Annotated in this window: 51 protein-coding genes, 4 tRNA genes and 1 other annotated feature (1 of these 56 running past the window's edge); of the genes, 16 read left to right on the forward strand and 39 right to left on the reverse strand. The window is 44.6% G+C overall.

Features of this window, described 5'->3' with window-relative positions:
* Positions 1-468 (forward strand): MarR family winged helix-turn-helix transcriptional regulator (locus tag R7P72_RS07595; RefSeq protein ID WP_318110408.1); only part of this gene is annotated, 468 nt, incomplete at its 5' end.
* 40 nt (positions 469-508) lie between these two features.
* Here R7P72_RS07595 and R7P72_RS07600 read toward each other — a convergent pair.
* The 6 genes from R7P72_RS07600 to R7P72_RS07625 all read right to left on the reverse strand — a co-directional run bounded on the left by R7P72_RS07600 (position 509) and on the right by R7P72_RS07625 (position 6,511).
* Positions 509-1,147 (reverse strand): response regulator, encoded by a 639-nt coding sequence (locus R7P72_RS07600; protein ID WP_017636110.1) that lies wholly within the window; start codon positions 1,145-1,147, stop codon positions 509-511.
* Positions 1,140-2,495, reverse strand: coding sequence for a cache domain-containing protein (locus R7P72_RS07605; RefSeq protein WP_005376873.1), 1,356 nt, complete (start codon positions 2,493-2,495; stop codon positions 1,140-1,142). The genes R7P72_RS07600 and R7P72_RS07605 overlap by 8 nt, the downstream gene beginning before the upstream one ends.
* 151 nt (positions 2,496-2,646) lie before the next feature.
* The gene (locus R7P72_RS07610) at positions 2,647-3,933 is read right to left on the reverse strand and encodes a TRAP transporter large permease subunit (protein ID WP_005376871.1); all 1,287 of its coding nucleotides are present in this window, start codon (positions 3,931-3,933) and stop codon (positions 2,647-2,649) included.
* Between the two features lie 12 nt (positions 3,934-3,945).
* Positions 3,946-4,485, reverse strand: coding sequence for a TRAP transporter small permease subunit (locus R7P72_RS07615; RefSeq protein WP_005376869.1), 540 nt, complete (start codon positions 4,483-4,485; stop codon positions 3,946-3,948).
* A gap of 115 nt (positions 4,486-4,600) precedes the next feature.
* On the reverse strand, positions 4,601-5,692 hold the full coding sequence (locus R7P72_RS07620; RefSeq protein WP_054577022.1) for a TRAP transporter substrate-binding protein: 1,092 nt from the start codon (positions 5,690-5,692) through the stop codon (positions 4,601-4,603).
* Between the two features lie 414 nt (positions 5,693-6,106).
* Positions 6,107-6,511, reverse strand: a complete 405-nt coding sequence (locus R7P72_RS07625; RefSeq protein WP_005376863.1) for a hypothetical protein — start codon at positions 6,509-6,511, stop codon at positions 6,107-6,109.
* 273 nt (positions 6,512-6,784) lie between these two features.
* On the opposite strand from R7P72_RS07625, the gene R7P72_RS07630 reads away from it, so the two are divergent.
* A complete protein-coding gene (locus R7P72_RS07630) occupies positions 6,785-7,450 on the forward strand; it encodes a DUF2982 domain-containing protein (RefSeq protein WP_005376857.1) in 666 nt (221 codons plus the stop codon).
* A gap of 18 nt (positions 7,451-7,468) precedes the next feature.
* Here the strand turns inward: R7P72_RS07630 and R7P72_RS07635 are convergent, their stop codons facing one another.
* From R7P72_RS07635 to nrfB, 15 genes are all read right to left on the reverse strand, one after another.
* Positions 7,469-8,125 (reverse strand): MBL fold metallo-hydrolase, encoded by a 657-nt coding sequence (locus tag R7P72_RS07635; protein WP_005376855.1) that lies wholly within the window; start codon positions 8,123-8,125, stop codon positions 7,469-7,471.
* Positions 8,126-8,254: 129 nt separating this feature from the next.
* Positions 8,255-8,803: a DUF882 domain-containing protein gene (locus R7P72_RS07640; RefSeq protein ID WP_031778936.1), complete on the reverse strand. Its 549-nt coding sequence runs from the start codon at positions 8,801-8,803 to the stop codon at positions 8,255-8,257.
* Positions 8,804-8,969: 166 nt separating this feature from the next.
* Entirely contained in the window at positions 8,970-10,511 is a 1,542-nt protein-coding gene (locus tag R7P72_RS07645) for a murein L,D-transpeptidase (protein WP_005376852.1), read from the reverse strand.
* A gap of 153 nt (positions 10,512-10,664) precedes the next feature.
* Positions 10,665-11,747, reverse strand: a complete 1,083-nt coding sequence (locus R7P72_RS07650; protein WP_213907186.1) for a DUF1513 domain-containing protein — start codon at positions 11,745-11,747, stop codon at positions 10,665-10,667.
* Complete coding sequence (locus R7P72_RS07655) at positions 11,728-12,765, reverse strand: imelysin family protein (RefSeq protein WP_042522783.1); 1,038 nt, start codon at positions 12,763-12,765, stop codon at positions 11,728-11,730. The genes R7P72_RS07650 and R7P72_RS07655 overlap by 20 nt, the downstream gene beginning before the upstream one ends.
* A gap of 10 nt (positions 12,766-12,775) precedes the next feature.
* Entirely contained in the window at positions 12,776-14,158 is a 1,383-nt protein-coding gene (locus R7P72_RS07660) for a di-heme oxidoredictase family protein (protein WP_005376848.1), read from the reverse strand.
* Between the two features lie 92 nt (positions 14,159-14,250).
* The gene (locus R7P72_RS07665) at positions 14,251-15,513 is read right to left on the reverse strand and encodes an imelysin family protein (RefSeq protein ID WP_053304295.1); all 1,263 of its coding nucleotides are present in this window, start codon (positions 15,511-15,513) and stop codon (positions 14,251-14,253) included.
* A 174-nt stretch (positions 15,514-15,687) separates the two neighbouring features.
* Positions 15,688-16,284 (reverse strand): GTP cyclohydrolase II, encoded by a 597-nt coding sequence (locus R7P72_RS07670; protein WP_025767283.1) that lies wholly within the window; start codon positions 16,282-16,284, stop codon positions 15,688-15,690.
* 271 nt (positions 16,285-16,555) lie between these two features.
* Positions 16,556-16,732 (reverse strand): hypothetical protein, encoded by a 177-nt coding sequence (locus tag R7P72_RS07675; protein WP_020480909.1) that lies wholly within the window; start codon positions 16,730-16,732, stop codon positions 16,556-16,558.
* Between the two features lie 146 nt (positions 16,733-16,878).
* The gene (gene nrfF, locus R7P72_RS07680; RefSeq protein ID WP_053306573.1) at positions 16,879-17,289 is read right to left on the reverse strand and encodes a heme lyase NrfEFG subunit NrfF; all 411 of its coding nucleotides are present in this window, start codon (positions 17,287-17,289) and stop codon (positions 16,879-16,881) included.
* A complete protein-coding gene (locus R7P72_RS07685; protein ID WP_213907185.1) occupies positions 17,276-17,809 on the reverse strand; it encodes a DsbE family thiol:disulfide interchange protein in 534 nt (177 codons plus the stop codon). The genes nrfF and R7P72_RS07685 overlap by 14 nt, the downstream gene beginning before the upstream one ends.
* Positions 17,787-19,694 carry a heme lyase CcmF/NrfE family subunit gene (locus R7P72_RS07690; RefSeq protein WP_213907184.1) on the reverse strand — a complete coding sequence of 636 codons (1,908 nt, stop codon included), beginning with the start codon at positions 19,692-19,694 and terminating at the stop codon, positions 17,787-17,789. Before R7P72_RS07690 ends, R7P72_RS07685 begins: the two co-directional genes overlap by 23 nt.
* 9 nt (positions 19,695-19,703) lie before the next feature.
* Positions 19,704-20,675: a cytochrome c nitrite reductase subunit NrfD gene (gene nrfD, locus R7P72_RS07695; protein ID WP_017636122.1), complete on the reverse strand. Its 972-nt coding sequence runs from the start codon at positions 20,673-20,675 to the stop codon at positions 19,704-19,706.
* Complete coding sequence (gene nrfC / locus R7P72_RS07700) at positions 20,672-21,358, reverse strand: cytochrome c nitrite reductase Fe-S protein (protein ID WP_017636123.1); 687 nt, start codon at positions 21,356-21,358, stop codon at positions 20,672-20,674. Before nrfC ends, nrfD begins: the two co-directional genes overlap by 4 nt.
* Position 21,359: 1 nt before the next feature.
* Positions 21,360-21,962: a cytochrome c nitrite reductase pentaheme subunit gene (gene nrfB / locus R7P72_RS07705; RefSeq protein WP_025767278.1), complete on the reverse strand. Its 603-nt coding sequence runs from the start codon at positions 21,960-21,962 to the stop codon at positions 21,360-21,362.
* Between the two features lie 450 nt (positions 21,963-22,412).
* On the opposite strand from nrfB, the gene nrfA reads away from it, so the two are divergent.
* Positions 22,413-23,840, forward strand: coding sequence for an ammonia-forming nitrite reductase cytochrome c552 subunit (gene nrfA / locus R7P72_RS07710; protein WP_031778935.1), 1,428 nt, complete (start codon positions 22,413-22,415; stop codon positions 23,838-23,840).
* A 118-nt stretch (positions 23,841-23,958) separates the two neighbouring features.
* Here the strand turns inward: nrfA and R7P72_RS07715 are convergent, their stop codons facing one another.
* From R7P72_RS07715 to gyrA, 3 genes are all read right to left on the reverse strand, one after another.
* Positions 23,959-24,513 carry a hypothetical protein gene (locus tag R7P72_RS07715; RefSeq protein WP_005376825.1) on the reverse strand — a complete coding sequence of 185 codons (555 nt, stop codon included), beginning with the start codon at positions 24,511-24,513 and terminating at the stop codon, positions 23,959-23,961.
* 42 nt (positions 24,514-24,555) lie between these two features.
* Positions 24,556-25,179 (reverse strand): tetratricopeptide repeat protein, encoded by a 624-nt coding sequence (locus R7P72_RS07720; protein WP_031778934.1) that lies wholly within the window; start codon positions 25,177-25,179, stop codon positions 24,556-24,558.
* 124 nt (positions 25,180-25,303) lie between these two features.
* Complete coding sequence (gyrA, locus tag R7P72_RS07725) at positions 25,304-28,024, reverse strand: DNA topoisomerase (ATP-hydrolyzing) subunit A (protein WP_005376821.1); 2,721 nt, start codon at positions 28,022-28,024, stop codon at positions 25,304-25,306.
* 475 nt (positions 28,025-28,499) lie between these two features.
* On the opposite strand from gyrA, the gene ubiG reads away from it, so the two are divergent.
* From ubiG to yfaE, 4 genes are all read left to right on the forward strand, one after another.
* Positions 28,500-29,207, forward strand: a complete 708-nt coding sequence (gene ubiG / locus R7P72_RS07730; protein ID WP_005376820.1) for a bifunctional 2-polyprenyl-6-hydroxyphenol methylase/3-demethylubiquinol 3-O-methyltransferase UbiG — start codon at positions 28,500-28,502, stop codon at positions 29,205-29,207.
* A 501-nt stretch (positions 29,208-29,708) separates the two neighbouring features.
* On the forward strand, positions 29,709-31,991 hold the full coding sequence (nrdA, locus tag R7P72_RS07735; RefSeq protein ID WP_005376819.1) for a class 1a ribonucleoside-diphosphate reductase subunit alpha: 2,283 nt from the start codon (positions 29,709-29,711) through the stop codon (positions 31,989-31,991).
* Positions 31,992-32,074: 83 nt separating this feature from the next.
* Positions 32,075-33,208: a class Ia ribonucleoside-diphosphate reductase subunit beta gene (nrdB, locus tag R7P72_RS07740; RefSeq protein ID WP_005376818.1), complete on the forward strand. Its 1,134-nt coding sequence runs from the start codon at positions 32,075-32,077 to the stop codon at positions 33,206-33,208.
* Positions 33,208-33,489, forward strand: a complete 282-nt coding sequence (gene yfaE, locus R7P72_RS07745) for a class I ribonucleotide reductase maintenance protein YfaE (protein WP_005376817.1) — start codon at positions 33,208-33,210, stop codon at positions 33,487-33,489. Before nrdB ends, yfaE begins: the two co-directional genes overlap by 1 nt.
* Before the next feature lie 96 nt (positions 33,490-33,585).
* Here the strand turns inward: yfaE and R7P72_RS07750 are convergent, their stop codons facing one another.
* Positions 33,586-34,818, reverse strand: a complete 1,233-nt coding sequence (locus R7P72_RS07750; RefSeq protein ID WP_005376816.1) for a CinA family nicotinamide mononucleotide deamidase-related protein — start codon at positions 34,816-34,818, stop codon at positions 33,586-33,588.
* Positions 34,819-35,009: 191 nt separating this feature from the next.
* Between R7P72_RS07750 and R7P72_RS07755 the strand changes: the two genes are divergently transcribed.
* Together R7P72_RS07755 and R7P72_RS07760 are read left to right on the forward strand one after the other, a co-directional pair.
* A complete protein-coding gene (locus R7P72_RS07755) occupies positions 35,010-35,912 on the forward strand; it encodes a DUF3943 domain-containing protein (RefSeq protein ID WP_005376815.1) in 903 nt (300 codons plus the stop codon).
* A 222-nt stretch (positions 35,913-36,134) separates the two neighbouring features.
* A complete protein-coding gene (locus R7P72_RS07760) occupies positions 36,135-36,647 on the forward strand; it encodes a glycine cleavage system protein R (protein WP_005376814.1) in 513 nt (170 codons plus the stop codon).
* 77 nt (positions 36,648-36,724) lie between these two features.
* Here R7P72_RS07760 and nspC read toward each other — a convergent pair whose 3' ends face one another.
* The 10 genes from nspC to uvrY form a co-directional block, all read right to left on the reverse strand.
* Complete coding sequence (gene nspC / locus R7P72_RS07765) at positions 36,725-37,858, reverse strand: carboxynorspermidine decarboxylase (RefSeq protein WP_005376812.1); 1,134 nt, start codon at positions 37,856-37,858, stop codon at positions 36,725-36,727.
* 103 nt (positions 37,859-37,961) lie between these two features.
* Positions 37,962-39,206, reverse strand: a complete 1,245-nt coding sequence (locus R7P72_RS07770; RefSeq protein WP_012841628.1) for a carboxynorspermidine synthase — start codon at positions 39,204-39,206, stop codon at positions 37,962-37,964.
* 18 nt (positions 39,207-39,224) lie between these two features.
* On the reverse strand, positions 39,225-42,101 hold the full coding sequence (locus R7P72_RS07775) for a pyridoxal phosphate-dependent class III aminotransferase (protein WP_318110409.1): 2,877 nt from the start codon (positions 42,099-42,101) through the stop codon (positions 39,225-39,227).
* An 898-nt stretch (positions 42,102-42,999) separates the two neighbouring features.
* A tRNA-Gly gene (locus tag R7P72_RS07780) sits at positions 43,000-43,075 on the reverse strand.
* 13 nt (positions 43,076-43,088) lie between these two features.
* Positions 43,089-43,175 (reverse strand) — tRNA-Leu (locus R7P72_RS07785).
* A gap of 77 nt (positions 43,176-43,252) precedes the next feature.
* Positions 43,253-43,328 (reverse strand) — tRNA-Gly (locus tag R7P72_RS07790).
* 36 nt (positions 43,329-43,364) lie between these two features.
* Positions 43,365-43,438, reverse strand: a tRNA-Cys gene (locus R7P72_RS07795).
* A gap of 462 nt (positions 43,439-43,900) precedes the next feature.
* Positions 43,901-44,458, reverse strand: a complete 558-nt coding sequence (pgsA, locus tag R7P72_RS07800) for a CDP-diacylglycerol--glycerol-3-phosphate 3-phosphatidyltransferase (protein WP_005394805.1) — start codon at positions 44,456-44,458, stop codon at positions 43,901-43,903.
* A gap of 46 nt (positions 44,459-44,504) precedes the next feature.
* A complete protein-coding gene (uvrC, locus tag R7P72_RS07805; RefSeq protein ID WP_017820475.1) occupies positions 44,505-46,337 on the reverse strand; it encodes an excinuclease ABC subunit UvrC in 1,833 nt (610 codons plus the stop codon).
* A gap of 1 nt (position 46,338) precedes the next feature.
* Positions 46,339-46,983, reverse strand: a complete 645-nt coding sequence (uvrY, locus tag R7P72_RS07810) for a UvrY/SirA/GacA family response regulator transcription factor (RefSeq protein WP_005386783.1) — start codon at positions 46,981-46,983, stop codon at positions 46,339-46,341.
* A 427-nt stretch (positions 46,984-47,410) separates the two neighbouring features.
* Here uvrY and R7P72_RS07815 point away from each other — a divergent pair, with 427 nt between their 5' ends.
* The gene (locus R7P72_RS07815; RefSeq protein ID WP_213880331.1) at positions 47,411-49,774 is read left to right on the forward strand and encodes a DNA polymerase II; all 2,364 of its coding nucleotides are present in this window, start codon (positions 47,411-47,413) and stop codon (positions 49,772-49,774) included.
* Here the strand turns inward: R7P72_RS07815 and R7P72_RS07820 are convergent.
* Positions 49,771-50,538, reverse strand: coding sequence for a nucleotidyltransferase (locus tag R7P72_RS07820; protein WP_033905668.1), 768 nt, complete (start codon positions 50,536-50,538; stop codon positions 49,771-49,773). The two genes, R7P72_RS07815 and R7P72_RS07820, sit on opposite strands and share 4 nt — an antisense overlap.
* Before the next feature lie 194 nt (positions 50,539-50,732).
* Between R7P72_RS07820 and yeiP the strand changes: the two genes are divergently transcribed.
* Together yeiP and R7P72_RS07830 are read left to right on the forward strand one after the other, a co-directional pair.
* On the forward strand, positions 50,733-51,299 hold the full coding sequence (yeiP, locus tag R7P72_RS07825; protein ID WP_005376801.1) for an elongation factor P-like protein YeiP: 567 nt from the start codon (positions 50,733-50,735) through the stop codon (positions 51,297-51,299).
* Between the two features lie 2 nt (positions 51,300-51,301).
* Positions 51,302-51,622: an HI1450 family dsDNA-mimic protein gene (locus R7P72_RS07830; protein WP_005376800.1), complete on the forward strand. Its 321-nt coding sequence runs from the start codon at positions 51,302-51,304 to the stop codon at positions 51,620-51,622.
* Between the two features lie 187 nt (positions 51,623-51,809).
* Here the strand turns inward: R7P72_RS07830 and rluB are convergent, their stop codons facing one another.
* Positions 51,810-52,748: a 23S rRNA pseudouridine(2605) synthase RluB gene (rluB, locus tag R7P72_RS07835; protein ID WP_005376798.1), complete on the reverse strand. Its 939-nt coding sequence runs from the start codon at positions 52,746-52,748 to the stop codon at positions 51,810-51,812.
* Between the two features lie 565 nt (positions 52,749-53,313).
* On the opposite strand from rluB, the gene R7P72_RS07840 reads away from it, so the two are divergent.
* Positions 53,314-54,024, forward strand: a complete 711-nt coding sequence (locus R7P72_RS07840) for a calcium-binding protein (protein WP_005376796.1) — start codon at positions 53,314-53,316, stop codon at positions 54,022-54,024.
* Positions 54,025-54,117: 93 nt separating this feature from the next.
* Here the strand turns inward: R7P72_RS07840 and R7P72_RS07845 are convergent, their stop codons facing one another.
* Positions 54,118-54,738 carry an L-threonylcarbamoyladenylate synthase gene (locus R7P72_RS07845; protein WP_005376791.1) on the reverse strand — a complete coding sequence of 207 codons (621 nt, stop codon included), beginning with the start codon at positions 54,736-54,738 and terminating at the stop codon, positions 54,118-54,120.
* Positions 54,739-54,797: 59 nt separating this feature from the next.
* Entirely contained in the window at positions 54,798-55,655 is an 858-nt protein-coding gene (gene rnm / locus R7P72_RS07850) for an RNase RNM (RefSeq protein ID WP_053306583.1), read from the reverse strand.
* A 95-nt stretch (positions 55,656-55,750) separates the two neighbouring features.
* Here rnm and R7P72_RS07855 point away from each other — a divergent pair, with 95 nt between their 5' ends.
* The 3 genes from R7P72_RS07855 to R7P72_RS07865 form a co-directional block, all read left to right on the forward strand.
* Positions 55,751-55,876, forward strand: a complete 126-nt coding sequence (locus tag R7P72_RS07855) for a trp operon leader peptide (RefSeq protein ID WP_005376787.1) — start codon at positions 55,751-55,753, stop codon at positions 55,874-55,876.
* Positions 55,823-55,926 (forward strand) — a sequence feature (Trp leader region). It overlaps the preceding gene by 54 nt.
* A 126-nt stretch (positions 55,927-56,052) precedes the next feature.
* The gene (locus R7P72_RS07860) at positions 56,053-57,618 is read left to right on the forward strand and encodes an anthranilate synthase component 1 (RefSeq protein WP_213907183.1); all 1,566 of its coding nucleotides are present in this window, start codon (positions 56,053-56,055) and stop codon (positions 57,616-57,618) included.
* A 16-nt stretch (positions 57,619-57,634) separates the two neighbouring features.
* On the forward strand, positions 57,635-57,671 hold the start of the coding sequence (locus tag R7P72_RS07865; protein WP_005376785.1) for an aminodeoxychorismate/anthranilate synthase component II. It continues 572 nt past the right edge of the window; only the first 37 of its 609 coding nucleotides appear in the window; it begins with the start codon at positions 57,635-57,637; the stop codon falls past the right edge of the window.

Raw genomic sequence — 57,671 nt, forward strand, 5'->3', positions numbered from 1 at the left:
TACGAAGAAGTATTGGTCTCGATTCGTCAGATCATCCGCGCTATTGATTTACATTCTAAAAAGCTGAGCAAAGAGTCTGGATTGACTGCTCCACAGTTGATTTTGATGCGCGCTATCAATGACTTAGATAACGTGACGATTAAACAGTTGTCTAGCCACACTAACATGAGCCAAGCGACCGCAACGACCATTCTAGATAGACTAGAACGAGGCCAGTTTGTTGAGCGTCAGCGCAGTGTTCAAGACAAGCGTAAAGTGCATGCTGTACTTACGAGCAAGGGCCAAGAAGCCTTAAAACAAGCACCAACGCCGCTGCAAGAGCACTTCATTAATCGATTCCAAAAATTGGAAGAATGGGAGCAATCCCTTCTACTATCTTCCGTTCAACGCATCTCGACGATGATGAATGCAGAGGACATCGATGTTGCTCCAATGCTAGAGCTTGGTAGCATTACCAAAGCCGATTAGTTTCGCTCCCACGTGCTCGCTTTTTGCGGGCACTACTCTCCTACTCAGTCAAGCCAGTTTCAAACGCATATTTTGCTAACTCTGCCGTCGAATGTAAGTCCAACTTGTGCTTAATGTTATGGCGATGCGTCTCTACCGTTCGATAACTAATATTGAGTAAAGTGGCGATTTTTTTGCTGCTGTTTCCTTGAGCAACTAATTTAAGTACCGCTTCTTCCCTGCGGCTGAGAGGATTCGTTTTTTGCGTGGCAGGCACCACTTCTTGGGTAAAGAGTGTTTGTGTGACGGATTCACAGAAATACGTCGAGCCTTGGTTCACCGTTTTTATTGCTTGCACCATTTTCTCGGCCGAGATTTCCTTGAGCATATATCCTACGGCACCAGCTTGCATGACCTTCATGATGTACTCGCGATTATCGTGCATGGTCAACATAAGTATTTTGCTCTCTGGGCGAGCTTCTTTAATTACACCAGTCGCTTCAATACCGTTCATTATTGGCATGCTGATATCCATCAATATGACGTCCGGTTGCAAGTGTTTTGCGACCTCTATCGCTTCCAAGCCATTACTTGCTGTACCCACCACTTCGATGTCAGACTCTAACTCCAAACGAGCCATGAAGCCATCCAATACCACTTGATGATCATCGACAATCACTACACTAATCGGTTTATCCATAAACTATTTCATCCAAATTAAGCAGCACAGTAATCTCTGTTCCCAAGCCAAGCTCACTCATTAGCTCAAATTCACCACCGATGAACTCTACACGCTCTTGCATGTTCCTTAACCCAATCCCTTGTTGGTGCACTGCATGGTTAACCACAAATCCAACCCCATCGTCACGTATGAGTAATTGCAGCATATTGCCCATTTTTTGCAAAGTAACCGTTACTTTTTTCGCTCGCGCATGTTTTTCAATGTTATTCAAAGACTCCTGAGCGACGCGATATAGCGTCGTTGCGACTTCCGAAGTCAGTTTGTGCTGCTGAGTATCGAAATTGCTCTCGATATCAATCCCGGAATGGGAATGAAAATCCTGTAGCAAGGTCGTCAGTGCTGCTTCTAAACCGATATCATCGAGGGCGCTTGGACGGAGCTGATGAGAAATATGCCGCACCTCATTTATCGCGGTGACGAGCGATCGTTGTGATTTATCTAAGTGGGATTTGAGTTTTTCGTCTTCCAGTCTATGACTCATTAAGTCTAAATGACATTTACTGGAGACTAACAACTGATTGATTCCATCATGCAGTTCTCGCGCTAAATGCTTTTTCTCATCTTCTTGGAACATCACGGTTTTATGTGCCAATTCTTTCAGGTTCTTATCAGCGAGGCGATGCTCGTGCAGATTGATCGCCAAAGTGAGAACAATGATTACAGCAACGGTCACCGCTAAGATCACGACGACTGAGAAAAATGTCGTTTCGATATTTTTGTTCACTGCCGCGCGCATATTGGCGACTTCTCGGCTGACATCCTCAATATACAGCCCAGTCCCTATCATCCATTCCCACTTATCGAGCCATGCAGCGTAACTAAGCTTAGGGACAACTTCACCTGTAGATGGCTTTTGCCACAGGTACTGATGAAATCCACCACCTGATTGCGCTTGATACAATAAAGCTTCGATTAAGCGATCGCCATTTTCGTCTTCAAGATAGAGTAAGTTTTCCCCGACAAGCTCCGGAAGAACTGGGTGTACAAGGTTGGTACCATATTTATCATAAGCAAAAAAATAGCCGTCCGACCCATAACTCAAACGATTTAAAATCGCTTTCACACGCGTTTTGGCAACACTCTCTTCTAAAGTCGGATCGTTGTAGATGTAAGAAATGGAGTCAAAAGCGACGTCGACCGTATCTTTCAGCGCCGCTTCTTTTGATTGGATCAAGTTTTGATGAAAGATCTCCACCTCCCTTTTGCCAAGGGTCTTGGTTTGATAGATAGAGATCCAGCTGATACTCGCTGACACCAATACCACGGGTATCAGTGTCAGCAGAATTAACTTTGCTTTGAGAGGCATCCCTTCCCTCCATGAAACGCTGCCTTTACAGCTTACTATCTTAGCAGTACAAACGAATCGATTGTGTCTGCATAGACATAATTAACAGCTTAACAACTTGTCTCAAAAGGTAAAAACTCTCAGTTCACAAAATCTCTTTATTATCGAGTGATTAACTCATACCGTAAAAACCTGGGAAAAACAGCAAAGACGCCAACACAACAATCTGAATCGCGATGAATGGCATCACACCTTTGTAGATATCTCGCGTAGTAACCCCTGCTGGAGCGACACCTTTTAGATAGAACAAACTAAAGCCAAATGGCGGTGTGAGGAACGACGTCTGTAAGTTCATCGCAATAAGAATCGCAAACCACGTCATATTAATGCCCATCAATTCAGCGACTGGCGCAATAATTGGCACGATGATAAAACAGATTTCAACGAAGTCGATAAAGAAACCTAAAATCAGAATCACCACCATGGTAATAATAAGGAATCCCCACTTTTCACCCGGCAGTTCTAACATCCACTCTTCAACTAAATAATCACCACCAGTGTAGGTAAATGCCATTGAAAAGGCGGTCGCACCAAGTAAGATCGCAAAGACCATTGCGGTTACTTTAACTGTCTCTTTTGATGCATCATAAATCATCGACCAACTAAACTGTTTATACAATAGTGATAAAATTATCGCACCTGCACCGCCCAGTGCCGCTGACTCTGTTGGTGTTGCAATCCCTGCAAAGATGGAGCCCAATACCACGATGATCAATGCTAAAGGTGGCAATACAGCTTTCAGTGCGGTGAGCACTTCTTGTTTACGACTGATCGACTCATCGCGCTCTATCGCCTGTGCGGCTTGAGGGTTCAACTTCGCGTAGATGAGAATATAGATCACATAGGCGCCAACAAGTGTAATACCGGGCCAGATCGCAGCTTGAAATAGGTCCCCTACCGGTACGCCAAGTACATCACCCAACAAGATCAACACGATAGAAGGTGGGATAATTTGGCCCAACGTGCCAGACGCACAAATAGTCCCACACGCTAAACCTTTGTCGTAATTGTACTTGAGCATCACAGGAAGAGATATTAAGCCCATCGCAACAACTGATGCGCCTACCACACCCGTTGAAGCCGCAAGCAATGCGCCAACTAACACGGTAGAAATAGCGATACCACCGCGAACGCCACCGAACAAACGCCCCATTGATTCTAGTAGCTGTTCAGCAAGCTTCGTTTTCTGTAGCACTAGCCCCATAAAAACGAACAGCGGTACGGCCATTAGCACCGTATTTTCCATAATGGACTGAATTCGATATGGCATAAAAGCAAACATCTCGATGCCTTCAGCCCAAACACCAAAAATCAGCGCGATACCACCAAAAGTAAAGGCAACGGGAAATCCCAATAGAAGCGCAAAGAGCGCAACAAAAAACATCACTATACCGATCATAATGACTTCCTTTTACGACTTACCGTTATTACCGGCATAGATGAGATGAGGGTTGACAATTTTGTTGATTGAATGAAGTAACAATCCAATACCACTCACCGCCATAAAGAAAAATGACAGCGGAATCATCGCTTTGATAATCCAACGATATGGTAAGCCACCTGGGTCACCAGACGTCTCGCCTAACGCGTAACTTTCCTTGGCGAAATCAATACCAAACCAAGCTACCAGTAGGCAAAAAGGGAATAAGAAAAATAGTGTGCCTATGATGTCGATGATGGATTGTGCTTTGTAAGATAAGCGTTCATAAAAAATGTCGACGCGAACATGGCCACCGGACTTAATTGCGTAAGGCACACCAAGCAAGAACACGGCAGAGAATAGATGCCATTCCATTTCTTGGAATGCGATAGACACATCATTAAACACGTAACGCATGACAACGTCGTACACAACGTTTGCTAACAACAAAATAAACAGGATGCTGGATAACCATCCGAGAAAATCGCTAAAGCGGTTAAATAATCGCTCAATATAAATAAGACTTCTCATTCCGAACTCCGTGGAACGTTTAGATGCGCTCCGCTATAGTGCGGAGCATTCATTATGAAGTTTTCTTGGGCTTCGATAGCAGGCTAAACCTCTTGGCATCGCCTGCTTCATAACGTTATTGTTGAGCTTGACTGTTTAAGTACGCTCGGTGCGAAATATCTGACCATGGTCGAACTTGATTCATATAGTTCGCTTGTGACTCTTGAATCTCTTTCGCCAAAGCATCTTTTTCTGCATGTTCTTTCAACAAACGATCGTTTGCTTCTCGCAACGCAGCTACGACTTCAGGTGGGAAATCTTTTACTTCAACATTTGGGTATTCAGACTTAATAGATGCCCAGTTTTTGCCGCTTTCGTGTTTCGATTGCGTGTACATATCGTAAGCGGCCGTTTTCATGGCTACTTGCAAAATCGCTTTTAGATCATCAGGTAGACGGTTCCAGGTGCGCTTGTTAACGAGGAACTGAAGCTCAGTCGCTGGCTCATGCCAACCTGTGTAGTAGTAAGGCGCGATTTTGTGGAAGCCCATACGTAGATCCAGCGATGGACCAACCCATTCCAAGGCATCAATTGTGCGACGCTCTAGAGAAGTATATAGCTCACCAGGGGCGATATTCGTTGGCTTGGCACCTAACTCAGCCAAAATCTCACCAGCAAACCCTGGGATACGCATTTTCAAACCCTGTAAGTCCTTGACGGACTTGATCTCTTTTTGGAACCACCCGCCCATCTGAGTATCGGTATTACCGCCAGGGAAAGACATCAAGTTATGTGGAGAGTACACTTTTTCCATCAGCTCCATACCACCGCCGTAGTAAAACCATGCATACTGCTCAGTTGGCAACATACCGAAGGGCATAGAAGTGAAGTAAAGTGTGTTTGGAACCTTACCCTTCCAGTAATAAGACGCTGAGTGGCCCATGTCATACTGACCCGACTTAACCATATCAAACACCCCAAAAGGCGCTTTATGCTTGTTTGCGGAATCAATGCGGATTTGCAAACGTCCGTTGGACATCTCTTCCGCCATTTTGGCCATGTTTTTTGTGGTATCACCAAAAATTGGGAAATTAGGCCCCCAAGTTTCAGCAAGCTTTAAACGATAGACTTTTTCAGCAGCGTTTACAGAAGTCGCTGCGAGTGCCATCGCGGCAGCGACAGCGGTTGTTTTGAGCACTCGTTTTAAAGATTTTTGGATTAGACTCATCGTTCACGTCCTTTATCACCAAGGTTATTGTTGTCATCCATTTCATTAGGATTGGCTGTATTCGGTATAAAAGATGTAACAATGTTGTCTAATGCGAAATGGGCATGAACACGGAAGCGAGTAATTCATCAATAAGGCATTAGCCTAAGGTATTACGTATAAGTACGTAGGATAATCGTCATGACAAAAGACTGTTAATAGCAAAATCAATAAATTATATTTTTATCTATGAATAAAAATAAAAAACAATACGTACGTATTTTTCTGCCAAAAAATTTACATAGTATTTAAGAAAATGTGACAAACCACTTATTGGCAGTGTTAAAGTCAGTACTTAATGCATTATTTCCAATGCCAAGATAAAAAAATACCTCGGCATCGGCCGAGGTATTCAATCCAGAACGGTAGCGGTAATTAAACTGCTTTGTAGATAACTTTGTTACCTGCTAACTGCTCTTTTTGAACTAGGTTTTCTTCAAGAAGCTTCTTTAGTGCGCCAGTAGCCCATGATGCCGCTTTAGTATCTTCTTGACCTGCAGCTAGACCGATGCCTTTAGGGTTAATACCTTCAGCATTCGCCATAACGATGTCTAATACTTGTTGTTGCTTAGGAGTAAGGGCAACATCAACTGTTTTCACTGCAGCTACTTTTTTATCAGCTACTACTTTCTCCGCAACAGCTTTTTCAGCAACAGAAGGTGCTACTGCTTTTTCCGCAACAGGCTTCACTGCTTTAGGTGCTGCAGCTAAGTTTGCTACTGTCGCTTTAATGCGTTTTTGCAGTTTCATCTGCACTTTACGCTTATGAGCAAGTCTCATTGAATATTTCTCCAGTTCACTGCATCTCAGCAGGGATGAAAATTTGAAGCGCGTTTTATACCAAAATTCACAAGCAATTTGTAGGTTTTAGCGGCGAAACGCGATGAAAAATGCGCTCAAAGCATAGAACGTCTACTATTTAATCAGATATTTTATGAACGGATTTATTGAATACTGGGTATAAAAACAGAGGTTTGTTTTATTTTAAATGCAAATCAATGCACATAAAGCTACCCACTTATTTTTGGACAAGTATTCGATGAGGTTATAAGCATGGAAACGCTGCACCTAACAAATTCACATTTCAAACCCGACTCCCCTATCAACAGAATACTTTTGTTGCTCGTTGCACTCATCACTTTGTTTTTGGTTGCCATTTCTCCGGGATGGAAGCAAGCCATGTTGTCGGTCATTTTGATGTCTGCAATCGTTGGTTTCGCCATCTTGATGATTAAGAAAAGCCAAGTCACTTTTACGCTAACAGCTTCTCACTTTCAGCAACACCTTTTTAAAGGAGGTTGGGTCGTCCGATGGCGAAATATTGAGTCAATCGGTATTTGTAGCTACCAACAGGAAGGGTGGCACCAACCGCTACCTTGGATCGGTATTCGTCTAAAACACTACTCACCCTACTTAAATTCAATCTGCCCTCGTATAGCGACAGAAATTCTCCTCAGCCAGCGAGCACTGCTTTACTTAGGCGCGAAACAAAATCAGTGTGAAGATAAGTTTGAGGATATGGTGCTTGACCCTAAACCGTATATAAACAGAGATGGGATTGAGTACAAAGGTTTGTTAGCGATGCTCGCCAACCGGATGAAGTATCAGAGAGGTTTCTACGGCTACGATCTATTTATATCAGCAAGTGATCTAGATCGTGAGGCTGAGGATTTTGTGGGACTGACTCGGCGATACTTAGCTGCCGCCGAGCCAGAATAATGCTTAGTACACGCACTTTTAGTAAAGCGGCATCTCGTCAGCAACGAACGGGTTAGTTTTACGCTCATGACCGAAAGTCGATTGAGGGCCGTGACCAGGGACAAACGTGACATCATTGCCTAAAGGCCACAATTTCTCTTTGATAGAGCTAATCAACGTATTGAAATCACCTTGTGGGAAGTCAGTTCGACCAATGCTACCGTTAAACAAAACGTCACCCACAAACGCTAAACGCGCTTCTTCACTGTAAAGCACAACGTGACCAGGTGTATGACCAGGTGTGTGGAATACGTTCAGCACTTGATTACCGAAAGTGACAGTGTCACCCTCATTTAGCCATTGGTGCGGTTCAAACGCTTCTGTCAGCGGGAAACCAAACATTTGGCTCTGACCTTCCAAACCTTGCAACCAGAAGTTATCTGCCTTGTGAGGACCAACAATCTCTGTACCGCCAAGCAGTGCAGACAGCGGCTCCGTGCCACCTACGTGGTCCAAGTGGCCGTGTGTTAGCACTAGGTTTACCACGTCAACACCCAGCTCTTTGATAAGCATAGCGAGCTGCTTTTCATCGCCGCCTGGGTCAACCACAATACCTTTCATGGTTTCGTCACACCAGACAATAGAACAGTTTTGAGAGAAAGATGTTACTGGAACAACTTGGTATTTCAGAGCCATAGATAACCTATACCGAATAAATTTGCATGAAAACTGCCGCAACTATGACACTAAGGCCTAGCGACTTCAAGCTTTGAACTGTGGGTAATCGACGACGTTCTGAGACTAGAAACCTTGTCTCAACTAGCACTACCAGGAACGAACAGCTCCCGTATCGATATGAACAAAGTTACTACCTGGATAATAACCCACGCCACCGGCTTTTAGGCTTAATGCAGCATCACGAACCGTTGAAAGCTTCACGCCGTCTAAACGAAAATCAATGGCCTTTCCTTCCATGTGCATGCTCTTTTTCGCTACACGAGAAGACCCGTTGCGCAGCGAGGCGTTAGTGGCAGGAGAACGGTAACCTGAAATGACGATCACCTCTGCTTCTGTACCAATTAACTTTTGAATTTGGCTTATTTGATCGAACAAGCGTCGATCCATCGGATGAACCTCATTCCGTCGATGGTCTCGACAAAACTCATTCAGCCTTTGAAGTTCATCATTAATGTATCGTTTTCCATCGAAATAGCATGTTTCGAGGATCTCTCCAGTATTAAGATTGTTCATCGCCAGCGCACGTGGCTCGTCAGGGAGTGAAGCCCAAGAAAATGATGGCAGGGCAGACGCCAACACCACACCACCAGCGGTCATTTTAAGGAAATCTCGGCGGGAAAAGTTACGACTTACCATTTCAAAATACAGTGCTCAACAACTAGACAAGTCGTGGACATTAACCAAACACATTTGTCACGTCAAATGCATAAAACGCTCCATCTTGATTTTCAGATGCAGTAATTATTGCTTAATTATTGAACGAAAAGAGAATTCTTCGTTTTGTAAATTTTCCTTAAAGATTTCAACTGCGGTGATCGTACTTATAGATATCATCACGGTAGTAAAGCGTTCCCTCTTCCAACCATGCTGTTTGATAAATGATGTGTACTTGAATGCGCTCTCCCAAAGGAACTGACGTGTTAGACCGACGAGAACTTTCTCGCTTTTTCGCTAAACGTTCTTCCAACCCCTGAGTTTTGAACAGAAGTTCTGCTAACTGGTCTGCATGTTCTACACGAACACATCCTGAGCTGAATGCGCGTCTGTCCTGTTCAAACAAGTTCTTACTTGGCGTGTCATGCAAATAAATAGCTTGTGGGTTAGGCATATTGAACTTGTACAATCCCAGTGCATTTTGTAAGCCCGACGCCTGTCGCATACGATAAGGAAATGTTCTCGGATTCACCGTTGCCCAATTGATGGTTGTAGGGTCAATAATTTCGTTCGAAGTCCAAGACCGAATGATTTGAATGTTATGGTTAATCAAATACATCGGATTACGTTTTACTTTAGGAATAATGTCTTTAACCATGATAGTCCAAGGCACGTTCCAAGTTGGGTTGAGAATAACTGAATCCAGTGCTACCGACATGATGGGCGTTTTTCTTGATGCTCTCCCTACCACAACTTTAGACTCAAACAAGGGTTGACCATCATGCCAATACGTGACTTCGTATCCAGGCACGTTAACAAAGACAACATTATCCCTTTCTTTCGACCAAATTCTTGAACGCTCAGAATTCAACGCCAGCAGATGCAATCGCTCTTGAGGAGAAAAGTTGATCCATCGAATGGTATTCGGGCCGATAACGCCATCTTCTTTCAAACCATGAATACGCTGGAACTCTTTTATCGCAAGCTCTAATTGTTCGTCATATTCTTCAGTGACTAAATCCAAGTAAGAAACATCTACGCCTACGATCTCCATTCGCTCAATCAATAGGGGTCTGTTTTCTAATATATCGCCAACACGTGCTAGCCCAGTTTGTTGATAGGCAGGATATTGGTACTGAGAATGTTCCGATAGCGAAGAATAGGCGGAGTAGAAAGCATCATCTGTTTGTAATGGAGACCGGAGACTTGCCAAAAACTGACCAAGTTTGCCAACCGTAATCTCATTACTCAGAACCGATAAAGTATCGATGCTAGGAGCGGGTAACGTAACATGGGCTTTGTCTGTAAATAGCCAATTAATCCCTTCTTCGGGGAGTTGCTCAAGATAACTAAGGTACATCAAGAGTGAATCTGTCATCACTAAATCGAAGTCGAGATTATCTCCCTGCCACCTTACTTGGTTTATCCGGTGAAGTTGATTTTCGAATTCATCGGTGACATCCGCAAGTGCAACCAGGTTTACTTGAAAAAGAAACTGCTCAATATCACTTTCATTTTCCCAGTTCAAACGGTAATTGGTGCTTTGATACAGTTGATCAATCACCTCTGGATAATGGATCATTTTTTCTACAGACAGCTTTTGTACCGCTCCCTCTTGCTCGACTTGCGCTGAAGCTTCGAGAGAAACGACGGTGGAAAAGCTGCAAAACGGCACCAGAAGTGCCGTCATGATTAAAACCCTAGCAAACACTGAAATGATCCTTGCGCTACTTGCCATAATAAAAAGTATGGCAAATATCTCACAGCTTGCAGGTTTAAAATTAAGAATCTGATGCCGAAAACGACAACAAAACTCTCTATAAGTAATTACTCAATGATCTTTCTAGATAATTCTCGACCAATGGTTGTCCCATTGCACTCCGCTTGCGAAGGTACTTTTTGACTCCTCAGGTCTTTGCTCTACCACTTTTCCCGCCCCAGAACTGACTCGGAACTCATCGCCATAGACCACAACACCAGAGGCATCTGGTAACGCACTTAGCTCGACCAATTTGCCCGTAGATTTAGACCATATACCATAACAACTGCCCGGAGGCGAAGTGGCTAAGATCCATTCATCGGTTGCTGCAATACTCGCAACGTAGTGATTGAAACGCGCCCACTCTTCAGGATCAGCTTGTAGATCCTGCATCTCACCACCACGCGTGTGCATGGCGATCAAGGCTGGATACTCGTCCGGCTCACCACGATATTGCTGACCACAAAGCACGGTTTCCGCACCATCATGAGCTAAATGGCGAATACTCAACTTATGATCCGGTAAAGACACTTGATCCAATAGCTCCCCTTCTTGTGAAAGGTAACTCAGACTCGGTCTCATGCTATCAAGATTGAGAGGTTCACGGCCATTAGTGTGTACGCCACCAACGCCAATCGCCAATGCGCCATCAGGCATCATGATCACTTCATGAGGGCCAAGGCCAAAGCCTGTTAACTCATCGATCTTTTGATATTGCTTCTGTACATCATAAACACCAATGATCCCGCGGCTTGTCCCCCTCTCCCCTTCTGTGGCAAATAGCAACGTGCCGTCATGGGAGTAAACACCATGTCCGTAAAAATGGCGATTTGGCGTTGCTAGTTGCAGTTTGATCATCTGCTCTGAGCGATAATCAAACACCATGAAGAAAGTACCAGGTCGACGACCAAAAACTACGGCGTGGCCTTGTTGGTTGGTTGCCACACCGTGACCACGCTCAGGAATCGGCAATGAAGATAGCGGCATACCATGCTCATCCGCCACCACCGCTGCATATTTATCTCGACCAATGATAGAACAGCCGATCAACGCAGGCTCACGTGAGCTTGTTGAAGCACAACCAAATGGCATCATAGGTGTAGCCGCCCCGAATAGAGCGGCTTTCAGCAAAGTTCGGCGGGTTTGATCAGTCACCATCGGTTGCATTAAATCCTATAACTACGCCAAGCTCGATCGCCACTTCTTCGTGAATCAGGTACTTCAATTGCTCTAGCTTATTGTATTGAGCAAGCACCATGCGATAGCCTTCTTTTGTTTGTAGTGCAGCAAACAAGCTCTTATCTTCTGGCCAAGTTTCTAACGCCATTTCAAACTGATGAACAACACGGTCTGCGAGATCTGCATGGCCTTGCTCTCTAAGTAGCGCATCTAAACCATTCCCGTTAGCAAAGTACAACGCTTCCATCCCTTGAAGGTTGGCTTTTAAGTTTGAAAGCGAGGTCTCGGAACGCCACGATTCTGAGAAATACGGGCGAGGCTTACCAATCTTCGCTAGCGGTCGGCTCAACTTCTTCATGCTGTATTCAAGCTGATTCGATAGCAGTGAAATGTACTCAGATTCCCATTCTGTCATCTCTAGCGATTTCCAAGGGTTTTCTGCCCAAGAATCCGCGATGATCTGCGCTTTGTCATCAAGGTTTTCAGCAATCGAAACGCCTGTCGCACAAGTATTGCCGTTGCTAGATAAGGTCGACGCTTTATCGTAAAGCAGCCATTCCAATGCACCTAAACCTTGCACGGTGACACTTTGGGTGGAGATATCTTCTGCACTCCAAGCTTGATCAGATTTCGTCAGTACAGACATTTTACGACCAGTGGTGTTCTTTTTATCTGGCCAAAACTGAACATTCCAGCTTTGCTCCAACGCCGTAGCAGGGCCACGTTCTTGACCTTGTAATGCCATCCACGCAAGCATCGTTTGATGCCATTGCTGTTTTACTTGTGCATCATCTTTCGACTCTGATGCGCAGTAATCCGCGAAGCGCTGTTCAAGTTCTGTGGTTTGCGCTAAAAACGTCTGAGCTGATTGAAATTCGACCTCGTACACGCTTTGAGAAATATGACTTGTACTCTCAGGCTTGGCTGAGCTCGAACCGATGGTCGATTGGCAACCAACCAAACTTAACGTTGCGGCAATCGCACTCACTAACAGTGTTTTTTTCATGGTTGCTTCCTTATAGAGAGTTCAGAAACGCAATGAGAGCATCACGTTCTTTTTTGTTCAGAGCTAAAACATTTTGTTTCGCCGTTTCAGCTTCGCCGCCGTGCCACAACACCGCTTCCATCAGGTTACGAGCGCGGCCATCATGTAGAAAGTAAGTGTGTCCGTTTACTTCTTCGGTATAACCAATGCCCCATAGCGGTGCCGTTCGCCATTCACGGCCGTTTGCTAAGTATTCCGGACGGTTATCGGCTAAGCCTTTACCCATGTCATGCAAAAGCATGTCTGTGTATGGGTGGATAAGCTGCTCAGAAAGCGCTGGTAACTCTGGTCGTTTCGCCGTTTTAACACTGGTCTTGTGGCAGCTTTCACAGCCAGACGCAGCAAAGATTTGCTGACCAAGTTTCACGTTAGGATCATTGACGTTACGGCGAATAGGTACGGCTAAGTGTTGGCTGTAAAACTCTACGAAGTCGAGAATATTTTCACTCACCTCTGGTTTGCCGCCATTTGGCATGTCGTCACAAATGCTTTGTTTCGAGGTACAGTTTTCATTTGGGAATAAATGGCTCGTAAGACCCACATCACCATTAAATGCTGCTGCATTTTGCTGCATTAGCGTCGGTTGTCCTGCTTTCCAGCCAAAACGACCAATCGAGAAGTCGTCCTTCTCAATATCCCACACCTTATTGACTTTGCCTGAGATACCGTCTTTGTCGGCATCTTGTTCATCAGCCCAAGCAAGTAGCGTTTCGTCGGGAATACTCTCTAACAAACCAAGGCCGATCATTGGCGGTGCCACGCGTGCTGAGAACTCGGTATCAGGGTGCATATCGCCGTAACCCAGATCGGTAATGTTCAAATGAGGTTTTCTTAGCGTCACCGTCGTACCGTCTTTAAATTTCACTGGGACATCGGTGTAAGTGATTTCGATTTTGCCTTCTGGCGTTTGATCTTGCAGAGCGAAATCTTGAAGCTGGCCACCATAAGTCGGCTCAGGTATGCCGCCATCTTTGATGTAAGCTTTCTTTTGTTCTGGCGTCATCGCAGGAATGCTTAAGCGCACTAACATAGACACGGCATGTAAATCATCTTTCTCTGGCGGATGACCACGACCGTCTTTGATGTGACAATTCTGACAACCATTGGTGTTAAAAAGCGGGCCTAGGCCATCACGAGCGTCCGTTGACGCTGGCGCTTGTACCCAAGGGTTACGGAAAAAGCTGTTACCTACGCTAAAGTCGAGGCGTTTGCTCATTGGCAAGTTAGCAGCAGGAAGAGAATAGGCATTCGCGCCGTCTTTTTTAACACTGGTTTTGCCACCAGACTTAACATCATAAGCCATGGCAGAAGAAGAAAGGATCGCGGCTAGCGCAGAAATTAGGTATGGCTTCATATCATTGCTCTACATAGACAACAAGGGTGATAACAACGAGCTCAAACGTCAAAAGGGCTCACAAAGAGCCCTTATTTATTATGGTTTTCTTATTAAAACTCGTGGTCAGCAGTATCAGGGCTTAGGCTGTCGATGCCGACAATGCTTGCCGCACGCTCAATCGCACCGGTTTGTGCTACCAACGACATGATGGTGTCGTTTACTAGCGCGTTGCCTTGTGCGTTACCCGCTGCAATAAGTTGGTCAAAGTGCTGGTTGTTCTTCTCTGCAGAAGTCACTAGCTCACCAACTTGGCTACGTGTTGTATCAAACTGCTTTTGAATTTCGGTCGCGGCTTTCTTGTCTTTTTGAGCAACAAGGTCAGCGATACTTGGACCAGATAGCTCTTTGCCGTTTACACCTTTGTATGTACCTGTGTAAACGTTGTAGATGCCTTGCTCATTGTAGTAGTGAGAGTTGTGCGTGTTGTCTGAGAAACAATCGTGTTCGTCTTCAGTCGAGTTTGCCTCTAGTGCCACCTTCATGCGCTCACCCGCTAGCTCACCTAGAGAAAGAGAACCCATGCCGAATAGCATCTTACGAAGACCATTGTCAGCAGATTCGTTCAATAGCTCTTCACGGTAGTTGCCTTTCACTTCTGCAGACCACTGCTTTTCCATCCACTCTAGGTCTTGAACCAGTAGATCAGCGGCCGCTTTTAGGTACTCACCACGACGATCACAATGACCATTCGTACACTCAGAGCCAACGACGAAATCAGTGTAAGCACGTTGACCTGCACCCGCGTTAGTACCGTTTAGGTCTTGACCCCAAAGCAAGAATTCAATCGCGTGGTAACCTGACGCGACGTTTGCCTCAGAACCGCCTACTTCGTTTAGATCCGCTAGCAATTCTGGAGTGATTTTTGAAACGTCCAGTTTAGAAGCACCAATCTGCAGACTTGTGTTCGCGATGATGTTGGCAGCAGCGCCCTCGTTACCCAATTCGTATTGGTAATCAGCCGCTACGTAGTCAATCAAACCTTCATCAAGTGGCCATGCGTTCAGCTGACCTTCCCAATCATCAACAATCGCGTTACCAAAACGGAAAACTTCAGACTGTTGGTAAGGCACGCGAGAATCTAGCCAAGCTTGTTTTACTTCTTCAAGCTTTTTCGCTGATGGTGATTGTAGAAATTCGTCGATTTTCACATCAAGCGCTTTCGCTGTTGTTACTGAATCAGCAAATACAGCATGGGCAACGTCCGCGTAATGTTCGACTACTTGTTGTTTAGTTACTGTGGCAGCAACGGTAGAACCACTGGCAATGAGGAGTGATGCAGCAATAGATTGGACTAAAACTTTTTTTGCATTCATCTGAAGCATCCTTGTTGAGCTTTTCAATTATCGTATTGGTAGTGCTAATTATTCTTATTTGCACTTTAGTCTCGAGATAATACAAATTTACAATTTATTTGCAACTCCAGATACAAAAAAACCTCATAAAAATGAGGTTTTTCACAGACTTTATTGTCAGTTTTATCTTTAGGATTAAACCTTTAGGTCATGTTTTCCGTGAGAGACTTTTGCCTTCAGATAATTTTCGTTGCCATCTTTGATATGTGCAGAGGTATTGACAACCTCGCCAATTTCAATTCCGTACTCAGATAACTCACGAATTTTCTTAGGGTTGTTCGTCACGAGGCGGATCTTATTCACGCCTAAAGCTTCTAGCATTTGTGCTGCTTCTGTGAAATCACGCAGGTCATCATCAAAGCCCAAATGGTTGTTAGCTTCGTACGTGTTCATGCCCTGGCTTTGTAAGCGGTATGCATCGATCTTATTGTACAAACCAATACCACGACCTTCCTGACGGAGATACAAGATGATACCACCGGACTCGCCCATGCGATTGATCGTCTCTTCTAGTTGCTCACCACAGTCACAGCGTGAAGAGTGAAACACATCGCCTGTCAAACACTCAGAGTGCATACGAACTAAAGGCATGTCCTGAGTTTGGTCCGCTTGTTTAAAGATAATAGCAACATGCTCTTTGTCTGTCTTCAGACCATGGAAAGACAGAATTTCGGCATCAATGTTACTTTTTGCCCCGACTTTAAAATCTACTCTGGCACGTACTTCCGCCATATCTATACTCACTCGATTTATTGCTTGATGCGCTTGATGCGTTTTCGTTATTGCATTCATGGGATTTACTCGTTGCTCTTCAACTATGGGGACTGATACCGCATTTTGCAATATAGAGATCACAATTGAGGGCAGTTATCCACTCAAGACAGCAAAAGAGAAACACTCTCCAACTGAACAATTGTTATATTATAACAATTTAAAAAAACTACAATAAAAAACCCCAGACAAATTTTGTCTGGGGTTTCAAGAAGGTCGTTTGGTCTATCTTTTAATGGGTCTGACTGCGCTTCCAAACGGCGAGTTCAATCCAAACTGCTTCGAGTTCTTGGATTTCCTCGTCGGTCAACACGGCGAGCGTTGAAGTAACTTGAGGCAGGTTCGGTGATTGCAATGCACGAATCTGCGAATAGAAGTCTTTTTTAAGTTGTAATATAACTGAATCCACTGCGTGCACCTATTTCGTTCTTTTATTACTTATCCAGCTCAAAATTTTTATTTTCTTTATACTGGAAACTTCATAAATTCGGAAAAATGATAACATTCTGCTTGTTAAGTGCACAATTTATTTTTAATAGTGGAATAACGGTCACATTAATTACGCTTCACCATTCGGATCGAATATAAGACAAAAAAGATCAAAAATAGCACAGGAAAGATCCACAACAGCGCCGTGGAATAATTTAATGGTGGTTGGTACAGAACAATATTCCCATAACGAGCAACTAGATAGTCCTTTATTTCTTGATCTGAGCTGCCTTCATTGGCCATCGTATACACTTTCAACCTCAGGTCTTTAGCCGCTTGTGCATTAGACTCGACAAGGTTTTGGTTTTGACACTGCGGGCAGCGTAATGCCTTGGCTAACGAGGTTGCACGCTGTTGCACTTCAACGGAATGAAATTCAAACAGATCAACATTCTGTTCTATATCCGCACTTCTCGTGAAAGGAGAAAATAGTATAAATAGGATTAAAGTGAGGAGAAGATTATTAAATCGAAACATTCAAGTATCCTGAAAATATATCGTTCCATTTATCTGCCGTTAGCTCTCCACGATATTTGATCAATATACGACCATTTGGATCAATCAAGTAAGTTTCCGGCGTTCCGATAACACCTAGCTCCACAGCGAGCTTTCCATTAGGGTCACTAATTACTTCAATATATGGATTTCGTTTAGAGCTCAAATATTCACGAGCGGCTTGTTTTTGATCTCTATAATTCAGCCCAATAATAGGCACACCGAGTTCTGCTAACTGCAATAATTCTTCATGCTCTCGTTTGCATACTCCGCACCAAGATGCCCAAACATTCAATAATTTATATCCGTCGCTTTTGAACAACTGCTCAGAAACCATGCCATCAGAGATCAGAGAAGTAGAGCGAAAATTAGGTGCATCTAAATTTCGTTGTGGGGACAATTCAACATGTGGTCGCTCAGACAAAGCCACCGCAGTTACTACAGCAAACACGGCAACAGCCACAAACAGACCTGCGAGTTTAAGCGTATTTCTCGATCGCATTGATAGCCTCTCTCCTTTTCTTTAGGCCGGTTAATAGCGCACCAAACACAGCTAGTAGCCCGCCAGACCATATCCACCAAATACCTGCGCGGTACTGAACTTTAATCGCATAAGCATGAGTGTCGACTTTATCACCCAATGTCACGTAATAATCGCCATGCCATAGTGAACGAATCGCGGGCTCGGTCATATTCATCACTCGCACAGGGTAATGACGCTTTTGCGGGTTGAAATTGAGCATGCGGCCATCTTCCAAGTGCAAGGTGATCTGTCCTTGTTCCGCGGTATAGTTCGGCCCCACTAGCCATTCGATACCATGATAATCGATAGTGATCCCTGCCCTTTGTTGAGAACTGCCGGGTTCGACACGTAAATTGTATTCATAAGAGTAGTGACTATTGAATACAGCCCCACTCACCGCCAGTGCAAAACCGATATGTGCCTTCACGATTGGCATGAGTTTACGTTTATTGGAACAGCGAAACAGCATAACGAGATGCGCCACAATCACCCAAGTAGCCAATGTTATGGTTAGCAATACTTCGAAATGCAGTGCGTGCACTAAGAAGATAAACCCGCTCCCAGCGACAAGAGATAACGCAATACTGATCGCAATATCAGCGCTTACACTCGGAACTGTGCCTTTTGTCCATTTCAGCACCGGCATCAAAGCTAAGGCAATCAGAGCCAGTATGCTTAATGGGAAGATCAGACTATTAAAGTAAGGTGCGCCAACCGAAATGTTCCCTAAGCCGAGCAGTTGATAAACCATCGGATAAAAAGTGCCAAGAAAAACGATGGCAGTCGCAATAACCAGCAGCCCTTTGGCGATATAAGCAGTGTAAGCTCGGCTCGCTAGAGATTGAAGTTTGAAACGAGGGAGTTGTTCTCCTCGCAAAATCAGTACGCCAAAAGTGATAATGACAAGCAAGCTCAATACACCAATCAGCACCAAACCTTTAGTTGGGTCCACCGCAAAAGCGTGCACTGAAGTCAGCACGCCAGAGCGCACCACGAATGTCCCTAAAATGCTTAGGCTGAACGTAGCAAACGCCAGTGCATAGGTGCTCCAAATTGCGCTTCTGTTACGTGTTGCGACAACACCGCTGTGCAACAAAGCAGTACCAGTAAGCCAAGGGAGTAGAGAAGCGTTCTCCACAGGGTCCCAAAACCACCAGCCGCCCCACCCTAGCTCATTGTACGCCCACCATGATCCCACCAAGATACCCAACGTGAGCGTTCCCCATGCAAAAAACGCTGCGCTTCGAGCAACCACATACCAATCGCTCATCGGTTGTTTACCCAATAGCGCTGCTAATGCAAAAGCTAATATTGCTGCGTAACCGACATAACCGAGATAAAGCAATGGTGGATGAATGATAAGCCCAACATCTTGCAACATTGGGTTTAGATCTCGTCCTTCCGACGCCAATACTTGGGCATACTCGAACGGGTTAGAGGTCATTAACGTGAACCAAGCAAATGTCGCAATAAGAACGTTCATGATTCCTAAACAGTCACAAGTATATTGGGCGTTGAGCGGTGACTTAAATGCAATAAACGACGCCCATAAACTCAAGGTGACGACCCAAAACAACATGGAGCCTTGGTGCCCACCCCAAGCGGCAGCAATTTTGAACGCCACGGGAAGTTGACTGTTGGAATGCGTAACAACATATTCCAACGCGAAGTTGTCTTGCACGAAGCAGACGATCAGAAGTGCTAAACAAATGATGGAAGCTAAGCTAATGATGTGGGACATCGCGACTTGATGCGGCAATGTCGCCTTCTTACCCATAGCACGACGTAGCCAATGCAGCAACGATGCACAAGTCGATGTTACAGCCACCAATATCAGTAAGAAGAACCCTAGCTCAGCCTCCATTTTTCCCCCTTACACTATGGTCATTTGACCGGCATAGAGAATGAAAGTACGTAGCATAAGTACGCCAACCAAGCTCAACGTCGTGACCACAAAAACGTAACTGCCTTTGTGGCGCACTTCTGAAGGCGTTAACCAATTGAGAGTCAAAGGCGTAATCATGCCGATGAACACTACCCCACCCCAGAACCATTGAGCCCAGAATCCACTCGAAATAGCATTCCAAGCCGCGACTTCGTTCTGACCACCGCTGAAGATCAGTCCAGTAAAGAATGTCACTAAGACAAACAACTCAAACAACACTACAGGGCGTTCAAATCCGTGCACCCAAGACACACTTGGGCTGCTGGTCGACTCTTTAAACACCAAGATGCCGAACATCAAGCATGCTGCTGCACCCGAGGACAAACTAGAGAACAGGAACAAGATTGGCAGTACTGGATTGTTTAGCATTGGGTAAGTCTTCAACGCAGACAATAGAAAGCCAGTGTACGCTGCAAGTACGATGGCTAAGAAGCCCAAGAATAATTCAATTGCGTTGTTGGCTTTCCCCGCCTTAATCAAAATGCCATCGGCAAAATCCAGCAGTTTGCTTGGTAACTTCCCTTCACAGAAGCTGATGATTTGATGGCGGAAGATAACGCCAATCCAAACAAACAGCACTAGCATGTACACTTGGAACAAGATCACGCCCATCGACATCACAGACGTTGGGTTGTAGTAGATCATGATCTTCCAAAACTCTAAAGGCTTGGTTAAATGGAAAATCAAAATTACCAACCCAGCAATGATGCCAAATGGTGCGAGCCAAGCCATCGCTTTCATGATGCCGTTGTTTGCGGGATCACCTTCAATCACTTTGCGTTTTAAATAGATAGAAATAATCACCGCACCCGCTGACATCCCAGCAAGGAATAAGTAAATCGCGATGATCCAATCCCAGACTAACGAGTCAAAGTGGAATGCACTTTCGAAGCCGTTCATGATGACACCTCCCCTTTGCTATGCGGAATTTTGTACAGTTTAGGTTGCGTACCTAAATGCGATTTATCGCGATAGACAACATGGCTTTCGATAGCTTTGCTCACCTCGCTAGTTGGGTCATTTAAATCACCAAAGATGAGTGCTTTTGTTGGGCAAGATTCCACGCAAGCTGGCTGCTTACCTTGCGCTAGATTGGTATCACGGCAGAAGTTACATTTATCCGCAGAGTGATCGACGGGATTAAAGAAGCGCACTTGGTAAGGGCAAGCAGCAAGGCAATAACCACATCCGACACATTTCTCTTTGTGTACATCCACGATGCCTGTCGCTTCATCTTTGTATGCAGCGCCTGTTGGACAAACGTACACACATGGTGGGTTATCACAGTGCTGACAGGATTCGCGAGTAAACTGGTATTCCACATCTGGGAATTCGCCAATCGGTTCACTGCGATGAATTTTAAGTCGGGTCACGCCTTCAGGGACTTTATTTACTTCGCGACAAGCATCGGTACAAGCGGTACAGCCTATACAGGCATTTTCATCATGAACCATACCCATGCGCTTCGCTTGTTCACTGTTGCTGGCATAAAGAGAGGAGCTAACAACGGAAGTGCCTGCAACGCCTGTAGTTAAAATCAACGCGCCGCTGCCGGCTAAAAAATTTCTTCTCGAACATTTCATGCTATCTCTCCTCTTCTTTGGCAAGTTCAGGTTCGACGGCAAATTCAGAGTGACAATCCACACACTGCTTGATCAGTTGTTTTCTATCGTACGACAACGCTTTGGTTTTCGCTGCGTGTACATCGTGGCAATTTGAACAAGTGAGGTTTTTGGCGTGCACATCGTGCGTCCAGTGGCTTTCTCTCAGTTGTGTCGGTGCATGGCAATCCACACATCGGCTGTTGGCTTTAAGAATCATGCTTGGATCAAGGAACACTTTGTCGTGTACCTCTTTCGATTGCGCGGCAGAAAACTTAATCACATCAGGCGCGCCTTCACGGTGATCAGGGCCGATGTTGCTATGGCAGTTAGTGCAATTGAGCTGCTTACCTTGACTCAATAACGCTTGCGAATCATGCGATAGATTCAGAGTCTCTTTGGCGTCCTTATGACATTGAAGACACTTGTAGTCTCGGTCACGGATCAACTCGACTTGATGACGCTCAGCTTGAGCACCTTCAATCGGCTCTGAAGAAGTCGCATGGGCGGCGATGGAGAAACCATAGATGGCAAAGACGAAGAGAAGTTTCAGCATTGTCTCTATGGTCAATTTTATATTGCCCATATTGTTCTTTCCTTAGCTCGACAATAATTGATAACTATTCTCAATTATTTATTTGAGCGACAATTAATTTCCTCTGAAGATATTTTTTAGATCTTCAAATGACATCAATTCTTATTTCGGAAAGCCACAACGCTAAACCTATATTTATAATACCTCTATTATTCATAAGGGGTAGAAACACCTGCTCAAAAAGCGAACTAAATCACCCTATTTTTAAAAAGGTTAAAACCCCAAAGCATTGTAGAACAATGACTTAACAACTACCACTTTAGAGGTATATAAATTCAAACATGACTGAGATCACTGGTGTAAATTGATCTAAAACAAGACAAGATTCACTCACTATTTCATCTATCCAATTAAGCAATATTATTAATCGTAGATCTCCAGTTCTTATTTGGAATAGCTCCTCACAACGCTGCTAATAAAAACGAATATGGAGATAACACTGTGAGCATAAAACACTGGATGAGCGCACCTATTGCGGTTGCGACCTTATTCGCCAGCCAATTATTTTTGGTTGGCGCTCCGTTAGCGGCAGAAGAGAAGGATTTTATCGATCCTCGAAATGACGCCTTTGAACAGAACCATCCCGACCAATACCACTCTTGGAAAGCAACATCCGAAAGTGAGCACATAGAAGATGCTCTAAGTGAAGACCCAAACATGGTTATCCTGTGGGCAGGTTATGGCTTCGCGAAAGACTACAACAAAGCGCGCGGTCACTTTTACGCACTTGATGATGTTCGCCAAACCTTACGTACTGGCGCACCAACCGACGAGAAGTCCGGGCCTATGCCGATGGCGTGCTGGAGCTGTAAAAGCCCAGACGTTGCTCGCGTGATTGATGAACGTGGTGAAGACGGTTATTTCGAAGGTAAATGGGCACGCTTAGGCTCAGAAATCGTCAACCCTATCGGTTGTTCCGATTGCCACAACACGGGCTCTGAAGCCTTCAAGAAAGGCGAACCCGCGCTGGCACTGACTCGCCCATACGTCGAGCGTGCTTTTGATACTATTGGTAAAAACTTTGATGAACAGTCTCGCCTAGATAAGCAAGCATCGGTCTGCGCTCAATGTCACGTTGAATACTACTTCACCGGCCCAACTAAAGCGGTTAAATTCCCATGGGATATGGGCACCACCGTTAATGACATGGAGAAATACTACGACGCGTTGAATTTCAAAGATTGGACGCATGCCGTATCTAACGCGCCGATGCTAAAAGCACAACACCCGGGTTTCGAAACTTGGAGAGCGGGTATTCATGGTAAAAACAAAGTGGTGTGTGTGGACTGCCACATGCCTAAAGTGACCAAAGAAGACGGTACGGTGTACACAGACCACAAAGTGGGTAACCCATTTGATCGTTTTGAAGACACCTGTGCGCAATGCCATACCCAAACTAAAGAGCAGCTACAAGGCATCGTCTCGACTCGCAAAGCGCAAGTACTGAACATGAAGCTAACCGCCGAGAAGCAAATCGTAGCGGCACACTTTGAAGCAGGCGCAGCGTGGAAAGCAGGTGCAACAGAAGCAGAGATGGAACCTATCCTACAAGATATTCGCCATGCACAATGGCGTTGGGACTACGCGATTGCTTCTCACGGTGTCCACATGCATGCTCCTGAGGTAGCACTAGAAGTACTTGGTACTGCAGTTGACCGCGCTGCTGACGCCCGTACCAAGTTGGTTCGCTTACTGGCAACCAAAGGCATTACTGACCCTGTTCAAATTCCAGATATCTCGACCAAAGCGAAAGCACAGCAAGCACTGGGCATGGATATGGATAAGATGAACGCAGACAAGAAACACTTCCTAGAAACGGTGGCACCAGAATGGGATAAAGCAGCAGCTGAACGCGAAGCCACATATTAGTCTAACTTGCAGAGGTTAGTTTATAGATACAACAAGGGGCGTACTGAACGCCCCTTTTCTTTCTTTATTATCTTTATCTCTTCATCCTGATTCTATCGAGAGACAAAAATCGAATGTACTAGCGACGAGGAAGCCTAGGTCTAGGTTGAATATTTGGACGTGCTTTAGGTATCTGCACATTTGGACGAGCAACTGGACGCTGGATCTTCGTTTCCGGTAATGCTTTTCTTTGTTGAACCTTTTCTTTCACCGCCTTGCCTTGTAAAGTCGCTGGTTCAATATGCTCCGGACGATTCTCCCATTGGGTTCGAATCTCTTGCTTTTGCTCGTCAGGCAGTGATTGCCAATGATCGTCAAGTTGGCGTTTCATGTTATCGATATTGGCGGACATATCGTCGTCTTTCCAATCTTCGACTTTGTCTTTGATGGATTGCTGTTGGTCTTCATCTAAACCATTCCACCACTCTTCCAGTTTCTCTTTGTATTCATCGTCGTTATCGCAACAGCCCGGATAGTAATAAATCCAGTAGTCGTCATGATCGTACCACCACGGGTCGTAGTAACCCGATGAATAATAAACCGTAGAGGAAGAGCCAGAATGATCGGAAGAGCTACAACCCGCCAGCACAGAGCCGCACAGCAAAACCAATATGCTTAGTGCTTTATTTTTCATTCGTTGCCCACCTTTCTCTCTATTGCTTGTTAAATTGTACGCTTACAATAGCTCTTTTGCTTTGTTAATAGAGTTAATGATTTGCACCCTATCTAAATTTGGATCATTAGAATCTAATAATATTACCCAGGCATCAATCGCTTCCTGAAATCGGAATGACAGAAAATGATCATTTGCGATCAAAGACAAAGCGGCTTCATTGTGCGGTTCTATCTGCAAAGCTTGCTCCAAAAGCAAGCTAACTTCTTGCGTCATTGATTGCTGGTGAATGTAGTACAAGGTCGTCGCCTTTGCAGCAAGTTGCGTGGCACTGACTGGCTCAGTCAGTTGGATCGCGTAATCAAAACAAATCAGCGCGCCATCAAATTCCCCCTCTAGCAGGTAGCCCTGCCCGAGTTGGAACCACAATTCAGCGTTGTTCGGATCTTCACGCAACTGGTCTTGAATCTCTTTCATGATGTCACGAGCAGTCATCATTCGTGACATTTCCGCTTGTATTGGTTTAGGCGGTGTTTGATGCAGCAATAAGAAACTGGCACTCGTCACGACAAGTACTAACAGGCAAAAGCCAAACCATTGAGCAGGTTTAACTTTTGATGCACTCAGTGATAAGAGTACGATAAACAACCCCATCAGAGTGATGGCAGCGAAAAACCAAACAGACATAACACGTCCTGTAAACAAAGATAACGTCAGTGTACGCATTTCTTACTTTAAATGCGTTGATACAGATACAAAAAAGCCGAGCAACTAAGGGCTCGGCTTTTCATATCAGGATAACGATGTAAGATTACTCTTCGTTACCTTCCTCTGCATCATCAGCAGCTGGAGCTTCTGAAGCGTCTTGCTGCGTATTTTCGCCTGTTGACTCTAACGCTTCTGCATCTTCATCAGCAGGCAGCTCTTCATCATCAACTTCTTCAATACGTTGCAAACCAACAACTGATTCATCTTCCGCAGTACGGATAAGCGTTACACCTTGTGTGTTACGACCAACCTGGCTAACTTCACCCACACGAGTACGTACTAACGTGCCAGCGTCGGTGATCATCATCATTTCATCACCTTCAACAACCTGGATAGCACCAACTACCGGGCCATTTCGCTCAGAAACTTTGATAGAAACTACACCTTGAGTGCCACGACCTTTTGTCGGGTACTCGCTAAGTGCTGTACGTTTACCATAACCGTTTTCTGTAACCGTTAGGATATCGCCTTCGTGCGAAGGAACAATAAGTGATACAACTTGGTCATTTTCAGCCAGTTTCATACCACGAACACCAGAGGCGGTACGACCCATAGGACGAACACCTTTAAACTTGATCTCTGGCTGACCATTCTCATCAAGAACTGGTTTACCATTTTCATCAAGTACTGGAATCTCTTCTGCTTCTTTAAAGCGAACCACTTTACCCGCTTTAGAGAACAGCATGATTTCGTTTTCGCCGTTAGTGATATCCACACCGATTAACGAATCGTCTTCACGTAGGTTCACAGCGATTAGGCCGTTTGAACGTACGTTTGCAAACTGGTTCAACGGCGTTTTCTTAACCGTACCGTCACCTGTTGCCATGAAGATGAATTTGTCTTCAGAGAATTCATCAACACGTAGAATCGCGGTAATGCGCTCACCTTCTTCTAATGGAAGGATGTTCACAATTGGCTTACCACGCGCAGTACGGCTCGCTAGAGGCAATTGGTAAACTTTCAGGCGGTATGTCTTACCACGAGTAGAGAAACACAAGATGTTATCGTGGGTATTCGCCACTAGAAGACGCTCGATATGGTCTTCATCTTTCATCTTAGTCGCACTCTTACCTTTACCACCACGGCGCTGTGACTCGTAGTCGCTCAGTACTTGGTACTTAACGTAACCACCGTGAGATAGAGTAACCACAACGTCTTCACGTGCGATCAGCTCTTCCATGTCAATATCATGGCTCGCAGCTGTGATTTCTGTACGACGAGCGTCACCAAAGCCGTCACGAACCGCTTCAAGTTCTTCACGGATCACTTCCATCAAACGCTCAGTGCTCGCAAGGATATGCATGAGTTCAGCGATTTCTTCTAGAAGTGTTTTGTATTCGCCAAGAATCTTCTCGTGTTCTAGACCTGTTAGTTTATGTAAACGTAGATCTAGGATAGCTTGTGCTTGTTGCTCAGTCAGGAAGTACTGACCATCACGAATACCATATTCAGGCTCTAGCCATTCAGGGCGCGCAGCATCTGTACCAGCACGCTCTAGCATTGCTGAAACGTTGCCTAAATCCCAACCACGAGCGATAAGACCCGCTTTTGCTTCAGCCGGTGTAGGTGCCTTACGGATAAGCTCAATGATTTCATCAATGTTAGCAAGCGCTAGAGCTAAACCTTCAAGGATATGAGCACGTTCACGCGCTTTACGCAGTTCGAAGATAGTACGACGTGTCACAACTTCACGACGGTGATCAACGAAGCACTTCAGCATATCTTTTAGGTTGAATAGCTGTGGCTGGCCATTGTTTAGGGCCACCATGTTGATACCGAAAGTGGTTTGCAGCTGAGTCTGAGCGTAAAGGTTGTTTAGAACTACTTCGCCCACAGCATCGCGCTTACACTCAATAACAATGCGCATACCGTCTTTATCTGACTCGTCGCGCAGTGCACTGATGCCTTCTACTTTCTTATCTTTAACTAGCTCAGCGATCTTTTCGATCAAGCGAGCTTTGTTCACCTGGTAAGGAATTTCAGTGACGATAATGGTCTCTTTACCATTCTTCTCCACTTCGATGTCCGCTTTCGAACGCATGTAGATTTTGCCACGACCTGTTTTGTACGCGTCTACAATGCCTTTACGACCGCTGATAAGCGCCGCCGTTGGGAAATCAGGACCAGGAATGTAATCCATTAGTTCATCAATAGTGATTTCTTCATTATTGATGTATGCAAGACAGCCATCAATCACTTCGCCAAGGTTATGAGGCGGGATGTTGGTTGCCATACCTACTGCGATACCAGAAGCACCGTTAACCAATAGGTTTGGAATTTTAGTTGGAAGAACCGCTGGGATCTGCTCAGTACCGTCGTAGTTTGGTACGTAGTCTACGGTTTCTTTGTCTAGGTCAGCCAATAGTTCATGGGCAATTTTGGCCATTCGAACTTCGGTGTAACGCATTGCCGCAGCAGAGTCGCCATCGATCGAGCCAAAGTTACCTTGACCATCGACCAGCATGTAACGAAGCGAGAACGGCTGAGCCATACGTACGATTGTGTCGTACACAGCACTATCACCATGTGGGTGATATTTACCGATTACGTCGCCGACAACACGGGCTGATTTTTTATATGGTTTGTTCCAATCGTTGCCTAGTACGTTCATCGCGAATAAAACGCGGCGGTGTACTGGTTTTAGGCCATCACGCACATCTGGAAGAGCACGACCCACGATGACTGACATCGCATAGTCTAGATATGAACCTCTAAGCTCATCTTCAATGTTTACGGGCGTGATCTCTTTAGCTAAATCGCTCATAGAGCCATTATCCCTCTATTATCTGATCGTAATTACGATACGTGTAAGGTGCAAAAATATAACACACAATTCATCACTTCGGCATCACTTTCCCTCTCCTTTTATCAGGTTGTGAGCTTGGTTATGAATCAAATGTCGAGAATTTGCACACTCATCCCATATCTTTCTGATTAGTGGTTATATTTCGGTCAATATTGAGCAAAATCGGACTCTTTACGCGGAAAAGCGATGTAAATTCCTTTAACTACACAACGCGAAAATGCAGGTTTTAGAGTTATTGTCACTGGCACCAGTTCAAGGATGAACCAAAAACAATAGTTAGCGCTTTACAAATTACAGGCACCTGTCTCGATTGCCGCGCCAGTGAACTCTGTCATTGTCCCTTAACTAAGCACATCGAGGTTGTTTGGGTGTAAAACGTTGGAGTATACTGGCGCCCTCTAAAGGACTCAGATTGAATGCAATAAAACCAATTATGACTAAAGCACAAAACGTCGACCCAAGTGAAATTAAGAAATTCGAGGACATGGCTTCTCGATGGTGGGATTTAGAAGGCGAGTTTAAGCCGCTTCATCAAATTAACCCACTTCGTTTGAACTATGTACTTGAAAAAGCAAATGGCTTGTTTGGCAAGCGCGCACTTGATGTCGGCTGTGGTGGTGGCATTCTTGCTGAAAGCATGGCAAAAGAAGGCGCTATTGTGACGGGGCTTGATATGGGTAAAGAACCATTAGAAGTCGCGCGACTACATGCATTAGAAACAGGTACTCAACTGACCTACATTCAGAGCACAATAGAAGACCACGCTATAGAAAACGCAGGAACTTACGATGTCGTGACTTGTATGGAGATGCTTGAACACGTTCCAGATCCTCTCTCCGTTATCCGCTCTTGTGCTGCACTAGTCAAACCCGGTGGTCACGTGTTTTTCTCAACTTTGAACCGAAACATTAAGTCGTACTTATTTGCTATTGTCGGTGCTGAGAAGCTTCTTAAGATTGTTCCTGAAGGCACTCATGAGCACGATAAGTTTATCAAGCCAGCCGAAATGATGAAGATGATAGACCAAACTGACCTGACGGAAATGGGCATTACTGGGCTTCATTACAACCCTCTAAATGACAGCTACAAACTCGGTCGTAATGTAGATGTAAACTACATCGTTCATACTAAAAAATACTGAACGCTATTAAGTTAAAAAATGAGTTTTGTGATTGACATTTTTTAAAGAAAATGAATCGGAAGCGGTAGCACATAGTTGCCGCTTTTTTTGTCTTTTTATGGCTAAAATTCGTGCTCTAGATTCCATTTTGACCAAGCTATTTTTCGTAGATAAAAACGGCCAAAGATCAAGGAAAATATTTTTGCATGCGGTTATTTCTAAACCGATCTCGAAACCGTACTTTTAACCATTCAAGTCTGCCCTTTTCTCATCGGTTAGTGTTCACTTACTGATTTTTTTCATTTTGTCAGTTATCCACAAGTCATCCCCGATCTGTACCTTGATAAATCAGTGTAATAGCACTATCTTGTAACCCGCAAACAAATGAACCCCTATATGTTGTGTTTAAGCGACAATATATAGATAGACTTTGATCACAAAGCCGCCGCAAGCTTTACTCATATTGCACATAAACAAACAAAAATACGGCTTTTATCAGTTTTCTTAGGGAAATAAAGCAGAATGAACCAACAACTTACCGTCACCAAGCGTGATGGCCGTAAAGAAAGTATCGATCTGGATAAAATCCACCGCGTTATCACTTGGGCTGCAGAAGGTCTAGATAATGTTTCGGTTTCTCAAGTAGAACTTCGCGCTCACATCCAGTTTTACGACGGCATCACAACGACAGATATTCACGAGACAATCATCAAGTCTGCGGCAGACCTGATCTCTGAAGAGACTCCGGATTATCAATACCTAGCTGCTCGCCTAGCGGTATTCCATCTGCGTAAAAAAGCGTATGGCCAATACGAGCCACCAACGCTTTATGATCACGTGTCTCGCCTCGTCGATATGGGTAAGTACGATCAACATATTCTAGAAGACTACACAAAAGCAGAACTCGACGAACTTGATGCGTACCTCGACCATAAACGCGACCTAAACTTCTCATACGCGGCAGTTAAGCAGCTAGAGGGTAAGTACTTCGTACAGAACCGTGTTACGGGCCAAATTTACGAAAGTGCTCAGTTCTTGTACATCCTTGTAGCAGCGTGCTTATTTGCGAAATATCCAAAAGCGACACGTCTTGATTACATCAAACGTTTCTACGATGCGACATCGACATTTAAGATTTCTCTACCTACGCCAATTATGTCTGGCGTGCGTACCCCTACTCGCCAGTTCAGCTCATGTGTTCTGATCGAGTGTGGAGACAGTCTTGATTCTATTAACGCAACAGCAAGCTCAATTGTTCGTTATGTATCTCAGCGCGCTGGTATTGGTATCAACGCAGGTCGTATCCGTGCATTAGGCTCAGAGATTCGCGGTGGTGAAGCATTCCACACTGGTTGTATTCCGTTCTACAAGTACTTCCAAACAGCAGTAAAATGTTGTTCACAAGGTGGTGTACGTGGTGGCGCAGCTACTGTGTTCTACCCAATGTGGCACGGTGAAGCACGCTCACTAATGGTACTTAAGAACAACCGTGGTGTTGAAGAAAACCGTGTTCGTCACATGGACTACGGTGTTCAGTTAAACAAACTGATGTACCAACGTTTAGTTGAAGGCGGCAATATTACGCTATTCTCACCATCTGATGTACCTGGTCTGTACGACGCATTCTTCGAAAACCAAGAAGAGTTTGAGCGTCTATACGTGAAGTACGAGAACGATCCTTCAATCAAGAAAGAAACGGTTAAAGCGATTGAAATGTTCACTCTGCTAATGCAAGAGCGTGCATCAACGGGTCGTATCTACATCCAGAACGTGGACCACTGTAATACTCACAGCCCATTTGATTCTGAAGTCGCTCCAGTTCGTCAGTCGAACCTATGTTTAGAAATCGCACTGCCAACGAAACCATTAACTAACGTTGAAGATGACTCAGGCGAGATCGCACTGTGTACGCTTTCTGCATTCAACTTAGGTGCTATCAAGTCTCTAGATGATTTCGAAGAGCTATCCGATCTTGTTGTTCGTGCGTTAGATGCACTGCTTGATTACCAAGATTACCCTCTACCAGCGGCATACAAATCGACTATGAACCGTCGTACGCTAGGTGTTGGTGTGATTAACTTTGCTTACTACTTAGCGAAGAATGGCGTGAAATACTCTGACGGTAGCGCGAACGGCCTAACTCACCGTACGTTCGAAGCAATGCAGTACTACCTATTGAAAGCATCTGTAGCACTGGCGAAAGAACAAGGTAAGTGTCCTTCATTCGACGAGACGAACTACGCGAAAGGCTTACTGCCGATTGATACGTATAAGAAAGATATCGACCTAATTTGTGACGAAGCGCTGCACTACGACTGGGACAGCCTACGTAAAGAAATTATGGAGCACGGCCTACGTAACTCAACACTGACTGCGCTAATGCCTTCTGAGACTTCTTCTCAGATTTCAAACGCAACTAACGGTATTGAGCCACCACGTGGTTACGTTTCAGTAAAAGCTTCGAAAGACGGTATCCTGAAGCAAGTTGTACCAGAGTTCACAGAACTTAAAGACAGCTATGAACTGCTTTGGAATATCGGTTCGAACGACGGTTATCTACACCTTGTGGGTATTATGCAGAAGTTTGTTGACCAAGCTATCTCTGCTAATACTAACTACGACCCGTCACGTTACGAGACTGGCAAGGTTCCAATGAAGAAACTACTTCAAGACCTGCTAACAGCGTATAAGTTTGGTGTGAAAACGCTTTACTACCACAACACTCGTGATGGTGCGAAAGATGAACAGAAAGACGCTGTTCAACCACAAGATGACGATTGTGCTGGCGGCGGTTGTAAGATTTAATCTTCCCGTACCTAGCGAACCCGTAAAGACAGACTATCGATAACCTCCCCCTTACGGGGAGGTTTAAAAGGAATTGAGGCATTATGGCTTACAGTACTTTTAACCAAAAAAAGAATGACCAATTGAAGGAACCAATGTTCCTAGGTCAATCAGTAAACGTTGCACGTTACGACCAACAAAAGTTTGAGATTTTCGAAAAACTTATCGAGAAACAACTTTCTTTCTTCTGGCGTCCAGAAGAAGTAGACGTATCTAGCGACCGTATCGATTACAACAAACTGCCAGATCACGAGAAGCACATCTTCATCTCTAACTTGAAGTACCAAACGCTTCTTGACTCTATCCAAGGCCGCAGCCCTAACGTGGCACTGCTGCCGCTTGTGTCTCTGCCAGAACTAGAGACTTGGATTGAGACTTGGTCTTTCTCTGAAACGATTCACTCTCGTTCTTACACACACATTATTCGTAACATCGTGAACGACCCTGCGGTGGTGTTTGATGATATCGTTGAGAACGAGCACATTCTGAAGCGTGCAAAAGACATCGCGCACTACTACGACGATTTGATTCAAGCGACGAATGATTACCATCGCTACGGTGAAGGTGAGCATGTCCTTAACGGTGAAACGGTTAAGGTTAGTCTGTACGATCTTAAGAAGAAGCTTTACATCTGTCTGATGTCTGTTAACGCATTAGAAGCTATTCGTTTTTACGTAAGTTTCGCATGCTCTTTCGCTTTCGCAGAACGCGAACTAATGGAAGGTAACGCGAAAATCATCAAGCTGATCGCTCGTGACGAAGCACTTCACTTAAACGGCACGCAGCACATGATCAACCTGCTACGTAACGGTCAAGATGACTTCACTTTCATGCAAATCGCAGAAGAGGCAAAACAGGACTGTTTTGACCTATTCAAAGAAGCGGCTGAGCAAGAAAAAGAGTGGGCAGAGTATCTATTCAAAGATGGCTCTATGATCGGTCTAAACAAAGACATCCTAAGCCAATACGTTGAATACATCACAAATATTCGTATGCAAGCGGTAGGTCTACCAGCAGCGTATCCAGAAGCAACAACCAACCCAATTCCATGGATTAACGCTTGGTTGTCTTCAGATAACGTTCAAGTTGCGCCTCAAGAAGCAGAAATCTCTTCTTACCTTGTGGGTCAAATTGACAACGAAGTTCGCGCAGATGACTTCGAAGGATTCGAGCTGTAATGGCAACACTCAAAATCAACAAACTGATCAGCATTGAATCCAACCCTTCCAATACGATTTTGGAAACAATGGAGCAAGCTGGCCTATTACCAGAATACAACTGCCGTGATGGGCACTGCGGCGCCTGTCGCTGCAAATTGGAGTCTGGTGAAGTGGAGTATGTTGGTTTTGCCATGGCTTACACACAAAGTGATGAAATATTACCTTGTATCTGTAAAGCAAAATCAGATTTGTCACTTAGCGGCGTTAACTACGCGATGAAAGAAAAGCAGCGCGCATAACGTTGACTCGACGGTATAAAATGCAAAAGCCAAGGCAATCACCTTGGCTTTTTTGTCTCTGTGTTTTGTCTCTCAGACTACTGTAGAGAGCTTTGGTTATAAAGCACTGCTCGGGAGGTGCATCTCTTTAACTTTCTCCAAAAATGCATAATGCGCAAACATCGGTTTACGTTCTAGGTAGCGACGCAACAAGTCTAGTGCTGCCGTGCTGATCACTTTAACTTGATCACTGCGCTGATACTTTTTCGAGAGTTTATATAACGCTCCCCACTCGCCTGACGGTGTCGATAAAGCGACGGAAAAAACACCCTCTTCAATATGGCCAGTAACGAGTGATAAATCCGTCCCACACTTCTCTCGCGTAGCACCAGCCAGAGCAAACGTTTCCGCTAATGGATCTCCGCTGTTGGCCATCGCTTGAGTCAGGCTCGGTAGTATCCAACCATGCCCTAGTTGCTTTTCAGCGTTTTCATCACCGTTTAGCCAGTACGTTAAGTATCCTCCGCTACTTTTTTCGGAGGTCGACACTGTTAGTCCTTTATCGACCAACAACTGGCCGACATTTTCAACCATAGGTAAATCAATACTAACGGTATTACTCTCAAGGTGTTTATTAATTATCTGTACGAGTTTCAAACGCTGTTCAAGCTGATCTGAAGGACCAAAAAGTTTCACTTCAATAAAAGGCAAGTAAGAGCGATACCCTAGCTCATAGCCTTGAGGAAGTTTTAGCTGATCTAGCTTATCTGAAATACCGGATTCAGACAGACCAAACGTGTAGATTCGACTACAACATGAACCTTGAACATCGGGAAACACTCTTCTCAGATCGGGAAGAATTTGCGTCTCTGCCATGAGCTTAAATTCACTTGGTACACCCGGTGTGAAATAAAAAATGGCATCATTAATCAGCATTTTGAAACCGCAAGCAGTGCCTATCGGGTTGTCCAATATCTCTGCCGTTTCTGGCAGCATTGCTTGCTTTAAATTACTGTCCGGCATAGGGATGCCACGTCGAGCATACAAACTTTCTAGATGCTGCAACCACTCTTTGAATAGCACCAGTTTACAATCGGCGGCTCTCGCGGCGGCGGCAGCACTCATGTCATCCGTTGTAGGGCCTAAACCACCATTAACAATAACCACATCGTTGTTAAAGCTGAGCATTAAAAACTCTTCAACCAAACTCGATAGGCTATCACCAACCGTTGAGCGCTTTGTTAAGCCAAATCCATGTTGATAAAACAGGCTAGACAACCATGCCGCATTAGTATCAACAATATCACCGTGGAGGACTTCCTCACCAGTACTAAGCATTGCTATTTTCACAACTGACTCCTGAACGTAAGCACAATCCTATTTTCGTTATAGCGCTTATTTTTCTTTTTATTTGGACAAATCTCGCCGAGGTTTGTTGGGACTAAATAAGGGTCAAGTGTTTAAATGATTGATGTTTTGAGGGATAATTACGAGCCCGAACATACACCATTAACTCGGAGACCTTTGTGTCAAAATCATCCATGTTCAAGACGACTCTAACAGGCCTTTGCTTGGCTTCGTCAGCGCTTGCGCACGCAAGTCACTATGACCTAAGCCGTCATACAGAGTTTTCTTACACACCTGATTGCTTGTCAGGTTACTGCGAAACGACGACTCTGTACACCTTCGAGGCTCAAAATCGCGGTGTTATGTATGAACAGAATAATGATGATTCGCTAAACCTTGACGCAGGGCTTCAGCCTAAACATCTCATCATCCCTCAAGATAAAGACTGGGATTACCTGATGGGTCAAACCTACACCATTCTAGGTCTCAGTATCGCGACCGTAGGCATGATGACTTTTCTTCCAGAAAGTATCACCAAATGGGACGAAGAAGACCGAGACATGAGTAAGTTGGGGCAAAAGTGGAAAGATAATGTCTCTGACGGCCCCGTTTGGGATCGCGATGAACATGTCCTCAACTACATCATGCACCCATATTTTGGCGGCGTTTACTACACGGCAGCACGTCACGCTGGCTATAATGAATTTCAGTCGTTTTTGTACTCCGCAACTATGTCGACGTTCTTTTGGGAGTATGGCGTGGAGGCGTTCGCAGAAGTACCATCTTGGCAGGATATTTTTATCACACCATTCTTTGGTGCTGTTGTTGGTGAAATGATGTTAACGGCTGAGCAAGACATTATTGCAAACGGCGGCGAAGTTATGGGCTCTGAAACCGCAGGTGATGTTTCGCTCTTCTTCTTAAACCCTGTTGGACATATTCATTATTGGGTAACTGATGCATGGGGCGGTAGTGCAGAACTACAATTCAATTCATCACCTTGGTTTGGAAACCAAGATGTTGCAAAATTCGCCATGGACGCAGGCGCAAACTATGACAGTCAATTTTATGGTGTCGAGTTAAAAGTAACCTTCTAATCCTAAGTTGATACTCGGTAAAAAGCAGCCTTACGATGGCTGCTTTTTTTGTGCTCTGAACATTGTTTTAATTATTTGCATCACGAATTAGTGTTAAAAATTGACTTTCATCAAACATTACCCGCCCTTAGCACCTACACTAAATAAAAGGATTTATTCCAATAACTTAAGTAGCACGTTTATTCGTACTGCGTCCAAACCTTGATTCCAGGAGGGGACATTATGAACACCGTATTTATTGTTAATTTTGTCGGACAAGCGTCACCCGCCACGATTAAAGAGCTCGCTGCAATCACACACGAAAACGGCGGGAAATGGCTGATCAGCAAAGTAAACTTTATCGAAGACCAAGTTGCAGGTGTCATCAAAGTAGAGCTTCCAAGAGAAAATGCCGACATCGTTAAACAGGCGTTCTCTTCTTGTCAGACTCTTGTTGTTAGGTTCGTCGACTCTGAACCTCATTCATATCGTGAAGACACTATCTTCCAACTTCGTTTAGATGCCAACGATAGAGCGGGTATTGTGAATGAAATTACTCACGTTCTCGATAATCAAGGTATCTCAATTTTAGATATGGATTGTCAGCGTGTATTCATTGCTGGAGGCGGAGGGGTAAGCTCTAGCTTATTCAGCGCTAAAATGGCGATAAAACTACCTAGCGAGCTAGAAATTGAAGACATAGCCAATGAGTTAGAATCTCTGAGTGAAGACACTCGTGTAATTGTAGAAAGCTAACTGCATACCTTTAACGCTTCCCCAATAAAAAGAGCAGCAATTCAGCTGCTCTTTGTCGTTCTAATACTCAATACGTTTTATTTCACTGACCACTGAGACAGTGAACGTTTGAAATCAGAGTAGTCAAATTCATTCAGTTTTTGAATGTCACCATTCGAGCGTTCACAGTAGACCGACGGCATACGTAGACCGTTAAACCAGTTCAGTTTCACCATGGTGTAACCGGCACTATCTAGAATATGCAGACGCTGTCCTATCTCTAGAGGCTGTTCGAAGTTCGCCACGCAGAACTGGTCACCAGCCAAACAAGAGCACGAGCCGATCACATACTCATGTTCACCATTTTCAGATGCTTCAAGAATTGACGCTGGCTCATTGTAGATCAACGTATCTAAGCGGTGAGCTTCTGTGGCTGAATCGACAATCGCCGTCTTCTTTACGTTCTCTACAATATCAACCACTGTTACAACGAGATCAGTTGTCTTAGTAATTATCGCTTCACCCGGCTCTAAATACATTTGTACGCCGTGTTTCTCTGAGAACGCTTTAAGTGCTAACCCCAACTTCTCGATATCGTACCCCGGCCATGTGAAGAACACGCCGCCGCCCATGCTTACCCAGTCCAGCTTATCTAGGTACTCGCCAAACTGATCTGAAATAGCATCGAGTAAGCCGATAAACGCATCCACGTCTTTGTTCTCACAGTTCATGTGGAACATTACGCCATCAATACCATCAAAAATTTCCGGTTTGATGTGATCAGCCTGAACACCAAGACGAGAGAATTGACGCGCTGGGTTTGCTAAGTCTTGCCCTGCATAGCTCATACCTGGGTTTAGGCGCAAGCCAATCGATGCTTTGCCTTCGACAATATGACGATAAGCCGCTAGCTGTGACTGAGAGTTAAAGATCATCTTGTCACAGATGTCCGCCACATCGCGAACGTCATCTTCGCTGTAACCCACACTGTATGCGTGTGTCTCACCACCGAACGTTTCGTAGCCAAGCTTCACTTCAAACGGGCCAGAACTTGTTGTTCCGTCTAGGTAAGGCTTGATGATGTCGAATACACCCCATGTTGAGAAGCACTTCAGTGCTAATACAAGCTTCACACCAGAGATGTCTTTTAGCTGTTTTGCTTTCTCTAGGTTCTCAATCAGCTTGTCTTCATTGATCATGAAGTATGGCGTTTTTAGTTCGTTTTGTTGCATTTTGATACCTTACGTCCCTTCGCCTTAGCAAAGACACTATAAAATCGAACAAAGCCGACGCAAGTGCATCGGCTTAAACGTACAAATAAGAGTCGCTAAATTCTTACTTCAATTTATGGATAACAGGTTGTCCTGGCTCCAGTTCTTGAACATGCCAATCTAGACCAATAGATGGCATGGTTTCTAGGAATGGGTCTGGATCTAGCTGCTCCATGTTGAACACGCCTTTGTCTGCCCATTTGCCACGGAAGAACTGCAAAGCCGCAGTGATCGCTGGTACGCCAGTGGTGTATGAGATAGCTTGGTGTTCAACATCTTCGTATGCGACTTCGTGATCAGCGTTGTTGTAAATAAATACACTGCGCTCTTTACCATCTTTCTTACCTTGAACCCAAGTACCGATACACGTTAGGCCAGTGTAGCCTGGCGCGAGTGATGTTGGATCTGGTAGTAGTGCTTTTAGCACGTGCAAAGGTTGAACAACCGTACCGTCATGAAGCGTTAGTGGATCTGGGCTGAGTAGACCGATGTCGCGCATCACATTGAAGTAGTTTAGGTAACGGTCACCAAAGCCCATCCAGAATTCGATGCGTTTCGCAGGGATGAACTCTTGCATAGATCGAACTTCGTCGTGCGCCATTGAGTACACTTTGTGTGAACCACAATTCGGGAATTCAAACTCAAGCATACGTGAGTGACAAGGTACTTGTTTCCACTCGCCGTTTTCCCAGTAGAACGAATCGCCTTGAATCTCAAGCATGTTCGTTTCTGGATCAAAGTTAGTTGCGAACTTCTTACCGTGGTCGCCTGCGTTTACATCCATTACGTCGATAGTATCGATTTCATCGAACAGATGTTTCACTGCGTATGCGGCAAACACCGATACTACGCCCGGATCGAAACCAGCACCAAGAATACCTGTAATGCCCGCTTCTTCAAACTTCTCACGGTAACCCCACTGCCAATCGTAAGCTTGAGGTACTTGTTGGCCTTCAGAGCACAAATCAACCGCAACAGATGTATCAAGGTATGACACTTTAGCTTGGTAACATGCTTCCATAATAGACATGTTCACCCAAGGAGGACCTGCGTTGATCACTAAGTCAGGTTGTACTTCTTTAATTAAAGCAACTAAAGAATCTACGTCGTCCGCGTTTACCGCTCGCGCTTCTAATTTCTTAGTTGAATCTTTCAGATTGTTTTTCTTCTGAATCGATTCGATGATTTTCTCGCACTTACCTACGGTACGTGATGCGATTGTGATATCACCCAGAACGTCGTTGTTTTGTGCTGCTTTATGTGCAACTACCCAGCCAACGCCGCCTGCACCAATCTGTAGAATTGCCATAGTTTTCCGTTACCTTTGTTAAACTAGCTCTGCCGCTAGCGTATTGATTTTTGAGAGCAAAGATTCAAAGTCCGCCGTCGTCAGACACGGGTTCAAAATCGTAAATTTCAATGCAGTTTTATCGTCGACAATGGTTTCACCCAATACCGCGATACCGCGTGTTAACGCTTCTAAGCGCAACGTTTTGTTCAGTTCATCAAGATCCGCTGATTCATGTGTCGCGCGGAACAGAACCGTAGATAGTGATGGTTCAGCCAACAACTCAAAGTGTTTGTTATCTCGAATCATGTCCGCCACTTCAAGCGTCTGTTCAAGCAAATGATCATACATATCGCCTAGGGCTTTTGGCCCTACGCTTTGCATCGTCATAAACACTTTGAGCGCATCAAAACGCTTAGTTGTCGCAATAGACTTATTCACCAAGTTCGGTAGTTCGTCGTGTTCGCGGTTCAAATAGTCTGCATGGTGAAGCAGGAATTTAAAGTTAGACTTGTCATTTACCAATAGCGCACCACAACTGATGGTTTGGTAAAACAGCTTATGGAAGTCTACGCTGATGGAATGTGCACGCTCACAACCTTTCAGACGCGCTTTTTGGCTACTTAGAATCAGAGCTCCACCGTATGCACCGTCGACGTGCATCCACATGTCATGTTTCGCTGCGATATCGGCGATAAAGTCTAAGTCATCAATAGCACCGTGATCCGTTGTACCCGCGGTGCCAACAATGGCAAATGGGATCAAACCTTCTGCTTTGGCCTGATTGAGAACTTCGTCTAACTTAGTGACATCCATCGTTCCATCGGCATTAGCATCGACGGTCATGACCGCTTTTTCACCCAATCCCATCCAAGACGCTGATTTTTGAACCGTGAAGTGGGATTTTTTCGAACATACAATACGTAGCTTGTCTGCGTATTCAGGAAGGCCAAGCTTTTGAATTGAGTGTGCACTGAGTTTGTCAGCAATCCAATCTCGCGCAAGCATCAAACCCATTTGGTTACTTTGCGTGCCGCCGCTCGTGAAGATACCGTCCGCTTTTTCACCTAACTCATATTTATCGCATAGCCAGTTCACAACTTTCTGTTCAACATAAGTCGCTGATGAAGCTTGATCCCATGAGTCCATCGACTGGTTCAAAGCCGCAATCATTGCCTCTGCCGCAATCGCTGGCATCAACGGTGGAGTATGCAGGTGAGCAATACAATCTGGATGTTGAGTAAAAATTGCGTTTTTCGCGACCAGATCAGCAGCATCGTCGATAACGGATTTAAGAGGCGCATTTCCATTATCAAGATCAACGTCGTGAATCGCTGCTTCCAATGCTTTTGGATCCACACCTGAATACGGTGCAGTCACTTGTTCAAACACTGACTTCATTGCCGTAGTAGTGTGATTCATCACCGAAGCAAATTCATTGCTGCCCATCTCTCCAGTGTGGATGAAATGCTTCTTCCATTCATCTTGTGGCTGAGTTTCGATGTGACTACCGCCAGCGGCTAAAATCGCGTCTTCAAATACACGTAAAGCAAAGTCGATTTGCTCAAACGAGATGATAAGAGGAGGAAGGAAACGAATTACTGCGCCTTCGCGTCCACCTTTCTCAACGATCAAGCCACGCTCGAGTGCTGCGCGTTGAATAGAAAGTGTGAGTTCACTATCCGCTTGAGGTTCACCAAATTTATTGAGCTCACCGTTTGGAGTTTTAATCTCCACGCCTAGCATCAAACCTTTGCCACGAACCTCTGCGATACAGTTCACACGCTTTTGAATACTTTCAAGGCCGTAGCGCAAGTACTGACCCGCAATATTGGCATGCTCAACAAGATTATCACGCTGGATAATTTCTAATGCTTTCGCACCAGAGACCATGGCTAGCTGGTTACCACGAAATGTACCTGTGTGCTCGCCCGGCTTCCATGTATCATGTTGCTTGTTGATAACCAATAGCGACATTGGTAAGCCACCACCAATTGCTTTTGATAAACACAGAATATCTGGAACAATGCCCGACTCTTCGAACGCGAAATTGTAGCCAGTTTTACCAACACCACACTGGATCTCATCGAAGATCAGTAAGATACCGTGTTCATCACAAATACGACGTAACTCTCGTAGCCAGAATGCTGGCGCAGGAACAACACCACCCTCACCTTGCACTGGCTCCACGATAATCGCGGCAGGCTTCATAATGCCTGACTCATCATCGTTTAAAAGACGATCGATATAGCGAATACTTGCTTTTGCACCTTCATCACCGCCAAGCCCAAAAGGACAACGCAGGTTGTATGGGAAAGGCATAAAGTGCACATCCGACATCAAACCAGTTCGACGAGCTTTGGTGCCTAAGTTACCCATCATCCCCATCGTACCATTAGTCATACCATGGTATGCGCCACGGAAGGCAAACATAGTGTTGCGACCGGTAGTCTGTTTCGCGAGCTTGATAGCAGCTTCAACCGCATCAGCTCCAGACGGGCCACAAAATTGGATAACGCTGTTCTCGCTTAACTCTTGAGGAAGAAAAGACTTAACAGATTGAATAAACGTCGTTTTTGCTGATGTTGCAATATCTAGCGTCTGATATGGCAGTCCTGAATCTAATTGCTCTTTCAGAGCTTGGTTTATTTCAGGATGGTTATACCCCAAAGCTAGAGTGCCAGCCCCCGCAAGGCAGTCTAGAAAGATCTGTCCACGCGTATCTTCAACCAAGCACCCAAAGGCTTGTTTAATTGCGATCGGCAAACGACGTGGATAAGAACGTACTTCAGATTCATGCTCAGCCTGATCAATCAATACTTGATCTGGCGTTAAGTCATACGTTCCCTCAACGATAGGAACCTGAGACGAAAAAATGTTTGCGATATTGCTATCGACTTCAAAGGCAGTGCTCATACTACATAATCCCTTGAATTATAATAATTCTGTATCCTGTATTAATAATCATTAGAATGAAATTACAGGAGGTGTGAATACCCCTCCGCATTTGTCAGTGCATAAATGACAAATACAGATCATCCGCCACGATACTCGCGACTTTATATGTAAAAGGGATTAATCAAGGTTCTGTAATGCACCCGTTTTGTAAAACAGGACATTTCGGCAGTATGAAGCTGATTAGTGTGTGTTTATTCAAAGGTTTCAATGTTGGGTTTCCCATTAATATGCCGCGTTTACAGCATTAGTATCCCGTCTATCGACAAAAGGCTTTGCCGATACCTACCCTACGCAGTGTCACAATCAGCTTGAATGGTCACTACGCGTATCCCCCAGAGATCAAACGTTGTTAATTACGCTCCGAGATTGCGCGCGAATTTATCACAAAATAAAATCTTCTGGCAACGATTTTTCATATTAGTAACAGTGATGTAAATCACAACAAAACATACCCCATCGCAACTGTCGTGCTCATAGTCGTGAGCTATGCTTTTCTGCTTCTCTCAAACAGCTGTTATTTAAACAAATATTCTTGAGATATCATCACCTCATCCAACAGAGGTTTAAGGTTGTGCTGCTTAATCGTAAAACATTCCTTTCTATATCCGGAACATTTAAAAAGATAGCATTCTCGTCACAGCTTTGCCTGGATCAAGAGTGGTTATTCTCCACAAGTGATGGTTTAAACATAGACTAGTAGGAATGGCTAAGATGCTTTGCAATGGCAGAATGAACAATCACTTGAGTCAATGAGACAAAGGGTTCGTTACTTAACGAAGTCTGTGACAGAAAAGAAGTTTGAGATTTTCAAAAAAATACGAAAAAGGCCTAACATTTTCATGTTAGGCCTTAAATCTGGAGCGACACACGAGGTTCGAACTCGTGACCTCAACCTTGGCAAGGTTGCGCTCTACCAACTGAGCTAGTGTCGCATTTAATATGAGATGGTGCCCCGGGCCGGACTTGAACCGGCACAACGCGAACGTCGAGGGATTTTAAATCCCTTGTGTCTACCAATTCCACCACCAGGGCACACAAATATTCTTTGTGATGCCTTTACAGAAAAGTAAAACACCATCTGATATCGCCAATGCCATATCAATAAAATTTGGAGCGACACACGAGGTTCGAACTCGTGACCTCAACCTTGGCAAGGTTGCGCTCTACCAACTGAGCTAGTGTCGCATTTTTCTCGAAAGCCATTCGCTCTCAAAAGAATAATGGAGGCGCCTCCCGGAGTCGAACCGAGGTCCACGGATTTGCAATCCGCTGCATAGCCACTCTGCCAAGGCGCCTCATTTGTGAATAAAGCTAAGCTTTTTCACCACCCTTTTGAGCCGTGCTCTCTTGGGTACGGGATGCATTCTACGGATTCGAGCGATCGAGTCAACACTATTTTTATTTTTTTAAATCGTTTGACTAGAATTTGTGCGAAAGACGATGGATTGCTTAGTTTTAATACTAAAAATCGCTTAAATACACTTGTTTATCATAAAACTTTGGCTACGCCTTACACTGCTGGCCGTGCGTTGCGTGCATTGAAGTATTAATAATCAGAAGACTCGCCTCTCTAAGACTCTCCAAGGACAAAAACAAGACTTAGATCACAAATGGAACTCTATCGAAGCAAAAGCCCCAGATACAAATTGTAAGCATGGCCGTTAGCAAGCATTGAAAAGCGAGAGAAGCAAAAAATGCTGTAGATTGTCTTAGATACAAAAAAGCAGGCTATTAAGCCTGCTTTCTAACATCAGAATTTAATGGTGCTCTTCATTCAACAGATCGTCTTTCGCAGCAGCCAAATATTGAATCATTGACCAATATGTCAAGAAAGTTGCCACATACAAGGCCGCAAAGCCTAGCCAAACCATCCATTCATCGTAACGCCATATCAACACCCATAAGGCGAACATTTGCGAAACAGTTTTTACTTTGCCAACCCAAGATACCGCAACACTCGCTCGCTTACCGATTTCAGCCATCCATTCTCGCAATGCTGAGATAATGATTTCTCGCGCAATCATCGTTACCGCAGGAATGGTCACCCAAATTGAATGATAATGTTCCGTGATTAGAATCAATGCCGTTGCCACTAGCACTTTATCAGCGACAGGATCAATAAACGCGCCAAAACGAGAAGTTTGGCCAAGTTTACGGGCCAACATGCCGTCAAGCCAGTCAGTAAAACCCGCTACCCAAAACACCATTGCTGCTGCAAACGGTGCCCATGAATAAGGTAGATAAAAGACAACCACAAAAACAGGGATTAGGAACAGTCTAAGAAGAGACAGAATGTTCGGGATATTCAAACGCATTTTATTATTCTCTTACACATTGCGGCTTAATGTTGCGCGATTTTCCTTATTGTTTCAATGCTTGGAAAATAATTTCTGCTAAAGAGTGACTTATTCCCGGTACTTTGGCGATTTCTTCGACACTTGCACGTTTAAGTTCTTGTAACCCACCCATGTACTTGAGTAACGCCTGACGTCGTTTAGGGCCGATTCCCTCAATCCCTTCGAGTGCACTCGTACGTCTGGTTTTACCTCGCTTAGCACGGTGCCCCGCTATAGCATGGTTATGACTTTCATCACGAATATGTTGGATAAGATGCAGCGCAGGAGCATCGCTTGGTAAATGAAACTCGTCCCCATCGACTGTAATCAGCGTTTCTAAACCTGGTTTGCGAGTAACGCCTTTTGCAATACCTATCATGATAGGACGCTTTGGCCAATCCCCCCAGTACTGCGAAATGATGTCATGCGCACGATTTAACTGACCTTTACCGCCATCGATAAAGATGATGTCGGGAATTTTCTCTACGTCCAATTGCTTCGAATAACGGCGCTCCAACGCTTGTCCCATTGCTGCGTAATCATCACCACCGGTAATCCCAGTAATGTTGTAGCGACGATACTCTTGCTTTACGGGGCCTTCGTTGTTGAACACAACACATGACGCAATCGTGCTTTCCCCCATCGTATGAGAGATATCAAAACATTCCATTCGAGCTATAGACTCCAAATTCAATGTTTCGCGAAGCGCATGAAAACGTTGATTAATCGTCATTTTGTGATTGATTTTGGTGGTAATCGCCGTTAGTGCATTCGTGTTCGAAAGCTTGAGATACCTTGCTCGAGAGCCAGTTGGCGACGTATGAAAATGAACCTTACGGCCTGCCACTTCACTTAACGCTTTCTGTATTGGCGCAATATCTTCTGCCAACTCTTGATTCAAAATAATACGAGAAGGAATTGTACGTGCTTCGTTATGGCTCAAATAGTATTGAGTCAGAAAACTATCGAACACTTCCTGCTGGCTTGTATTTTGTGGGATTTTCGGAAAATGGCTACGGCTACCAAGCACTTTGCCTTGGCGTATCATCAGGATATGGATACACGCGATACCATTCTCCTGAGCAAACCCGAGTACATCCATATCATCCATGCTGTCTTCTGAGACGTACTGCTGCTCTTGAACACGCCTAATCGCTTGGATTTGATCGCGAAATTTAGCGGCATCTTCAAAGCGCAATTGCTGACTGGCAACTTCCATTTTCTCAATCAACTGTTTGAGTACTTGCTGATCTTTGCCTTGCAAAAACATGCGCACAAAGCCAACCAACTCTGCATATTCTTCATCAGAAATGATGGTATTAACGCATGGTCCTGCACAGCGACCAATTTGGTACATCAAACATGGGCGCGTTCGGTTGGAATAGACAGTGTCTTCACACTGGCGCACAGGAAATATCTTTTGCAGCAAATGCAATGTTTCTCTTACTGCACCAGAATCTGGGTAGGGGCCAAAATATTCACCTTTGCGCTTCTTGGCGCCACGGTGGATAGAAAGCCGTGGGTGCTTATGACCGCTAATAAAGATATAAGGGTAAGACTTATCATCTCGCAGCAACACATTGTATTTCGGCAAATACTGCTTGATGTAGTTATGCTCTAAGATCAACGCTTCTGTCTCAGTGTGAGTCACCGTGACGTCTATTTTGGCGATATTACTGACAAGCGCGCGAGTTTTCTCACTGTCTACTTTTTTTCGAAAGTAGCTTGAAAGGCGCTTTTTAAGGTCTTTGGCTTTACCTACGTAGATTACAACAGCTTCGGCGTTGTACATTCTGTAAACGCCGGGCTGATGAGTTACTGTCTTGAGAAAGGAAGCCGAATCGAAAGGAGGATTCACGCTAAAGGGTCTCGGTGTCCAGCATTCCGTGGCGAATCGCTAAGTGAGTTAACTCAACGTCACCATTAATGTCCAATTTACTAAAGAGTCGGTAGCGATAGCTGTTGACTGTCTTTGGACTTAAATTAAGTTGCTCAGAAATATCCGTTACCTTTTGGCCTTTGGTGATCATAAGCATGATCTGCAATTCACGTTCGGATAAGTCTTTAAAAGGGTTCTCAGAGGCTGGAGAAAATTGACTCAATGCCATCTGCTGCGCAATCTCTGGTGAGATGTAACGCTGACCACTATTAACTACACGAATCGCATTCACCATTTCGTCAGGGCCAGCACCTTTGGTTAAATAACCAGACGCACCTGCCTGCATCACCTTGGTTGGAAACGGGTTTTCTGTATGAACGGTAAGTACGATGATTTTCACATCAGGATTCACGCGAAGAATTTTTTTAGTGGCTTCCAAGCCACCAATTCCTGGCATGTTCATGTCCATTAAAACGACGTCAGCATGATTACTGCGACACCATTTTACTGCATCTTCACCGCTGTCAGCTTCTCCTGCTACGTTCATTCCACGGACGTCTTCAATAATACGTCGTATCCCTGTGCGAACCAGCTCGTGATCATCTACAAGGAAAACATTTATCAAACTTGTATCTCCACACTTTGTATTGGTTCTGCACCCACATAACCATTATTTGTTAAATGTGGATATCAGTATGACTGCCTATATACTAACGTAATCGACAAAAAATTGCTTTCTATGAATATGTGCTGAAACGCAAACTTTAGCAAGAACTTATTCATAAACCACTCTATTATTTTAGAGCGTGATGAGCAGAACCGAAATCTAAGAAAAGACAATTAACAACATTAAGTACAATAAATCAAGTAACTAGGTTTCATATTGCCCAGAGAAACACGCTATAACTTAAAATGACACTGTCCCTCTTGCACCAAAGACTAACTTGTAATCACTAATTCCAGCAAAAATTTGAGACGCTTTCTTTACTGGTTATTTTTACAGTTCTTAGTGTTAAACTAACGTTCTTCAAGTTTTCTAAGGTTTCTCACATTTGAATATTCAACAAGGCTTCCTGCTAACTCGACAGGCACGAGACATCAAAGGTCAAACTCAAATCGAGCTGTGGCTTTCGACAGAAGCAGGTCCTACTCAGTTACTTATTAATGGTGAGAAGCCAGTATTTTTCATCGCTCAGAAACACTCAGAACAAGCAAAGACACTCGCACGAGAAAAAAACATATTCGTCGACATCCGCCTTTTGGATCTCAAAACGTTTGAACATACGCCTCTTGCTGCCTGCTATACCAATGTAACCAGAGACGCTCTCGCACTCAAAGACACATTCGCTCAAAAAGATATCACTACGTATGAAAGTGATATTCGCCTCGCCGATCGCTACCTAATGGAGCGTTTTATCAAAGGCAGTATCGAGTTTACAGGCAATGTGACTCGCACCAATGGCTACCAACGCGTCCAGAACGCAAAATGCCGTACGGGGCAATATGAGCCGAAGTTAAACGTTGTCTCGTTAGATCTAGAATGCTCTGAGAAAGGCATTCTTTACTCCATCGGATTAGACAGCGTCATGGATTCCCGCGTTATCATGATCGGAGAACCAGAACCTTCGGATACACCGATACAATGGGTCCAGGATGAAAAGGCGCTTCTAGAAGCACTCATCGATTGGTTTAAACAATTCGACCCCGATGTCATTGTCGGTTGGAACGTCATTGATTTTGACTTTCGCCTGCTACACAAACGAGCAGAATGGCACAACATGAAGCTAATGCTTGGCAGAGCAGACCAAGCCAGCTTTTTCAGAAGTTCATCTCAAAGCCAACAAGGGTTTATTTCCATTCCCGGGCGAGTTGTAATGGACGGTATCGATACGTTAAAAACGGCGACTTATCACTTTCGGTCTTGGTCATTAGAGTCTGTATCTCAAGAACTCTTGGGGGAAGGGAAAGAAATCCACAACGTTCATGACCGTATGGATGAAATCAATCGTATGTACCGCTCCGACAAACCATCGCTGGCTAAATATAACTTACAAGACTGCGTGTTGGTGAACAAGATTTTCAATCACACTCACCTGCTTGACTTTGCAATAGAGCGCTCTCGTCTCACTGGTGTCGAACTGGATCGTGTCGGCGGTTCGGTTGCAGCATTCACAAACCTATACATGCCTCAGATACACCGAGCAGGCTACGTTGCCCCAAACCTACACCCTGAAAATTGGATTGCGAGCCCCGGCGGTTACGTGATGGACTCCATCCCTAACCTATATGATTCTGTTTTAGTATTGGATTTTAAGAGTCTATATCCATCGATTATTCGCTCGTTCTTGATTGATCCTATGGGGTTAGTTGAGGGGTTATTGCTCGATATTGGAAAAGAAGAAAATCAGGCTGTACCTGGCTTTCGCGGTGGGCAGTTCCATCGTACGAAACACTTTTTACCAGAAATGATTGAAAAGCTTTGGGCAGCACGTGATGTTGCAAAGAAGAACAATGAAAAAGCTTTTTCTCAGGCAATCAAAATCATCATGAACTCCTTTTATGGCGTACTGGGCTCATCGGGATGTCGTTTCTTTGATACTCGGTTAGCTTCTAGTATTACCATGCGCGGACATGAAATCATGAAGCAAACTAAGGTGCTGATTGAGGAGCAAGGATATCAAGTGATTTACGGCGATACGGATTCCACATTCGTGTCGTTGAATCGACCATACAGTCAAGTAGAAGCTGACGCTGTTGGAAATCAATTAGTTGATTACATCAACTCTTGGTGGCAAGAACACCTGCGTTCTGAGTACAACCTAACATCTATGTTGGAAATCGAGTATGAAACCCATTATCGCAGATTCCTTATGCCAACGATTCGTGGCGCAGAAACTGGCTCGAAAAAGCGCTATGCGGGTTTAATCGGTGAAGGAGAGCAAGAACGGATTGTATTTAAAGGGTTAGAAAGTGCCCGTACTGACTGGACCTCGTTAGCACAGAAATTTCAAAATACACTCTATAGCATGATTTTCCATGGTGAAGATCCAAGCGACTATGTCCGAGAGATGGTTGAGAATACTAACAACGGTGAATTTGATGAACAGTTGGTGTATCAAAAGCGACTGCGCAGAAAACTGCATGAGTATCAGAAAAACGTCCCGCCACAAGTGCGTGCAGCTCGTTTAGCGGATGAGATAAATGCCAAGCTTGGCCGCCCATTACAGTATCAAAACAAAGGACGAATTGAATACATTATTACCGTGAACGGCCCTGAACCTTATGAGTACCTCAATAGCCCGATTGATTATCAACATTACATTGATAAACAACTCAAACCCGTTGCAGATGCGATTCTCCCTTTCATTGGGACGGACTTTGACAGGCTTTCAGCGCCACAAATGGGGTTGTTTTAGCCGATACGAAACTCTGTTTTCTGGTACTGTTTGACTAACCAATCACCAAACGCATCAATTAGCCCGATAACAGAACGCTTGGGAATCCCCCGGCCAGAAAGTAAAATTTCTAGCCGCTCGATCTCAAGCTGCTTTTCAGGATGATAAGTTAAGAATACCTTGCCACACTCTACGGGGTCATCAAACCAACGTTTATCTCGATACATCACCAAAGAGTATGACGCTCTTAGTAACTTTTTAGCAATCACGCGCTGGGCGGCCACCTGCTCTTCTATCGTCTTCGCTTGTACGATTTTTTTGCGATACACCGTAATCCAATCTTCCACATCCATATTCCAGTGCTTAGCAATTTCCCAACTTGGGACGTAATCACCGAAGCAGTCTGCTAGATCATCACCATAAACACAGACACAGCAATGCTTAAGCATAAAGCCCCAAGTAAAAATACTATCTAAATTAGCCACTTCGCTCACTAAGGCTGTACGGACCGATACACCATTAACTTGAGAGTAACTCTGCTGCGCACGCCACTTAATTGTGTTGAGCAAAGTCGCGCGATTGTGCTCAAAGGATGATTGAGTAACGACAACCAGGTCTAAGTTCGACTTCCCAACGATCGCTGTTTTACGAGCAACACTACCGTATACATAAACGCTGTGTAAGTTTTGCCCCAATCCACCTTTGAGACAAGCGGTGACTTCCCTAATTAAAGGCGCAAACTCTGGTTGAAATGGTTGTTTAGGATCGATAACAGGCAGAGACATGACTTAAAACGTGTTCTCAGATGGTTCAAGAAGTTGGGCTATATGTTCTCTTAGCCGACTCACCGAATCAAGTCCATTCAGGTGTTTAGTCATGGGAGTAACAACAAATTTCTGCAATGAATTTTAATGCTAGGCGGCTAACTTAGCGCTATAATCACCGAGTTTTGCTTAATAAGTATGAATAGGAATATACAATGCCAAAGGCAAGTGAAATCAAAAAAGGCTTCGCAATCGAGTCTAATGGTAAAACTCTTCTAGTTAAAGACATCGAAGTAACGACTCCTGGCGGTCGTGGCGGCGCTAAAATCTACAAAATGCGTTGTACAGATCTAAACACGGGCGCACGTGTAGATGAGCGTTACAAGTCTGATGACGTTGTTGAAACGGTAGAAATGAACAAACGTGCAGTTGTGTACTCATACGCTGACGGCGATGAGCACATCTTCATGGATAACGAAGACTACTCACAATACACATTCAAGCACAATGAAGTTGAAGACGATATGCTGTTCATCAACGAAGATACACAAGGTATCCACATTATCCTTGTTAACGGTGCTGCAGTGGGTATTGAACTACCATCTTCTGTTGAGCTAGTGATTGAAGAAACTGACCCTTCAATCAAAGGAGCTTCTGCATCTGCTCGTACTAAACCAGCACGCTTCGCTTCAGGTCTTGTCATCCAGGTTCCTGAGTACATTGCAACTGGTGACCGTGTTATCATTAACACAGCTGAACGTAAATATATGAGCCGAGCATAAGCATGTCTGATTTGATTTCTTACGACGACGTCATCGACGCAGCGTACGACATTTTCCTTGAGATGGCTCCAGATAACCTAGAGCCAGCTGACGTGATTCTGTTTACTGCGCAATTTGAAGATCGTGGTGCCGCAGAACTTGTTGAAACCGGTGATGACTGGGTTGAACATGTTGGCTTCGAGATCGACAAAGAAGTATATGCAGAGGTTCGTATCGGCCTAGTAAATGAGGAAAATGACGTTCTTGATGACGTATTTGCTCGTATGCTAATCAGCCGAGACCCTGAACATAAGTTCTGCCATATGCTTTGGAAACGCGATTAACGTTTCTTCATCATGAACAAAGATACCAGCCTAGTGCTGGTATTTTTTTATCTGTTGTTTTCGTCTAGCTGAGATATATGTTTATACAAAGCACCCTGCTCTATATAGGCTTTAGATCCTTTTGTTATGTAACAGATAAGAAAAAGGCTTGCCGAATTGGCAAGCCTTTCTGATGTTTTGCTATCGATTAACGATGCTTGTTGCGTGCGCCTTGGTCACCAGCAGTCTTCTTCGGCTTACGACGAGAAGGGTTGTTGCTGCGACCTTTTGGCGTGTTAACACGCTCTTCATGGCGCTTAACTGCGCGACGAATTTTTTGGCTGCGTGCACGCTCTCGTTTGCGTGACGTATTGTCTTTGTTCAGATCAAGCATGGTTTCTTTCTCTGGACGAAGCTCTACAAGCTCACGCAAGTAGTTTACTTCTTTCAGGTCAAGCTCCATCCAACCGCCACGAGGCAGTTTCTTGTCTAAGAAGATGTCGCCGTAACGAACACGTTTCAGACGGCTAACGGTACACTCTTGCGATTCCCATAGTCGACGAACTTCGCGGTTACGACCTTCGTTGATAACAACGTAAAACGTGTGGTTCATGCCTTCACCACCCGCGTAAACAACATCTTCAAAGCGAGCTAAACCGTCTTCCAGTTCAACACCTTTTACTAGATTACGAACTTTCTGTTCAGTTACTTCACCGAACACACGTACTAGGTATTCACGTTCAACTTGGCGGCTTGGGTGCATTAAGCGGTTCGCCAGTTCACCATCCGTTGTGAAAAGTAGAAGACCAGAAGTGTTCGCATCCAGACGACCAACTGAAATCCAACGAGAGCCACGAATTTTTGGCAGACGATCAAAAACAGTACGACGACCTTCTGGATCGTGACGAGTACACAGTTCACCCTCAGGTTTGTAGTACGCAAGTACACGACAAATCACTTCTTCTTGAATCTTTGCAGAGACAATGTGACCATCGATACGAACTACGCTGCTCTCGTCTTCAAGTCTTTCACCAAGCTTAGCGACTACACCGTTCACGCTAACGCGACCAGATTTAATTAACGATTCAATCTCACGACGAGAACCGTGACCAGCACGTGCTAATACTTTTTGTAACTTTTCGCTCATTTATCTACCTATGTGTCGTCTTCACAGACGTCTAGACCAGGATTGGTCTGCATTTTGCTATTTACCCATTTCAGTGGGATTTTTCGGTCGGACATTATACGTAACTTTCTTAGTTAATGTAAGCTAAATCGGCGCCATTCTCCACACCAAAATTCACTTCAAAAATGACTGAAATATTTGTCCTATTCTGCAACTTTTTTACTACTTAATGCAGGCATTGCTCAACGAGAATCCCACTAATATCGGTCTTCCTGAACCACTTTAACCACGCGGTACCTGATAAAATTGTCAGGGTTACAACAATAACCACTTGGGGTGTGTTTACTGTTCGTATTGCTAGAAAGCAACGAAGAATAAGCCGTCCCTGTTTGCTGCTAAGTAATACCAATCACCGCAGACAATGAGCACTCATAGCAAAACAAGGTCGTGGGTAACAAGACAAAAATTGTCTTTAAGTCATTAGTTCACATCAAAAATAACACTAATGCTATCGTGTACTCTGACTCACTAGGTTCGCTCTGCACTCTCGGCGATTGGCATAAATCAGACAAAAAGGAATAGAACAATGTCTATGCTAAATCTCGACCTAAATTGGATTTTTGGGACATCTCAAGATGACGATATGACAGGCACAAAAGGCTCTGAAACAACCGATATTTTCTTCGGCTTCTGTGGTGATGATAAGTTTGTAGGATACGGAGGTAATGATATTGTCTTCGGTGGCTGGGGAGATGATACCTTGCTTGGTGGCCGAGGTAACGACTTTGTTTCTGGCGGCTTTGGAAACGATTTCCTATCCGGCGGATTAGGAAACGACAAACTCTTTGGTGGCTGTGGCGACGACACAATTTTTGATTATTCAGGCAACAACTACTTGAGTGGTGGCTGGGGTAACGACACGCTCGTTGTTGGTGATGGTGAATCAGTACTGAGCGGTGGCTGTGGAGACGACACCTTCGTGCTTACAAACCGCCTGGCTATTGGTGTACCTGATCAGCCAGTATCTTCCAACGATATTGATGTCAAAGCCGACATTGTCGATTTTAATATTTTCCATGACAAACTTGTCTTTGATATGGGCCGAGACACTGATAACGATGGCATTCGAGATACGTTCTTGGATTCAGCGGATGATCTGACTTTATCGTACAATGAGTGTGGCTGGGCAGTATTCTCAAGTGATGAATACAATGTTGAAGTGACACTAAACGGTGTGAGCTCTGCATACATCAACTATGCAGAACAAAATGGTATCGACATTTTCGATTTCGCTTAACCTCAATCAGTTAAGTTCAATGAGATATTCGATATGACAACTAAAATAGGAGGCGCGATGCCTCCTATTTTGTTTGACGATGATGTGCGCCTACTATTCGAATGGTGCAGGGTCACCTGATCCCAAACGAACCACAACAGGTTCACCTTCGCTAAAGTCAATTACTGTCGTAGGTTGTTCACCTAGGTAACCGCCATTAAGAATCACATCAACCGCATGTTCTAGTTTATCTCGAATATCCTCTGGATCAGATTCTGTTACGTCACTGCCAGGTAGAATCAACGACGTAGACATCATCGGCTCACCTAATGCTTCCAACAAGTCCAAGGCAATTTGATTGTCTGGAACACGGATACCGATGGTCTTACGTTTTGCATTCATCAAACGACGCGGCACCTCTTTTGTGCCTTTGAAGATGAAGGTGTAAGGACCTGGTGTGTTATTTTTCAGCAGTCGGAATGCAGAGTTATCCACTCGCGCATAGAGAGAAAGCTCCGACAAATCACGACACAGTAAAGTAAAGTTATGCTTATCATCCAGACGACGAATCTGACAGATTCGTTCCAGCGCCTGTTTGTTCTCCAACTGACAGCCAAGTGCGTACCCTGAATCAGTAGGGTAAACCACAACGCCGCCGTTACGAATGATTGCTACTGCTTGATTAATCAAGCGAGCCTGTGGGTTTTCTGGGTGAACGTAAAAAAACTGGCTCATTGTAATTCCTCATTATCGAGCCTCTCGGCTCTATATTTTTATGGGTTCTCGACTTCGTATTACTGAGTGTTATTCAACGAAGGATCTATTCCCCAATCTTTCCAAACTGGTTCGACGCCAGCAGGCAACCATAGGTTCCTTCCTAGCTCCATCCACGGTGATGGGTAGTGAAAATCACTGCCTTGAGAGGCTAATAGTTTGTATTGTATAGCATAATCAGCCAAGTTGCGCCTTTCTTGTTGCGCTTGCTGTGGCTGTGCAACTTCCATCGCATCACCACCCGCTTCGACAAACGCTGCTAGAAGACGCTTAATCCACTTCGCTGTCAACTTATATCTACCAGGATGCGCTAATACCGCCATTCCACCAGCCGCATGGATAGCATCAACCGCATCCTTCATCGAACACCAATTCGGTGGTACATAACCTGGGTTATTACGCGTTAGGTATTTTTTAAACACCATTTGCATGGTTTTTGCGTAACCATTATCTACCAACCATTTCGCGAAATGCGCTCTTGTCACTGGGGCATCACCGGCGATTTTCCTTACCTCTTCAAGCACACCTACTCGAGTTGCTTTTTGTAGTCGCTCTGCAATTAACTCAGATCGTGTTATGCGATGCTGCTTCTGCTGTTCTATAAGGGCAGATAATTGTTCATTTTCCGGATCGATATTCAGGCCGACAATATGAATGTCTTTGTTTTGCCAGACGGTCGATATCTCAATGCCATTGATGATTTTTATCGGCAAATTATTATCTTGAACGTATTGCTTAGCTAACGCCAAACCGTCAACCGTATCGTGATCAGTGATCGCCAAAACCTCGATATCAAAACTCAGCGCCCTTTCCACTAAATCTTTAGGTTCTAACCGACCGTCCGATGCAGTGGTGTGACTATGTAAATCAATTCTCATATTTTTATCGTTTTAATGCCGTTTTGGGGTTGACTTTTTACTCTCGCACTAGTTAACTAGTACACAAATACAAAGTATGTAATTTAAGGTTCACCATGTTACAAGAATTTAACCAAAACCAAAAAGCGAAAGTTGCGGTTTGTCTTAATAAGGCAAACTCATCAGATCTTGCTTGGTGGCGCACTTGGACTAGTTCTTGGTGGGCAAACGTATACTTCTAGTTTATAGAACCAAACGTTGTAAAGCCCGCTACTTAAGCGGGCTTTTTTGTTTTGTTGCTCATTTCACATTCAACTGCCTAAACATTAATCGAATATAGCCAACTCTAGATTGGGAGAACGTTTGCTTTATGCGACTATGTACGGCAGGAAGATTTAAACAGCTACAAGGAGGTCTTGTGAACAAGGCCATTGAAATTAAGAAACTTGGACAGCTTGAAGTGCTAACGGCTTCCGTCCCTTATACTCAAGACCCGACTCGCTTGTTCCACACACTATGTGAGAACAAAACTGACAGCCTATTGCTGGAATCTGCTGAGATCGATTCAAAGCAAAATTTAAAATCCCTGCTGATCGTAGATTCAGCGGTTCGCATTGTTTGCTTCGGCCATACCGTTAGCATGCACGCCTTGACCAATAACGGTAAAAACCTACTGTCTCACCTAAACCAGAACATCCGTGGTGACGTTGAGAGCAAGTTCGATGGCGAAACGCTAACTTTGCAGTTTAACCAGCCATGCGACACGTTAGATGAAGACTCTCGCCTACGTGAAGCCTCTTCTTTCGATGCGCTACGTTTGGTTCAGCATAGTTTTGATATTTCACAGCAAGACAAACACGCAATTTTCCTTGGTGGTCTGTTTGCCTACGACTTAGTCGCAAACTTTGAGCCGCTTGGTAATGCCGAAGTAACAAATCAGTGTCCAGATTACGTTTTCTACGTCGCGGAAACACTACTTGTTGTCGACCATCAAACGGAATCTTGCCAGCTTCAAGCGACGTTGTTTGTTGATGGTTCAGAGAAAACAACGTTGGAGACTCGTATTGCAGAAATTAGCGCCCAGTGTGCAGCGCCAAAACTGTTGCCGAGTGCAGAGCAAATAACAGATGTAACGGTAGAACCTAGTGTGTCTGATGCAGCCTTCTGCCAAACCGTTCGCGACTTAAAAGAGTTCGTAGTGAAAGGCGATGTATTCCAAGTTGTACCGTCTCGTAGATTCACTCTACCTTGTCCTTCTCCACTAGCGGCGTACAAAGAACTGAAACAAAGTAACCCAAGCCCTTACATGTTCTACATGCAAGATGAGCTGTTCACTCTGTTTGGCGCATCACCAGAAAGCGCGCTTAAGTATGAAACCGATACCAACCAAATTGAAATCTACCCAATTGCAGGCACACGTCGCCGTGGTAAACGCCCAAATGGAGAGATCGATTTCGACCTAGACAGCCGCATCGAACTTGAACTGCGCACAGACATGAAAGAAAACGCAGAACACATGATGTTGGTTGACTTAGCACGTAACGACGTTGCCCGTATCGCACAAGCAGGCACTCGCCACGTAGCTGACCTACTAAAAGTCGACCGTTACAGCCACGTGATGCACTTGGTATCACGCGTGGTTGGTCAACTGCGTGAAGACCTAGACGCACTGCACGCATACCAAGCTTGTATGAACATGGGCACGCTCACTGGTGCACCAAAGATTCGCGCAATGCAGTTGATTCGCGATGTGGAAGGCGCACGTCGCGGTAGCTACGGCGGTGCGGTTGGTTACCTAACTGGTGAAGGCACACTCGACACGTGTATCGTCATTCGCTCAGCGTACGTTGAGAACGGCATTGCTCAAGTTCAAGCTGGTGCTGGCGTGGTGTTCGACTCTGATCCACAAGCGGAAGCAGACGAAACGCGCGGCAAAGCACAAGCGGTAATCTCTGCTATCCAAGCAGCGCATAAGTCACAATAAGGAATAGGGTTCAGAGATGGCTAATATCATTTTTATCGATAACTTTGACTCGT

The organism is Vibrio sp. Vb0888, from assembly GCF_033338835.1.
GTDB lineage: Bacteria > Pseudomonadota > Gammaproteobacteria > Enterobacterales > Vibrionaceae > Vibrio > Vibrio alginolyticus.

What these genes read in the sequence shown, in the direction of transcription:
- R7P72_RS07625 (WP_005376863.1), bottom strand. Translation starts at nt 6,511, where the DNA reads ATGAGACTTGCTCATAAGCGTAAAGTGCAGATGAAACTGCAAAAACGC.
- yfaE (WP_005376817.1), top strand. Translation starts at nt 33,208, where the DNA reads ATGGCAACACTCAAAATCAACAAACTGATCAGCATTGAATCCAACCCT.
- pgsA (WP_005394805.1), bottom strand. Translation starts at nt 44,458, where the DNA reads ATGCGTTTGAATATCCCGAACATTCTGTCTCTTCTTAGACTGTTCCTA.
- R7P72_RS07635 (WP_005376855.1), bottom strand. Translation starts at nt 8,125, where the DNA reads ATGGCTCTGAAATACCAAGTTGTTCCAGTAACATCTTTCTCTCAAAAC.
- R7P72_RS07685 (WP_213907185.1), bottom strand. Translation starts at nt 17,809, where the DNA reads ATGCGATCGAGAAATACGCTTAAACTCGCAGGTCTGTTTGTGGCTGTT.
- R7P72_RS07620 (WP_054577022.1), bottom strand. Translation starts at nt 5,692, where the DNA reads ATGAGTCTAATCCAAAAATCTTTAAAACGAGTGCTCAAAACAACCGCT.
- R7P72_RS07760 (WP_005376814.1), top strand. Translation starts at nt 36,135, where the DNA reads ATGAACACCGTATTTATTGTTAATTTTGTCGGACAAGCGTCACCCGCC.
- rluB (WP_005376798.1), bottom strand. Translation starts at nt 52,748, where the DNA reads ATGAGCGAAAAGTTACAAAAAGTATTAGCACGTGCTGGTCACGGTTCT.
- R7P72_RS07655 (WP_042522783.1), bottom strand. Translation starts at nt 12,765, where the DNA reads ATGAAAAAAACACTGTTAGTGAGTGCGATTGCCGCAACGTTAAGTTTG.
- R7P72_RS07600 (WP_017636110.1), bottom strand. Translation starts at nt 1,147, where the DNA reads ATGGATAAACCGATTAGTGTAGTGATTGTCGATGATCATCAAGTGGTA.
- R7P72_RS07830 (WP_005376800.1), top strand. Translation starts at nt 51,302, where the DNA reads ATGTCTGATTTGATTTCTTACGACGACGTCATCGACGCAGCGTACGAC.
- R7P72_RS07845 (WP_005376791.1), bottom strand. Translation starts at nt 54,738, where the DNA reads ATGAGCCAGTTTTTTTACGTTCACCCAGAAAACCCACAGGCTCGCTTG.
- R7P72_RS07755 (WP_005376815.1), top strand. Translation starts at nt 35,010, where the DNA reads ATGTTCAAGACGACTCTAACAGGCCTTTGCTTGGCTTCGTCAGCGCTT.
- nrfC (WP_017636123.1), bottom strand. Translation starts at nt 21,358, where the DNA reads ATGAAATGTTCGAGAAGAAATTTTTTAGCCGGCAGCGGCGCGTTGATT.
- R7P72_RS07720 (WP_031778934.1), bottom strand. Translation starts at nt 25,179, where the DNA reads ATGTCTGTTTGGTTTTTCGCTGCCATCACTCTGATGGGGTTGTTTATC.
- R7P72_RS07715 (WP_005376825.1), bottom strand. Translation starts at nt 24,513, where the DNA reads ATGAAAAATAAAGCACTAAGCATATTGGTTTTGCTGTGCGGCTCTGTG.
- nrfB (WP_025767278.1), bottom strand. Translation starts at nt 21,962, where the DNA reads ATGGGCAATATAAAATTGACCATAGAGACAATGCTGAAACTTCTCTTC.
- R7P72_RS07775 (WP_318110409.1), bottom strand. Translation starts at nt 42,101, where the DNA reads ATGAGCACTGCCTTTGAAGTCGATAGCAATATCGCAAACATTTTTTCG.
- R7P72_RS07770 (WP_012841628.1), bottom strand. Translation starts at nt 39,206, where the DNA reads ATGGCAATTCTACAGATTGGTGCAGGCGGCGTTGGCTGGGTAGTTGCA.
- yeiP (WP_005376801.1), top strand. Translation starts at nt 50,733, where the DNA reads ATGCCAAAGGCAAGTGAAATCAAAAAAGGCTTCGCAATCGAGTCTAAT.
- R7P72_RS07640 (WP_031778936.1), bottom strand. Translation starts at nt 8,803, where the DNA reads ATGGTAAGTCGTAACTTTTCCCGCCGAGATTTCCTTAAAATGACCGCT.
- R7P72_RS07665 (WP_053304295.1), bottom strand. Translation starts at nt 15,513, where the DNA reads ATGAATGCAAAAAAAGTTTTAGTCCAATCTATTGCTGCATCACTCCTC.
- nrdA (WP_005376819.1), top strand. Translation starts at nt 29,709, where the DNA reads ATGAACCAACAACTTACCGTCACCAAGCGTGATGGCCGTAAAGAAAGT.
- R7P72_RS07660 (WP_005376848.1), bottom strand. Translation starts at nt 14,158, where the DNA reads ATGAAGCCATACCTAATTTCTGCGCTAGCCGCGATCCTTTCTTCTTCT.
- nrdB (WP_005376818.1), top strand. Translation starts at nt 32,075, where the DNA reads ATGGCTTACAGTACTTTTAACCAAAAAAAGAATGACCAATTGAAGGAA.
- R7P72_RS07610 (WP_005376871.1), bottom strand. Translation starts at nt 3,933, where the DNA reads ATGATCGGTATAGTGATGTTTTTTGTTGCGCTCTTTGCGCTTCTATTG.
- R7P72_RS07690 (WP_213907184.1), bottom strand. Translation starts at nt 19,694, where the DNA reads ATGGAGGCTGAGCTAGGGTTCTTCTTACTGATATTGGTGGCTGTAACA.
- R7P72_RS07670 (WP_025767283.1), bottom strand. Translation starts at nt 16,284, where the DNA reads ATGGCGGAAGTACGTGCCAGAGTAGATTTTAAAGTCGGGGCAAAAAGT.
- R7P72_RS07820 (WP_033905668.1), bottom strand. Translation starts at nt 50,538, where the DNA reads ATGTCTCTGCCTGTTATCGATCCTAAACAACCATTTCAACCAGAGTTT.
- gyrA (WP_005376821.1), bottom strand. Translation starts at nt 28,024, where the DNA reads ATGAGCGATTTAGCTAAAGAGATCACGCCCGTAAACATTGAAGATGAG.
- R7P72_RS07605 (WP_005376873.1), bottom strand. Translation starts at nt 2,495, where the DNA reads ATGCCTCTCAAAGCAAAGTTAATTCTGCTGACACTGATACCCGTGGTA.
- R7P72_RS07650 (WP_213907186.1), bottom strand. Translation starts at nt 11,747, where the DNA reads ATGCAACCGATGGTGACTGATCAAACCCGCCGAACTTTGCTGAAAGCC.
- rnm (WP_053306583.1), bottom strand. Translation starts at nt 55,655, where the DNA reads ATGAGAATTGATTTACATAGTCACACCACTGCATCGGACGGTCGGTTA.
- nspC (WP_005376812.1), bottom strand. Translation starts at nt 37,858, where the DNA reads ATGCAACAAAACGAACTAAAAACGCCATACTTCATGATCAATGAAGAC.
- nrfF (WP_053306573.1), bottom strand. Translation starts at nt 17,289, where the DNA reads ATGTTTCGATTTAATAATCTTCTCCTCACTTTAATCCTATTTATACTA.
- R7P72_RS07840 (WP_005376796.1), top strand. Translation starts at nt 53,314, where the DNA reads ATGTCTATGCTAAATCTCGACCTAAATTGGATTTTTGGGACATCTCAA.
- R7P72_RS07855 (WP_005376787.1), top strand. Translation starts at nt 55,751, where the DNA reads ATGTTACAAGAATTTAACCAAAACCAAAAAGCGAAAGTTGCGGTTTGT.
- R7P72_RS07630 (WP_005376857.1), top strand. Translation starts at nt 6,785, where the DNA reads ATGGAAACGCTGCACCTAACAAATTCACATTTCAAACCCGACTCCCCT.
- ubiG (WP_005376820.1), top strand. Translation starts at nt 28,500, where the DNA reads ATGACTAAAGCACAAAACGTCGACCCAAGTGAAATTAAGAAATTCGAG.
- R7P72_RS07645 (WP_005376852.1), bottom strand. Translation starts at nt 10,511, where the DNA reads ATGACGGCACTTCTGGTGCCGTTTTGCAGCTTTTCCACCGTCGTTTCT.
- R7P72_RS07615 (WP_005376869.1), bottom strand. Translation starts at nt 4,485, where the DNA reads ATGAGAAGTCTTATTTATATTGAGCGATTATTTAACCGCTTTAGCGAT.
- nrfD (WP_017636122.1), bottom strand. Translation starts at nt 20,675, where the DNA reads ATGAACGGCTTCGAAAGTGCATTCCACTTTGACTCGTTAGTCTGGGAT.